This window comes from Streptomyces toxytricini, from assembly GCF_014649915.1.
Classification (GTDB): Bacteria; Actinomycetota; Actinomycetes; order Streptomycetales; family Streptomycetaceae; genus Streptomyces; species Streptomyces toxytricini.
Window position 1 is genome coordinate 50,302 of sequence record NZ_BMTY01000026.1, and the last position, 53,523, is coordinate 103,824.

Annotated in this window: 63 protein-coding genes and 1 pseudogene (1 of these 64 only partly in view); 31 read left to right on the top strand and 33 right to left on the bottom strand. The window is 72.0% G+C overall.

Going from position 1 to position 53,523, the window contains the following annotated elements; all coding sequences use genetic code 11:
• The 10 genes and pseudogenes from IE170_RS32970 to IE170_RS27945 all read right to left on the bottom strand — a co-directional run.
• A partial coding sequence (locus tag IE170_RS32970) for a replication initiator (RefSeq protein WP_373299066.1) occupies positions 1 to 362 on the bottom strand: 362 nt, incomplete at its 3' end.
• 4 nt (positions 363 to 366) lie between these two features.
• Positions 367 to 552: a hypothetical protein gene (locus IE170_RS27905; RefSeq protein WP_189812297.1), complete on the bottom strand. Its 186-nt coding sequence runs from the start codon at positions 550 to 552 to the stop codon at positions 367 to 369.
• Positions 553 to 557: 5 nt separating this feature from the next.
• Positions 558 to 737, bottom strand: a complete 180-nt coding sequence (locus IE170_RS27910; protein WP_189812236.1) for a hypothetical protein — start codon at positions 735 to 737, stop codon at positions 558 to 560.
• Positions 738 to 831: 94 nt separating this feature from the next.
• Entirely contained in the window at positions 832 to 1,158 is a 327-nt protein-coding gene (locus IE170_RS27915) for a SpdD-like protein (RefSeq protein WP_189812237.1), read from the bottom strand.
• A 12-nt stretch (positions 1,159 to 1,170) separates the two neighbouring features.
• Positions 1,171 to 1,326, bottom strand: a complete 156-nt coding sequence (locus IE170_RS27920; protein WP_189812238.1) for a hypothetical protein — start codon at positions 1,324 to 1,326, stop codon at positions 1,171 to 1,173.
• Between the two features lie 20 nt (positions 1,327 to 1,346).
• Positions 1,347 to 1,535, bottom strand: coding sequence for a mobile element transfer protein (locus tag IE170_RS27925; RefSeq protein ID WP_189812239.1), 189 nt, complete (start codon positions 1,533 to 1,535; stop codon positions 1,347 to 1,349).
• 19 nt (positions 1,536 to 1,554) lie between these two features.
• A pseudogene (locus IE170_RS27930) lies at positions 1,555 to 2,219 on the bottom strand (DUF2637 domain-containing protein).
• A gap of 69 nt (positions 2,220 to 2,288) precedes the next feature.
• The gene (locus IE170_RS27935; protein ID WP_189812240.1) at positions 2,289 to 2,477 is read right to left on the bottom strand and encodes a hypothetical protein; all 189 of its coding nucleotides are present in this window, start codon (positions 2,475 to 2,477) and stop codon (positions 2,289 to 2,291) included.
• 81 nt (positions 2,478 to 2,558) lie between these two features.
• Positions 2,559 to 3,908 carry an FtsK/SpoIIIE domain-containing protein gene (locus IE170_RS27940; RefSeq protein WP_189812241.1) on the bottom strand — a complete coding sequence of 450 codons (1,350 nt, stop codon included), beginning with the start codon at positions 3,906 to 3,908 and terminating at the stop codon, positions 2,559 to 2,561.
• 2 nt (positions 3,909 to 3,910) lie between these two features.
• Positions 3,911 to 4,240, bottom strand: a complete 330-nt coding sequence (locus tag IE170_RS27945; protein WP_189812242.1) for an SCO3933 family regulatory protein — start codon at positions 4,238 to 4,240, stop codon at positions 3,911 to 3,913.
• A gap of 156 nt (positions 4,241 to 4,396) precedes the next feature.
• Here IE170_RS27945 and IE170_RS27950 point away from each other — a divergent pair, with 156 nt between their 5' ends.
• Both IE170_RS27950 and IE170_RS27955 read left to right on the top strand, forming a co-directional pair.
• Positions 4,397 to 5,191: a GntR family transcriptional regulator gene (locus IE170_RS27950; RefSeq protein ID WP_189812298.1), complete on the top strand. Its 795-nt coding sequence runs from the start codon at positions 4,397 to 4,399 to the stop codon at positions 5,189 to 5,191.
• The gene (locus tag IE170_RS27955) at positions 5,188 to 5,871 is read left to right on the top strand and encodes a YdcF family protein (RefSeq protein ID WP_189812243.1); all 684 of its coding nucleotides are present in this window, start codon (positions 5,188 to 5,190) and stop codon (positions 5,869 to 5,871) included. The genes IE170_RS27950 and IE170_RS27955 overlap by 4 nt, the downstream gene beginning before the upstream one ends.
• Here IE170_RS27955 and IE170_RS32975 read toward each other — a convergent pair.
• On the bottom strand, positions 5,844 to 6,374 hold the full coding sequence (locus IE170_RS32975; protein ID WP_223855518.1) for a nuclease-related domain-containing protein: 531 nt from the start codon (positions 6,372 to 6,374) through the stop codon (positions 5,844 to 5,846). The genes IE170_RS27955 and IE170_RS32975 overlap by 28 nt on opposite strands.
• Positions 6,375 to 7,555: 1,181 nt before the next feature.
• Here IE170_RS32975 and IE170_RS27965 point away from each other — a divergent pair.
• Together IE170_RS27965 and IE170_RS27970 are read left to right on the top strand one after the other, a co-directional pair.
• Complete coding sequence (locus tag IE170_RS27965) at positions 7,556 to 8,989, top strand: DNA sulfur modification protein DndB (RefSeq protein WP_189812245.1); 1,434 nt, start codon at positions 7,556 to 7,558, stop codon at positions 8,987 to 8,989.
• Between the two features lie 124 nt (positions 8,990 to 9,113).
• Positions 9,114 to 9,353, top strand: a complete 240-nt coding sequence (locus IE170_RS27970) for a hypothetical protein (protein ID WP_189812246.1) — start codon at positions 9,114 to 9,116, stop codon at positions 9,351 to 9,353.
• Positions 9,354 to 9,560: 207 nt separating this feature from the next.
• Here the strand turns inward: IE170_RS27970 and IE170_RS27975 are convergent, their stop codons facing one another.
• Positions 9,561 to 9,755 carry a hypothetical protein gene (locus IE170_RS27975; RefSeq protein WP_189812247.1) on the bottom strand — a complete coding sequence of 65 codons (195 nt, stop codon included), beginning with the start codon at positions 9,753 to 9,755 and terminating at the stop codon, positions 9,561 to 9,563.
• Positions 9,756 to 10,064: 309 nt separating this feature from the next.
• On the opposite strand from IE170_RS27975, the gene IE170_RS27980 reads away from it, so the two are divergent.
• On the top strand, positions 10,065 to 11,003 hold the full coding sequence (locus IE170_RS27980; protein ID WP_189812248.1) for an SRA domain-containing endonuclease: 939 nt from the start codon (positions 10,065 to 10,067) through the stop codon (positions 11,001 to 11,003).
• Positions 11,004 to 11,376: 373 nt separating this feature from the next.
• Here IE170_RS27980 and IE170_RS27985 read toward each other — a convergent pair whose 3' ends face one another.
• The 4 genes from IE170_RS27985 to IE170_RS28000 all read right to left on the bottom strand — a co-directional run bounded on the left by IE170_RS27985 (position 11,377) and on the right by IE170_RS28000 (position 14,017).
• On the bottom strand, positions 11,377 to 11,952 hold the full coding sequence (locus tag IE170_RS27985; RefSeq protein WP_229885232.1) for a PIN domain-containing protein: 576 nt from the start codon (positions 11,950 to 11,952) through the stop codon (positions 11,377 to 11,379).
• 42 nt (positions 11,953 to 11,994) lie between these two features.
• The gene (locus IE170_RS27990) at positions 11,995 to 12,444 is read right to left on the bottom strand and encodes a helix-turn-helix domain-containing protein (protein WP_189812249.1); all 450 of its coding nucleotides are present in this window, start codon (positions 12,442 to 12,444) and stop codon (positions 11,995 to 11,997) included.
• A gap of 453 nt (positions 12,445 to 12,897) precedes the next feature.
• Positions 12,898 to 13,350 (bottom strand): GNAT family N-acetyltransferase, encoded by a 453-nt coding sequence (locus tag IE170_RS27995; RefSeq protein ID WP_229885233.1) that lies wholly within the window; start codon positions 13,348 to 13,350, stop codon positions 12,898 to 12,900.
• A gap of 31 nt (positions 13,351 to 13,381) precedes the next feature.
• Positions 13,382 to 14,017: a TetR/AcrR family transcriptional regulator gene (locus tag IE170_RS28000; RefSeq protein ID WP_189812251.1), complete on the bottom strand. Its 636-nt coding sequence runs from the start codon at positions 14,015 to 14,017 to the stop codon at positions 13,382 to 13,384.
• A gap of 126 nt (positions 14,018 to 14,143) precedes the next feature.
• On the opposite strand from IE170_RS28000, the gene IE170_RS28005 reads away from it, so the two are divergent.
• Entirely contained in the window at positions 14,144 to 15,082 is a 939-nt protein-coding gene (locus IE170_RS28005; RefSeq protein WP_189812252.1) for an alpha/beta fold hydrolase, read from the top strand.
• A 324-nt stretch (positions 15,083 to 15,406) separates the two neighbouring features.
• Here the strand turns inward: IE170_RS28005 and IE170_RS28010 are convergent, their stop codons facing one another.
• The 3 genes from IE170_RS28010 to IE170_RS28020 all read right to left on the bottom strand — a co-directional run bounded on the left by IE170_RS28010 (position 15,407) and on the right by IE170_RS28020 (position 17,076).
• On the bottom strand, positions 15,407 to 15,844 hold the full coding sequence (locus IE170_RS28010; RefSeq protein WP_189812253.1) for an NUDIX hydrolase: 438 nt from the start codon (positions 15,842 to 15,844) through the stop codon (positions 15,407 to 15,409).
• An 80-nt stretch (positions 15,845 to 15,924) separates the two neighbouring features.
• Positions 15,925 to 16,338, bottom strand: a complete 414-nt coding sequence (locus IE170_RS28015; protein WP_189812254.1) for an NUDIX hydrolase — start codon at positions 16,336 to 16,338, stop codon at positions 15,925 to 15,927.
• Between the two features lie 357 nt (positions 16,339 to 16,695).
• Positions 16,696 to 17,076 (bottom strand): winged helix-turn-helix transcriptional regulator, encoded by a 381-nt coding sequence (locus IE170_RS28020; RefSeq protein ID WP_189812255.1) that lies wholly within the window; start codon positions 17,074 to 17,076, stop codon positions 16,696 to 16,698.
• 109 nt (positions 17,077 to 17,185) lie between these two features.
• On the opposite strand from IE170_RS28020, the gene IE170_RS28025 reads away from it, so the two are divergent.
• The 12 genes from IE170_RS28025 to IE170_RS28080 all read left to right on the top strand — a co-directional run bounded on the left by IE170_RS28025 (position 17,186) and on the right by IE170_RS28080 (position 30,253).
• Complete coding sequence (locus IE170_RS28025) at positions 17,186 to 17,593, top strand: RidA family protein (RefSeq protein ID WP_189812256.1); 408 nt, start codon at positions 17,186 to 17,188, stop codon at positions 17,591 to 17,593.
• Positions 17,594 to 17,807: 214 nt separating this feature from the next.
• A complete protein-coding gene (locus tag IE170_RS28030) occupies positions 17,808 to 18,197 on the top strand; it encodes a helix-turn-helix domain-containing protein (protein ID WP_189812300.1) in 390 nt (129 codons plus the stop codon).
• A 56-nt stretch (positions 18,198 to 18,253) separates the two neighbouring features.
• On the top strand, positions 18,254 to 18,439 hold the full coding sequence (locus tag IE170_RS28035) for an LxmA leader domain family RiPP (RefSeq protein WP_125543401.1): 186 nt from the start codon (positions 18,254 to 18,256) through the stop codon (positions 18,437 to 18,439).
• A 174-nt stretch (positions 18,440 to 18,613) separates the two neighbouring features.
• Positions 18,614 to 19,579, top strand: coding sequence for an LLM class flavin-dependent oxidoreductase (locus IE170_RS28040; protein ID WP_189812257.1), 966 nt, complete (start codon positions 18,614 to 18,616; stop codon positions 19,577 to 19,579).
• A 5-nt stretch (positions 19,580 to 19,584) separates the two neighbouring features.
• On the top strand, positions 19,585 to 20,223 hold the full coding sequence (locus IE170_RS28045) for a flavoprotein (protein ID WP_189812258.1): 639 nt from the start codon (positions 19,585 to 19,587) through the stop codon (positions 20,221 to 20,223).
• Positions 20,220 to 21,128, top strand: coding sequence for a hypothetical protein (locus IE170_RS28050; protein ID WP_189812259.1), 909 nt, complete (start codon positions 20,220 to 20,222; stop codon positions 21,126 to 21,128). Before IE170_RS28045 ends, IE170_RS28050 begins: the two co-directional genes overlap by 4 nt.
• The gene (locus tag IE170_RS28055) at positions 21,125 to 23,824 is read left to right on the top strand and encodes a M16 family metallopeptidase (protein WP_189812260.1); all 2,700 of its coding nucleotides are present in this window, start codon (positions 21,125 to 21,127) and stop codon (positions 23,822 to 23,824) included. Before IE170_RS28050 ends, IE170_RS28055 begins: the two co-directional genes overlap by 4 nt.
• Positions 23,821 to 24,966 (top strand): class V lanthionine synthetase subunit LxmK, encoded by a 1,146-nt coding sequence (lxmK, locus tag IE170_RS32980; RefSeq protein WP_229885234.1) that lies wholly within the window; start codon positions 23,821 to 23,823, stop codon positions 24,964 to 24,966. The genes IE170_RS28055 and lxmK overlap by 4 nt, the downstream gene beginning before the upstream one ends.
• Entirely contained in the window at positions 24,963 to 25,976 is a 1,014-nt protein-coding gene (locus IE170_RS33275; protein ID WP_189812262.1) for a T3SS effector HopA1 family protein, read from the top strand. The genes lxmK and IE170_RS33275 overlap by 4 nt, the downstream gene beginning before the upstream one ends.
• An 85-nt stretch (positions 25,977 to 26,061) precedes the next feature.
• Entirely contained in the window at positions 26,062 to 26,859 is a 798-nt protein-coding gene (locus IE170_RS28070; protein ID WP_189812263.1) for an ABC transporter ATP-binding protein, read from the top strand.
• On the top strand, positions 26,835 to 28,412 hold the full coding sequence (locus tag IE170_RS28075; RefSeq protein ID WP_189812264.1) for a transporter: 1,578 nt from the start codon (positions 26,835 to 26,837) through the stop codon (positions 28,410 to 28,412). Before IE170_RS28070 ends, IE170_RS28075 begins: the two co-directional genes overlap by 25 nt.
• Before the next feature lie 29 nt (positions 28,413 to 28,441).
• Complete coding sequence (locus tag IE170_RS28080; protein WP_189812265.1) at positions 28,442 to 30,253, top strand: ABC transporter ATP-binding protein; 1,812 nt, start codon at positions 28,442 to 28,444, stop codon at positions 30,251 to 30,253.
• Between the two features lie 96 nt (positions 30,254 to 30,349).
• On the opposite strand, the gene IE170_RS28085 is transcribed toward IE170_RS28080, so the two are convergent.
• On the bottom strand, positions 30,350 to 31,624 hold the full coding sequence (locus IE170_RS28085) for a M23 family metallopeptidase (protein ID WP_189812266.1): 1,275 nt from the start codon (positions 31,622 to 31,624) through the stop codon (positions 30,350 to 30,352).
• A gap of 188 nt (positions 31,625 to 31,812) precedes the next feature.
• Between IE170_RS28085 and IE170_RS28090 the strand changes: the two genes are divergently transcribed.
• Both IE170_RS28090 and IE170_RS28095 read left to right on the top strand, forming a co-directional pair.
• Positions 31,813 to 32,073 (top strand): hypothetical protein, encoded by a 261-nt coding sequence (locus IE170_RS28090; RefSeq protein WP_189812267.1) that lies wholly within the window; start codon positions 31,813 to 31,815, stop codon positions 32,071 to 32,073.
• Between the two features lie 301 nt (positions 32,074 to 32,374).
• The gene (locus tag IE170_RS28095; RefSeq protein WP_223855515.1) at positions 32,375 to 32,971 is read left to right on the top strand and encodes a hypothetical protein; all 597 of its coding nucleotides are present in this window, start codon (positions 32,375 to 32,377) and stop codon (positions 32,969 to 32,971) included.
• Here IE170_RS28095 and IE170_RS28100 read toward each other — a convergent pair.
• On the bottom strand, positions 32,909 to 33,697 hold the full coding sequence (locus IE170_RS28100; protein WP_223855514.1) for an alpha/beta fold hydrolase: 789 nt from the start codon (positions 33,695 to 33,697) through the stop codon (positions 32,909 to 32,911). The two genes, IE170_RS28095 and IE170_RS28100, sit on opposite strands and share 63 nt — an antisense overlap.
• Before the next feature lie 155 nt (positions 33,698 to 33,852).
• On the opposite strand from IE170_RS28100, the gene IE170_RS28105 reads away from it, so the two are divergent.
• The 6 genes from IE170_RS28105 (at position 33,853) to IE170_RS28130 (ending at position 38,429) form a co-directional block, all read left to right on the top strand.
• Positions 33,853 to 34,872 carry an NAD(P)H-dependent flavin oxidoreductase gene (locus tag IE170_RS28105; protein WP_189812268.1) on the top strand — a complete coding sequence of 340 codons (1,020 nt, stop codon included), beginning with the start codon at positions 33,853 to 33,855 and terminating at the stop codon, positions 34,870 to 34,872.
• Positions 34,873 to 35,304: 432 nt separating this feature from the next.
• Positions 35,305 to 35,508 (top strand): cold-shock protein, encoded by a 204-nt coding sequence (locus IE170_RS28110; RefSeq protein WP_189812269.1) that lies wholly within the window; start codon positions 35,305 to 35,307, stop codon positions 35,506 to 35,508.
• Between the two features lie 187 nt (positions 35,509 to 35,695).
• On the top strand, positions 35,696 to 37,084 hold the full coding sequence (locus IE170_RS28115; protein ID WP_189812270.1) for a DEAD/DEAH box helicase: 1,389 nt from the start codon (positions 35,696 to 35,698) through the stop codon (positions 37,082 to 37,084).
• Between the two features lie 46 nt (positions 37,085 to 37,130).
• Positions 37,131 to 37,541 (top strand): CBS domain-containing protein, encoded by a 411-nt coding sequence (locus tag IE170_RS28120; protein ID WP_373299068.1) that lies wholly within the window; start codon positions 37,131 to 37,133, stop codon positions 37,539 to 37,541.
• Between the two features lie 50 nt (positions 37,542 to 37,591).
• Positions 37,592 to 37,903, top strand: a complete 312-nt coding sequence (locus IE170_RS28125; RefSeq protein ID WP_189812271.1) for an SCO5918 family protein — start codon at positions 37,592 to 37,594, stop codon at positions 37,901 to 37,903.
• A 184-nt stretch (positions 37,904 to 38,087) separates the two neighbouring features.
• Positions 38,088 to 38,429: a MerR family transcriptional regulator gene (locus IE170_RS28130; protein WP_189812272.1), complete on the top strand. Its 342-nt coding sequence runs from the start codon at positions 38,088 to 38,090 to the stop codon at positions 38,427 to 38,429.
• A gap of 92 nt (positions 38,430 to 38,521) precedes the next feature.
• Here the strand turns inward: IE170_RS28130 and IE170_RS28135 are convergent, their stop codons facing one another.
• The gene (locus IE170_RS28135; protein ID WP_223855513.1) at positions 38,522 to 39,055 is read right to left on the bottom strand and encodes a DUF5994 family protein; all 534 of its coding nucleotides are present in this window, start codon (positions 39,053 to 39,055) and stop codon (positions 38,522 to 38,524) included.
• Positions 39,056 to 39,295: 240 nt separating this feature from the next.
• Here IE170_RS28135 and IE170_RS28140 point away from each other — a divergent pair, with 240 nt between their 5' ends.
• Both IE170_RS28140 and IE170_RS28145 read left to right on the top strand, forming a co-directional pair.
• Entirely contained in the window at positions 39,296 to 39,568 is a 273-nt protein-coding gene (locus IE170_RS28140; RefSeq protein WP_189812273.1) for a hypothetical protein, read from the top strand.
• A gap of 151 nt (positions 39,569 to 39,719) precedes the next feature.
• On the top strand, positions 39,720 to 40,265 hold the full coding sequence (locus IE170_RS28145; RefSeq protein ID WP_189812274.1) for a DUF5994 family protein: 546 nt from the start codon (positions 39,720 to 39,722) through the stop codon (positions 40,263 to 40,265).
• 297 nt (positions 40,266 to 40,562) lie between these two features.
• On the opposite strand, the gene IE170_RS28150 is transcribed toward IE170_RS28145, so the two are convergent.
• Both IE170_RS28150 and IE170_RS28155 read right to left on the bottom strand, forming a co-directional pair.
• Complete coding sequence (locus IE170_RS28150; protein WP_308428436.1) at positions 40,563 to 41,231, bottom strand: DUF998 domain-containing protein; 669 nt, start codon at positions 41,229 to 41,231, stop codon at positions 40,563 to 40,565.
• 171 nt (positions 41,232 to 41,402) lie between these two features.
• Positions 41,403 to 41,804 carry a RidA family protein gene (locus IE170_RS28155; protein WP_189812275.1) on the bottom strand — a complete coding sequence of 134 codons (402 nt, stop codon included), beginning with the start codon at positions 41,802 to 41,804 and terminating at the stop codon, positions 41,403 to 41,405.
• 135 nt (positions 41,805 to 41,939) lie between these two features.
• On the opposite strand from IE170_RS28155, the gene IE170_RS28160 reads away from it, so the two are divergent.
• The gene (locus tag IE170_RS28160) at positions 41,940 to 42,914 is read left to right on the top strand and encodes a helix-turn-helix transcriptional regulator (protein ID WP_189812276.1); all 975 of its coding nucleotides are present in this window, start codon (positions 41,940 to 41,942) and stop codon (positions 42,912 to 42,914) included.
• An 87-nt stretch (positions 42,915 to 43,001) separates the two neighbouring features.
• On the opposite strand, the gene IE170_RS28165 is transcribed toward IE170_RS28160, so the two are convergent.
• The 9 genes from IE170_RS28165 to IE170_RS28205 form a co-directional block, all read right to left on the bottom strand.
• The gene (locus tag IE170_RS28165; RefSeq protein ID WP_189812277.1) at positions 43,002 to 43,478 is read right to left on the bottom strand and encodes a cupin domain-containing protein; all 477 of its coding nucleotides are present in this window, start codon (positions 43,476 to 43,478) and stop codon (positions 43,002 to 43,004) included.
• Positions 43,479 to 43,706: 228 nt separating this feature from the next.
• Positions 43,707 to 43,919 carry a DUF4287 domain-containing protein gene (locus IE170_RS28170; protein ID WP_189812278.1) on the bottom strand — a complete coding sequence of 71 codons (213 nt, stop codon included), beginning with the start codon at positions 43,917 to 43,919 and terminating at the stop codon, positions 43,707 to 43,709.
• An 86-nt stretch (positions 43,920 to 44,005) separates the two neighbouring features.
• The gene (metC, locus tag IE170_RS28175; protein WP_189812279.1) at positions 44,006 to 45,202 is read right to left on the bottom strand and encodes a cystathionine beta-lyase; all 1,197 of its coding nucleotides are present in this window, start codon (positions 45,200 to 45,202) and stop codon (positions 44,006 to 44,008) included.
• Entirely contained in the window at positions 45,199 to 46,476 is a 1,278-nt protein-coding gene (locus IE170_RS28180; protein ID WP_189812280.1) for an MFS transporter, read from the bottom strand. The genes metC and IE170_RS28180 overlap by 4 nt, the downstream gene beginning before the upstream one ends.
• On the bottom strand, positions 46,473 to 47,411 hold the full coding sequence (locus IE170_RS28185) for a sulfurtransferase (RefSeq protein WP_189812281.1): 939 nt from the start codon (positions 47,409 to 47,411) through the stop codon (positions 46,473 to 46,475). Before IE170_RS28185 ends, IE170_RS28180 begins: the two co-directional genes overlap by 4 nt.
• Positions 47,408 to 48,634: an ATP-grasp domain-containing protein gene (locus IE170_RS28190; RefSeq protein ID WP_189812282.1), complete on the bottom strand. Its 1,227-nt coding sequence runs from the start codon at positions 48,632 to 48,634 to the stop codon at positions 47,408 to 47,410. Before IE170_RS28190 ends, IE170_RS28185 begins: the two co-directional genes overlap by 4 nt.
• 43 nt (positions 48,635 to 48,677) lie before the next feature.
• Complete coding sequence (locus IE170_RS28195) at positions 48,678 to 49,931, bottom strand: radical SAM protein (RefSeq protein WP_223855512.1); 1,254 nt, start codon at positions 49,929 to 49,931, stop codon at positions 48,678 to 48,680.
• 97 nt (positions 49,932 to 50,028) lie between these two features.
• Entirely contained in the window at positions 50,029 to 51,180 is a 1,152-nt protein-coding gene (locus IE170_RS28200) for an ATP-grasp domain-containing protein (RefSeq protein WP_189812283.1), read from the bottom strand.
• Between the two features lie 454 nt (positions 51,181 to 51,634).
• Positions 51,635 to 52,690 carry an alpha/beta hydrolase family protein gene (locus IE170_RS28205; RefSeq protein ID WP_189812284.1) on the bottom strand — a complete coding sequence of 352 codons (1,056 nt, stop codon included), beginning with the start codon at positions 52,688 to 52,690 and terminating at the stop codon, positions 51,635 to 51,637.
• A 110-nt stretch (positions 52,691 to 52,800) separates the two neighbouring features.
• On the opposite strand from IE170_RS28205, the gene IE170_RS28210 reads away from it, so the two are divergent.
• Positions 52,801 to 53,442, top strand: coding sequence for a GNAT family N-acetyltransferase (locus tag IE170_RS28210; protein ID WP_189812285.1), 642 nt, complete (start codon positions 52,801 to 52,803; stop codon positions 53,440 to 53,442).
• On the top strand, positions 53,439 to 53,523 hold the start of the coding sequence (locus IE170_RS28215; RefSeq protein WP_189812286.1) for a PaaX family transcriptional regulator C-terminal domain-containing protein. The gene runs 812 nt beyond the window's last position; only the first 85 of its 897 coding nucleotides appear in the window; its start codon is at positions 53,439 to 53,441; its stop codon lies off the right edge, out of view. Before IE170_RS28210 ends, IE170_RS28215 begins: the two co-directional genes overlap by 4 nt.

Genomic DNA, 53,523 nt, shown 5'->3' on the forward strand with positions numbered 1-53,523 from the left:
GGATGATCGCGGATCGTCTCGGGGGTGCCCTTGGCGGGGTCGCCGACGAGGCCGGCGCGGATCAGGTGGTAGGTGTCGCCCGCGTAGGTCCAGGCGCAGGCGGGGCAGCGGGAGGCCCGGCGGTTGCCGCAGGCGACGCGCAAAACGCCACCGGGTTCGGAGTCGGTGTTGTAGGCGTGGAGCACGGTCCGGGTGGCGGGGTCGAGGAGCTTGGTGCCACCGGAGAGCCGGATCGGAGCAGCGCATCCGCCCGTGCGGCGGATCTGTTCGTGGAGGCGGTCGAAGCCGGGGTCCCCGGCCACCCGGAGCAGGTCGCTCAAGGTGGCCGGGTCCAGGCCCGCCGCGGTGGCGGTTTCGGTCACGTGGTCACTTCCCGTGTGCGGCGCCGTGGTTGGCGTTCCAACCGGCGATCAGGGCACCGACCTGCGCGTCTCCCTTAGCCGAGGCGGAAGCCCCGCAGTGGCAGATGGCGGAGCCGGTGGCGGGCTCGGACGGGGAGGGCTTACTGATGTGCAGGCCGGGCGCGTTGTTCGTGGGCGCGAGGTCCGGCATGACGCTCACCGCCCGATCCGAGCGAGGTTGGCCGGGGCGGTGTTGCCGAGGCCGCGGCAGGCCGGGCAGTAGACGCGGATGGTGGCCCGGGTGCCGTCGGTGGAGCGGTCGCCGGTGGTGATCGTGACGGTGGCGAAGCCGTCGCAGTCGCGGCAGACGGACGGGGTCGAGGCGGTCTGGGGCATGATGAGGTCTCCCTTTCGGGTCCGTTGGATCTGGAATGGGTCCAGGCGCCCGGGGCGGCGGAAGTTTGGCGACCGAGGCCGCCCCGGGGGCCGTTCAGTGCTTGTGCATGTCCTTGACGAGCAGGCGCAGGACGATCGCGATGACGGCCACGGAAACGCCGGTGACGGCGACCGCGAGGAGCATCGAGACGAGGACGGCGCCGACGACCAGGACCACGGCACCGCCGCCGGCGGCGAGGGCGACCGCGCTGCCGGGGGTGAGCTGGATCGTGGTGCGGGGCGGGACGGTCGGGCTGTGGTGGCCGGCAGCGGTGGGCGAGGAGTCGTGGCGCGGCTCGACGTCGGCCGTGGGCGCGGGGCGCGCGGGCGGGGTGATGATGCCGGTCGGGAGCGGGTTGATCGGGATGCGCGGTCGGAGCATGGCGGGGTCTCCCTACTTGGTGATCGGGTCGAGGAGCGGGGCGAGGAAGCTGTCGGCGAGGAGGTAGCCGCCGAGGAGGATCACGGCCACGAGCCAGAGCGGCGGGCGGATGAGCTTGTAGCCGAGGGCGCCGACGACGATCAGGGCGAGCCAGAGCGGTACGTCCATGACGCGGGTCTCCTTTGTGATCAGCGTGGGTTGCAGCGGTGGGTTCGGGCGGCGAGTTCGGCGGCGGCGCGGGTGAGGTAGTCGGCGGAGAAGTCGCAGCCGGGGGCGGTGCACACGGCGGTGTGCCGAGTACGGCCCCGGCCGTCGTGGTGGGTGCCGACACGCACCGGGCCGATGCGGATGACGTTGTGGAAGCGGTTCGGGCGCACGGGTCTGTCTCCCCTCCTGTCAGGCGAGTTGGACGGCGATGGCGTCTGCCAGCGCGGGCGGTACGCCGAGGCGGCTCCGCAGAGTCGCCGTGTCGATCGGGCCCCGGTCTGTGCCTGGTGGGCGTCCGCGATCTTTTGGGCGTGGTCGAGCAGGGCGGGCGGGACCGGCACGGCGGGCGCCGTGGGAGCGGGCTGCGGCGGTGCGTCCTGCGGAGCGGGATCGGCCGGCGGTAGCTCGGGAGCCGGTTCCGGCGCGCGTTCCACGGTCACGTCCGCGGTGGGCTCGACGTGGGGCTGGTCGATGGGCTCCGGCTCCCGGACAGCGGCCGGAGCATGGGCGAGGAGCGTGCCGCCGAGGAAGGCGAGCGCGGGCCAGCCCGCGACGAGGATGCGCAGCCAGGCCGGGACGTTGTTCAGGTCGAGCAGTCCGGCGGTGGCGATGTTGGCGCCGAGCGACGCGACGAGGGCGATGGCGAACCAGAGCCATGCGTCGCGGTTCTCCGCGTCGGTGCGCATCCGGCGCCATGCCGCGACCAGCAGCAGGTCGACGCTGACCGGGTAGGCCCACGCTTTCCAGCCGTCTTGTCCTGCCGCTTCTGCCAGGTCGTGCAGGTGGGCGAAGGACAGGGCACCGGCGATGACGGCCTGGATGAACACGGCGTCGGGGCGGAGAGTGCGGGACACGAGTCACCTCCTTTCGGGGAGGCTGGTGCCGGGTGATCTAGTCCGGCACCAGCGGGTGTGGGATGGGGGTCAGGCGGTGCCGCTGCCGAGGCAGGTCGGGCACAGTCCGGTCTGCGTGGCGGCGATCTCGCGGCGTTTGCGCCCGACCCGGACGGTCGTGGTGGTCTCCCCCGATCCGGCGCAGGTGCCGCAGTCTTCGGCGGTCGGGGCGGGCTTGGGCGAGCGGCGTCGGGCCGGCGGTTTCTTCTCGGTGGTCATGGCGGTTCCCTTCGGTTTCGGGCATGGGTCGGGTAGGGACCTGGCGCGAGACGGTCACGCCGACCGAGGGGGAGGGGACTGCTAGTCCGTTGCCGGGTTCGGCTTCAGGAGCGGAACGGAACCGGCGGCCGGGACCGCGGTGGGGATCACCGGCCGGTAGGGGGCGAGAGCGGGAAGGGGCGGGGTCCGGTGCGCGAACTGGGCGCAGACGGCGGCAGCCTCGTCGGCGCTCAACTCGGGGGTGCGGATGCGGGACCAGCCCCCGGAGGAGTCGCCGGCCACCGCGACGCCGGGCTTGTCGGGCGGGATCGCCGTCACGGCCACGACCGCATCCGGGGCGATGTCACCCAGGCCCATGTCCGCGGTCTGCTTGTCGTTGACGCGGTGGACCGCGCGGCCGGTGAGCTGGGCGCGGAGCGTGGTGGCGCCCTTTCCAAGGTCGGACCCGAAGCGCTGGCCGCAGATCTCCAGGTAGATGCCGGCGGCGCGAGCCATCTGCCCGAGCCGGATCAACTGCATGACCATCCGGTCCCGGCGGTCCTCGTCCTTCTTCCCGGCCACGAGGAACAGCTCCGCGACCTCGTCGACAAGCAGCACGATCGGCACCGGCCGGACCTCTTCGGGCAGGGCCCACAGATCGGCGGCCCCGTAGTCGCTCAGCAGGTCGAAGCGGTCTTCCATCTCGTTCACAAGCGCGTCCAGGAGGCCGGATGCCTCGTCCGGCGTCACGGCGAGCGCCGACAGACGCGGCGCGTACCGGCGCTGCTCGACTCCCCGCTTGCAGTCGATCCCAACCAGGGCGACCCGCAGTCGGGCGAGACCGACGATCAGGTTGCGCAGGTACATGGTCTTGCCCGACTGGTTCGCGCCGAGCGTCAGCGCGTGCGGGACCTTGCTGTAGTCCCGTACGAAAGCGGTGCCGTCTTCGCGGAGCGCGACCGGGACCACCATCTGACCGGACGGGCGCCGACGGGGCATCTTCACCCGGCGCAGCACGTCGTAGCCGGTCATCCGCAGCTCTACGAACCCTGGCTTGGTCTCCACCACGTGGACGGAGTGGACGCCCCACGCGTGCCGCAGCCGCTCGGAAGCCGCGATCACGTCGGCGGGTTCGAGCCCGGCCGGCAGGCGGAGGGTGACCCGCATCCCGGTCGAGGAACCCCGCACCCGGCGCACCTTCGGCGGTACGGGCTGTACGTCACTGCGGCGGGCGATGTTGCGGACCAGGAAGGCCCGGAAGCGGGAGGGCTGGACCGTCAGCCCGCACACGTCCATCGTGGCCCGGTACGTCACCGCGAACCGCACGCACGCCACGGGCAGACCGGCCACGGACCAGAACACGCGCGGGGCGCGGAGCTTCGCGTATCCGAGACCACCGCCTGCCCCGGCCAGAGGGAGGCCGACCTCCCATAAGGTCGTCAGGTCGGCCATGGTCAGGCCCCGACCGTGAGGGCGACCGCGCGGAACGCGATGCCGTGCCGGGTCTGGCCGTTGGACGTGTTCTCCCAGTCCCGGGCCTTGAGCCCGATCACCGACACCGGCATGCCCGGCACCAGACCGTCGGGGAGACCGGTCTCCGGAACGGTCACCTGGTAGAGGTTGCCCTCCCCCTCGTCCGAGATCAGCAGGCCCACCGTGGACAGACCGGCACCGGTCTCCCGGTCGATGGCGCGCTCACCGGTCTGCTTGCTCACGAGCTTCGGGGTCGGAGCCGTGGCGACGAACACCACGGCGGTCGACGTGTCCACCTTGAACGACGGCATGAGTGCCTCCAGCGTTGTCGGGGGCAGCCCAAAGAGGGCCACCAATGCCCGCTGTCCTAGGACTGCGAGCGCTTGATGTAGATAGTGCAGTGCAGTCCTAGGACTGTCAACAGTCCTAGGACTGTGTTTGACTTGGTACCGATGAGAGAGGTCGAGATGGCGCCAAAGTGGAGAGAGCTGGCCGACAAGCTGGCTGATCAGATCAGAAGGGGCGACTACGCCCCAGGCCAGCAGTTGCCGCACATCAGAGAGCTGGTCGAAGCCGGCGAAGGATCCAAGGCCACCGTCCACGCCGCCTACAAGGCGTTGGAAGCGGAAGGACTGGTCACCTCGTCCAGGGGCCACGGCACTGTCGTGCGACAGCAGGTTCCGCTCAAACGACTTGGCATCGCTCGGTACGACAAGGCCAAGTGGCGCGACGGGGACGAGGTGGCGTTCATCGCAGACCGGGTGGCCTCAGGGAGGGCGTACCGCCGTAACGAGCAGACCCAGTCGGTCAGCCTCGTCGAAGCACCCCCCGAAGCCGCGGCGGCGCATGGGCTGCCACCAGGTGCGCAGGTGTATGCCCGCGCACGGCTGGTGAAGGAGGGTGATCAGCCGACCCACACACTGACCAGCTACTACCGTCCCGAGCACGTCGAAGGGACTCGTCTGGTGGATCCGACGCCCGGTCCTGCCGGCCGTGGCGGTGGATTCCGCGTGCTGTACGACGCCGGTTACGAGATCGACCACATGAAGGAGCGAATTTTCGCCCGCACGCCCACACCAGACGAAGTGAGGCTCTTGCAGCTTCCGCAAGGCGAACCGGTGGTCGAGCTGCACCGGACGACCTACACGGCAGATGGCACCGTGGTCGAATTCGCCCTCGGCGTGCACGCTGCCTCACGCTTCGCCTGGGAATACGACTTCCAGGTACCGGACTCGGCGAAAGACAGGGAAGGCCAGGAGTGATCTCGACCCAGGACTGGGCAGACACCCGACTCATCTGGGACTACCACCAGATGGGCCACGCTCCGCAGCCGTGCTCAGTGGCGATCGGGCTTGGCAGCCACGATCTGGGGGTGGCCGACACTGCGGTCGACCTGTATCGGCGCGGCATGGCGCCACTGCTCGTGTTCACCGGAGCCACCAGCCCGACAACGCGCGATCGAATGCCCCGCGGAGAAGCTGTCCACTACCGCGAAAGGGCGTTGGAGCTTGGGGTACCCAGCTCAGCCGTGCTCGTGGAGCCGCGCGCTCGGAACACGGGTGAGAACATCCGCTTCAGCCGAGAACTACTCGAGGAGGCTGATGTCGACGTCTCCTCGGTGCTACTGATCAGCAAGCCGTACGAGGAACGACGCGCGTACGCCACAGCGCGGAAGCTGTGGCCCGAGGTCGAGATCGTTAGCGCTTCCAGCCCAATGACGCTGGACGAGTATGTCGACTCCATCGGAGATGCCCGCCTGGTCATTGACATGTTGGTCGGTGCGTTGCAGCGGCTGACGGTCTACCCGGAGCAGGGATTCATGATCAGCCAGCACATCCCGGACGACGTGACCGAAGCGTACGAACGCCTGTGCCGGCAAGGTTTCACAAGTCGGCTCTTCCGGAATGCGCCGGGTCAAGCCCGGAGCCAGACGCGCCGGTGACGAGCGACCGCGAACACCTGCTCCACCTGATCTGGAGTGAGCACGCCGGTGAGCGGACCTAGAGACGCCACCTCACGCTCTTGGTAGATGCGAACGGAGTACTGCGTCGCCGCCCGATCCAGGGACGCAATGCCGACGAAGACCAGGACGGGTTCGACAGACACCTTGAAGGCGCAGTACCTCCCCAGCACGCCCTGCACGAAGTCCGCCTCAGCCAGGCTTGCCGCCGCGTACGGCCGGGGCTTCCCGCCGTTGACTTTGGCCATGGAATCGCCGATCCAGACCGAGGCGCCCCGGTGGTTCTTGGTGTTGATGCTGAACACGCCTCCAGGCCCGATCAGCAGGTGGTCGATGTCGCCGCCGTTCCCCTTTTCGATTCCGTGGAGCACCCGCCATCCCAGTGGGGACAGGCGTTCCAGCTCACGTCCCACCCGCCGTTCCCCTTCGAGGCCGGCATACCAGCTGTCCCAATCCGAGGACTGCCGAAGCAACTTCGCCTTCAACCGCTGAACCGTCGACGGGCCCCTCTCCGCGATCAACCCGACGACTCGGGAGCCGGGCCGGTTCCTCGCCAGGTCCTCACTGGGGCTGAGGGGTGGGAGAGCCGGCGGCCGTTCGGATCGATGTTTCCGCGCTGGAGGAGGAGCGGCCTGCCCAGGCTGCCGTGAGGGGGCCGCGGGGCGGGATTCACGAGCAGGAGAGGGGGCGGAGCCGACAGTGAGCCCGTCCCCAAGGTGACGCCGGAGAAGGGCCAACGCCTCGTCCTGGTACTTCCGAATTTTGATCGTTACGGTCTTAGTCGCCCGATCCGCCCAGGCGACAGCTGTGCCGTCCGGCAGATTCACGTAGAGCCGATCCTTGCCATGCCGCTTCCACGAATGCGCCGTCAGATCGCTCATCAGTCGCCCCCCGCGTGCCGTCGCCACACATATGCCAACAGCTGGGGGCCAGGTCGGCAAGACCGCCGGTGACAGAGCGAACTGTTACAGGTTTCTCTACCTCATCAAGCACCCGGCTTCGCTACCGCTCCGCCGGGCGGGCTTCCCGGCTCCGCTCCGCGCGACGCTCCTGCCTGCGGCCCGCTCCGCGCGCGCTGCGCCGACGCCCGCCCCTGCAAGACGGGATAGGCCCATGGGCATGAGTCGAGCCCCGACCGACCGTCGATTCCATCCCTCACCGACATGCCTCCGGCGGGGGCGCTCCGGCTCCGGGATGGCGGGGGCACCGCTCGCGAGTGCCGGCCGGATGGGGCTGAGGCGGGGAACTCCCATCCCGTCTGCCGTCGACCCAGGACAAGCCGAGCAGACACGGCACCGGGCGTCCAGGTCGTACGTCCAGTTGGGCGCTCCACCTGGACGCCCGGCACCGCGTCCGCTCCACATACGTGTGGGTCGACGGCAGACGGGATGGGAGTTGGGGATGCTGGTGGAAGAGGTTCGCACCCGCTGAACCCAGACTATGCCGTCCTAGGTGAATGTTCATCTGACCAAGTTTCACCTGATCAGGCCGCGTTCGGTCCTTACCGTTGCACGCCACAGCAGGCAGGTTCCGCATGGACCCACGCGCCCATGTCAACCCCCACTAGTCAAGAGGGAGTTGCGGCGTCGATCTCGTCGCGCTAGCCTCGAAAAATCGCCGGCGCGCGCGAAATAAATTCGCCGGCAAAAATGTGAGGGGTGGGACGGTGGGCGACAGCGACGACAGCATCAAGGCGATGCTAGTGGGGAAGGATGTTCGGCCGACCTGGTTCGAGACAGTTGCCTTCCGGTCTGTGATCGGCGACATGGAGGCGTTCAACTTCATGCAGCCGCTTCCGTCCCTCGTCGATCTTCGTGCCCGTCAGGAGTCCGGGGTCATCATCCGCAAGGACTTCGACCTTGACGACGAGGAGTACGGGAATCGTCCGGTCGACCCGAAGCACGTCGAGCGCATCGCAACCGGACTGTACAACCGACCCGACACGCCGGTTCAGCAGATCCAGCTCGCGATCCCGGAGGACATGGATGGCGAACCGACCTTCCACTGGGAGCGGTTCAGTCAGCTGTCGCCGGGAGTGGAGCTTGGCAAGTTCAAGCTCTACCAGGGCGTCCCGATGCACATCGAGAACGGTCAGCACACTCTGGACGCCCTCGGGCGTACGTGGCTGAGAGTCAAAGGTGCGACGTACGGCCGTGACGCCGAGGTCCAGGAAGTGCTGTCGCAGGCGGCTGCTCCGATTCAGATCTTGGTGCAGAACGATCGGGACGAGGTAACGAGGCTCTTCGTCGTAGCGGGCCAAACGAAGCCCATTCCGGCTGCGCTGATGACGGCGCTGGACCAGTCTTCGTACGCCAATCGCCTGGGCACGCAGGTAGGTCGGCAGGCTCGACTCCTCCGGGATGAGCCCGATCGCCTTGTGTACCTGCGGACTGCGGCGAAGGAGGAGACGCTCTACACGACGGCGCACATGCGCGGGTACGCCACGGCGATGCTGATCGGCTTCCGCGACCGGACGCCCGACGCCAGGGAGACCAACGTCGTCAGGGCCCTCGAGGCTGAAGCTGAGGCAGCCGACGACAACAACGTGAACCTCAACGACGTGCTCGATGACGTAGTCGAGGAGATCGTGCAGATCACGGACTACGCGTACGACCGTATGCCGGGATGGAAGGACCTTCGCCGCAGTCCAGATGGTGAGGGGCTGACGCCGAAGCGGTTCCGTAGCGAGTACCTGCATGGCTCTCCGGCAGGGCTGTACGTCGTGGGTGCGGTTCTCGGGGCGGCGCGGTTCTGCGGAATCTCGCTTGAGCGCACTGTGGATGCCCTGGCGGAGCTGCCCTGGGAACGCACAGCCGGCAAACTTCGCAAGGTGGAGGGTGTGGAGAGGAAGATTCACCCGCTCTTCGACAACACGCTCGTACGTTTCGAGCGACAGCTAGCGGTGGATGGCGACATCATCTGGACGCCGACCACGGCAGGTGGCGCGCGAACGAACTATGAAGCGGCTACCGCAGCGGTGCTGAAGAGCCTCGCCAAGGATCCGGCGTTCCACGACATGACGCTCGTGCCCGCACTTGTGCACCTTGGCCTGCGTTCCGCGAACCGCCGCGGCCGGCCGCGCAAGACGGCGGTGGAGTAACGCCTCACAAGCATGGCCATCCCCCACACAAGGGCGGCCAGTAGTAAGGAACCGTCGGTGGGGTCGCATCTCAGTCGCCAAAACAGATGCTGCGACCCCACCAGGACAACCGAAAGGGGTTGCAGTGTCAGTAGACCTCAACCAGCACCCACCGGACAACCACGGGTGGTGGGAGCAAATGGTCGAGGCCACGTTGTTCTTGACCCTCGTGGCCTTTGGTTTGGCGGCAATCGACGCGGTCACGCCGCTGGACCTTGAGTCCTACTTCGTGAGCATCCTCGGCGCCCTCGGTGCCGTCGTGATTACGCAGTGGAATGGTCCGGAGCCGCCCGGCGGCTCGCTGGCCCTTAAACCGGCCCTTTGAGGTGAGGGCGGTACCGCTGCGTCGTACCGCAACCCCAGCAACCTTGCCCGCTCGCTGTCTTCCCTTCCCGGCCTCGTAGCGGCTGGTATGGCCGTCGCTGACCGGTCTGGTTAGAGCTACGGATCAGAACGCTGGCACGCCAAGCCCCTGGTCGGAACGCCGATCAGGGGCTTGGTCTGTGAGGGAGCTGGCACGCGGCAGGAGTTGCTACTCCTCGCCCCTATCTCCCTTTCTGTCGGCGGGGATGACGGCGATGACTGCGGCAGCGACACCCAGGGCCGTGCCGGCGGCCGGCGCGATCAGGGCGAGCCCGAATGCCGCGGCCCCGGCCGCGAGGAGCACCACCGCCTTGCGCGTGGGTCGGCGTCGCTCGCCATTCAGCGCGGTTCGTCGTAGGTTCATGTGGACGCCTCCTGGAGTGATGAACGAGGTGTTTTCAGGGCGGCCCCCGCTGCAACGGGTGGCCGCCTGCTCCATGCAGGGGCCGTGGCCGCGACTCGATCGAGGCGGCTAAGTGCCCCGCCGTGAGGCCCTAGCCAGCATCCAAGACAGGTCTGAGAGCTTCCCCCCACCCCCTCCCCAGAAGGTCATGTCCGTTTTGTCTGAGCAATTTGCGGGTCCGATTCCTCGGTCCGCTTCCTGCATCGCCCTCGCAGCGTACACTACGACCTGCCCTAGTAGATCGACCCAGGGCAAGGAGGAGAGCAGGACATGACGGAGGTGGACGTCGCGACAACCGCGACCGTGGAGTGGGGTCTTCAACCCGGCGAGAGCATCGAGCGCAAGCAGCTCCACGCGGAGTACGGCGGTCGCACGCAGGGGGGTATCGGCCCGTCGGCCAAGACTCCGAACGTCATGGTCTTCACCGACCCGATCGCCGGCGAGAAGCACGGGTACTACGACGGATGGATGCCCGACGGGCTCTTCCACTACAGCGGTGAAGGGCAGTACGGCGACCAGCGCATGCTGTCCGGCAACGCCAGCATCCTCAACCACAAGGCCGAAGGCCGCGCACTACGGGTCTTTCAGGGTGCCCGTGGGACCGTTACCTACCTCGGCGAGTTCGAGGTAGACGGCTGGTACGAGGCGGATGCTCCGGAGACCGGCGACGGGCCGCTCCGCAAGGTCATCGTGTTCAAGCTGCGGCCTGTGGACACGCCGGCGAAGGAGCCCGCGACGAAGCTGGGCCGGGTGCTGCGCAATCAGCCCGAGCCCGTTACGTACGTCGAAATCGAGCAGCAGGAGACCGAGAAGGCGTTCGTCAACCCCAGCCGCGAGCCCTATGAAGCGGAGCGGCGAGAGGCCAAGCTGGTGCTCCAGTTCAGCGACTACCTCAGGTCACGGGGACATCAGGTCCACCGCCACCGAATCCTGCCCGACGGCGAGACTCGCCCCCTGCTGACGGATCTCTACGCCCCAGAACTTGGCTTGCTAGTTGAGGCCAAGGGAAGCGTTACCCGCGAGAACCTGCGCATGGCGCTCGGACAACTCGCTGACTACAGCCGCTTCGTCCAGCCGGTCACGCGCGCGATCCTCCTGCCTTCCAAGCCGCGCGAGGACCTGATCGATCTCGCCACGAGCCAGGAGTGCGTGGTCATATGGCCGGCTGGTAAGTCGTTCGAAAGCAGCAGGCCAGGCGCCCTTCCGTAGCGTCTCGCCCCGCAGGTGCTCCTCTGACGATTGCTACCTCACCCGAGTGAGGTAACAACATTAATGTCGGGGGAGCAAAGGGGTCACAGCGCCGCCTCAGCCCTGGTGCCCTGCCTAGCTCGTCGTGCCAGACCCGTGCCAGGTAAGGCGGGTAACCACGGACAACGGCGGGCACGCGAGCAGCGCGAAGAGGCCTTACTGGTACCTATTTTCGCAGGTCAAATGGGATGCGGAGCCCAGGAGAGCGGTGATTCCCAAGCTTATAGCGCGGGTTCGATTCCCGTCATCCGCTCCATAGCAAAGCCCCAGGTCAGCGACCTGGGGCTTGTTTGTCGTCTAGACCTTTCGAAGGATCATGCACCATCCGCTCGCATCAGCTCATGCGATGTCCGAGGTGGTGCGACAGCAGGTCCGCGAAGCGCGGCAGGCCGGCTTTCGCGAGTCGGGCGACGGCATCGGCAATCGTCACTGGCGGGTTGCGCTTCTCGCGGGAAAGCCTGACCACCGTCTCCACCACCTCCTGCGGCAACTCACCGTACAGGCCGCACAGGTAGGAATCCGGGTCGGTCACCCGCACTCCGCGCTCAGCCAAGTCACCAGCGGGGAAGTCGGCGAGATTCCAGGTGATCAGCGCGTCCGCTCCTGCAGCCACCGCTGCCGCCGCATGGTGCCGATCATCGGGGTCATCGCCCGGCATCTCATCGACGAGGTGCTCATAGACCGCCGCCGGGACCTCACAGTCGGCGAAGAAGCGTCGAACAACCTGGGCGACTGCGGCAGCGGACTCCGCCGAACGTCTCCCTTCCCGGACGATGACCCGCTCCCACTCGGCGAGCAGCCGCTCGGACCACACGATGTCGTGGACCGAGTCCTCGGTGAGGGCCAGCATCACGTCCATCACCGAGAACGGAAACAGGACGTTAGTGTCCACAAAGACCCGCGCCGCCACGCTCCCCCTCTTCCTGCTTCACTGCTGCCGGCGGCACCCGCATCAATCGGACAGGCCGGTGTCCTCCAAGACTTCGGCGATCTGCCGCCGCCCCTCCCTGCGGCGCTCACGCCGCTGCTGGAACGCCAGCACGTCCGCAAGGCGGACCACTCGATGGCTGCTACCGGGAAGATTCGTCGAGGGGATGTCACCGGAGTCGAGCAGGCGGGCGATGAACGGTCGCGACAGACCCAGAAGCTCGGCGGCCTCAGCAGGCGACAACTGCACCTCGGACGCCAGGACCGTCACCGCATGCCCGCGGGACAGCTCACCGGCCGAGGCAAGAAGAAGACGAACCAGTTCCCTCGGCAATGCCAGTTCGCCGCCATCCGGGGTGCGCACCAGCACCTCGACCGACTCCGGCGCCATGCGGGCAGTCGCGGCGAGCGCGCGCCGGTGAGAGGGATCCGGTTCGACCTTTTCAGCACGGGCGAGAACACTGGAACGTGCCATGGCCGCCTCCAATCACTGACCCCGGCAAGACTGCATCTGAAATAACTGTAACCATCGGGCCTCATGCGGGCAACTACGCAGGAGAGACCTGTCGACCACGCCGGGCTATACCTTTGCAGGCGGCCGTCTCCCGCAACGCCGATATGGAGGCCGTGCCACAACGTGCCAGTAGGGGCGGTGAACAGCGGTCAACAAGGGGCTCGGGCAGAGCAGCCGGGCCGGGACCCCATCCGGACATTGGCGCAGGTCAGAGGCCCTAAGCAGGCGCAAGTACCGGGTGATTCCCAAGCTTATAGCGCGGGTTCGATTCCCGTCATCCGCTCCAGGACAAAGCCCCAGGTCAGCGACCTGGGGTTTTCGCGTTGCCGGATCCGGTTCCGAAGCCTCGCACCGCCTGCGCACCACACGGCCCGCAGTTGGCGCTCAGCAGACACCGGGGATCGCCGGATCCGCTCAGGACTCCGCGTTGCGCAGGTCGGGGCGGTTCCTGGGGAGTCCGAAGCCCGCCATCTCCTTCTCCTCGTAGGACAGGAAGCCCAGGCTTCGGTAGAACGCGTGGCTGCGCTCGCCCTCTGGTGTCGACTCATGGTCCGTGGACAGGAGGAAGAAGCGGCAGTGGGAGTACCGCCGCATGAGGTGCTCGACCAGGGACCGGCCTACGCCCTGCCGGTGATACGCGGGGTTGACCACGACGTCCTGGACGTAGCAGATGTGCTCGTCGTCGGAGATCGTCCGGGCCAGGCCGAGGAGCGTTCCCGAACCGTCTCGCGCCGTGACGACCAGGTGAGAGTTGGCCAGGCCCCGGCACAGCCTGTCGACGTCGCGGGTGTAACCCTCCCATCCGACCGACTCGTAGAGGTTCAGCATCTCCTCCGGATCGAATGCATCCTCTGTCGCTACGAACACTCCAGAACCCTCCATAGCACTTCGTGACACGTCAGCTTGATCCCGCTACCCGCTCGGCCGTCCCGGAAGTCGTGAAGATCCGGTCCAGGTGGTGCTGGAGCACCGCGATCGCCGACTCCGGGCTCCGCTGGCCCACGAGGATGCTGGTGCCCATGGTCGCCGCCATCGCGAGCAGGCTGATCGCCTCGGTGCGGGCGTCGGCGTCCGGATCGGCCAGGCCGGCCCCCTGCGCGTGTTCAAGGAGTCCGGTCAGGGCGTTCTCCGCGGCGTCGGGGTTGTCGATGAACGGCTGCGCGGCCAGCGCCTCGTCGGTCACGGACAGGATCGCGTAGGAGCTGTACAGCAGGTGGAACGTACGGCTCTCCTCGTCGGTCGGCAGCGAAGCCAACAGCAGCGCCTCCACTGTGGCGCGCGGGCCCGGGTCCGGGCCGGCAGCGGCCAAGCGGGCACCCACCCTCGCGGTGAAGCGGTCGGTCAGGTGCCTGAGGCCGTAGAAGAGCAACTTCTCCTTGGTCTCGAAGTAGTACTGCACGAGCCGGAGCGACACACCGGCCTCCGCGGCCACGTCGCGCATGCCGACGGCATGCAGCCCCCGCCTCCCCGCGACCTGGATGAGCGCCTCGGCGATCTGGGCGCGCCGCTCCTCGTGATCCACGCGCTTCGGCATGTTCCCGTGTCTCCGCCTGTCGATGATGGGTCCGCGCTCCGCTACCCGGACCCTTCATGATACCGACGTACCATATTGGTGATACGGTCGTACCACGAAGAACGGATCTTCACCGGAGGTACCGCCGTGCCCGAGAACACCGCCCGTGTACGCCGCGACGTCGGCCGCTACGTCAACGACACCCTGCGCGACCGCTACTTCGCCGCCGCCGACGTCCTCTTCGCGATGGGGGCACCCGCCCGCTCGGAGACGGATGTGGAGACCAGCTTCGGCACCACCCACGTCTACCGGTACGGGCCCTCGGACCCCGCCGCCGAGTTCCGCACGCCGATCGTCCTGATCCACGGCGCCGGTTACTCCTCCGCCATGTGGTATCCCAACACCCCCGGGCTCAGCCGCGACCGCCCTGTCTACGCCCTCGACACCCCCGGTGACGCCAACCGCAGCGTCCACCGCGAGCCCATGTGGCAGCCCGAGCGCGCCGCGCAGTGGATGGACGAGGCCCTCGACGCGCTCGGCCTCGACCGGGTCCACCTCGTCGGCTCCTCGTACGGCGGCTGGCTCGTGCTCAACCAGGCCCACCTGCGGCCCGGACGGCTCGCCTCCGTCACCGCCCTCGACCCCGGCGGGCTGGAGAAGGTCGGCCTGCGCTTCTTCGGCTGGGTCTTCGTGAGCCTGTTCGCCACCTTCGCCCCCAAGGCGCTGCGCCCCCGGCTCGCGAAGTGGCTGGACCAGCCGGTCCTCGCCGTCCCCGAGATGCGCGCGTGGATCCAGCTCGGCGCCCGCGCGTACCGGATCCGCCGCCCCGCGCCCCTGCCCCTGACCGAGGACGAGCTGCGGACCATCCGGACCCCGCTCTACCTGATCATGGGCAAACACAGCCTGCTCGTGCACCCGAAGCGGCAGCTGGAGCGCGTCCCCAGGCTGATACGCGGAGCCCGTGCCGAGATCATCTCCGCGACCGGCCACGGCCCGCAGATCGACCACCCCGACGTGGTCAACGCCCGGATGCTCTCCTTCATGGAGGACGTCGACTCCCTCGACCCCGCAGCGGCCGACGCATAGGGCTACGGCAGGGGAAAACGGCGCCGACGACACCAGCTTCGTGCCACAACGTGTCAGTAGGTGGCGGTGAACGGCGGTCAACAGCAGGCACGGGGGCGCACCATCTCCGTACCACCCGCTCCTTCTCGCGTCAGAGCAGGTGCGGCGGCGGTACTACCAGGACCGGCCTTCGCTGCTCGGGCAGGCCTTCGAGCTCGCTGCCAAGGAAGCAGGCAGTCACCATCCGGCTCGGGAAGCACGGGCGGGGCCGACAGCGCGTGGGCACGCCCCGAGGGGGCGACGCATCCCGGTGCCGGCCCCAGTGATTGTCGACGTGCCGAATACTCAGAGTGTTGCCGCGCCCCCGAGGCTTCCGGTACTGATGGCGTCACGCAGGACGTGGGCGATCTCCTCGGGCTTGAGGTCGATGCCGCCGAGCCCTTCCACGGTCAGCGGGATCTGCTCCAGCGCGTATTCGCCGCGGCCCTCGGCGCTGAACTCGGGGCCGGTGCGGTCCTCGAAGGACCAGGTCGCGATGCGGGCGAGGTAGAAGAGCTGGCGCTCGTCGCCGGACTCCATGGTGTGGAGGAGGCGGACGATGTCGGCCTTCCCGGCGATCTCCTCGTGGATCTCCCTGTGGAGGGCGGCCTCCCGGGATTCGTCGCCGGGCTCGACGCCGCCGCCGGGGAGTACCCAGTACTCAGGCATGTCGGGCTTGGTGCGGCGGATGACCAGCATCGTGCCGTCAGTGGTGACGAGGACGGCGCGGACTCGTTCGATCATTTCGCTCTGCTTCCCTGCGAAGACGTCGATGAGGACGTTGGTGTCGGGTCCCGGCCGAGGATGACGGACAGGCTTCGGCGTCAACGGTTCAGGGTCTCGTCGAGGTGTTCTTGCACCGGCGCGAACAGACCGTACGGGACGTACTGCGGGATCTCGGCATGGGCTGCCCAGGCGACTTCGGCCAGCTCGTCTGCATCCGCGACGTGCGCGATTCCGCCGAGCAACTCGCAGGCCGTGTAGGACATCAGCCGACCAGTGTCCGGGTGGAACCGCTCACCCAACAGCTGGACTGGCTTCACCACCAGACCCGTCTCCTCCCGGGCCTCCCGCACGGCTGCATCTTCCCGGCTTTCGCCAGGCTCGACCTTGCCGGCGGGGAACTGCCAGGAGAGCCGGCCCTCGCTTACGCGACGCCGCACCAAGAGGACGCGTCCCTCGTGCACCACGACGGCCGCGGCGACGCCCGGGCGCTCCTCGGCGTTCTGCTGGGTCACTTCCACTCCTCCAGGACGGCCAGGTTGGGTGGGACGAACGTATGGCAAGGATGGGGACCGGGTGGCCGTCCAGCCAGCCGGTGCGCCGCCACGTCGGTGGCGCCCCCGCCCTCTCACGGTGCGTCTGCCCTCCCGTCCGCACTCCGGCCGCCGGGCGGGGCGCGCGGGCTCGTCGTGGCGGCGGACGGAGAGCCAGACACGTTCCCGGAGCGCTGCGATGCAGGGGCCGCGGGCAACCTGGACCACATGCCCGGCACCCCTCGTCAACCAGGCCTGACCAGACCCCACTCCCCAGCCCTGAGAATCGCCTGCAATGGCCGACGGGCCACGCCGAGCGGCGAGCGAGTCCTCAGTCCATCAGGCATCGAAGCGGTGGCGGGAGGCGTCGATGTGACCGAGGTAGCGGTGTGTCCAGTCGCACAATCCGTCGATCGTCACCCGCAGGGCCTGACCCGGCTCGGTGAGTGTGTACTCGACCCGCGGCGGCACCACGGGATGCACCGTCCGCTCGACCAGACCGTTGCGCTCCAGCATGCGCAGGTTCTGGGTGAGCATCTTGTGGCTGATGCCCTCGACTTCGTTTCGCAGCTCGCTGAAGCGCCGCGTGCCCTCCCCCAGAGCCTCGATGATCAGCAGCGCCCACTTGTTGGCGACGTCCGAGAAGATCTCCCGCGCCAGAGAGTCCGCCCGCCTGAGGTCCGCGTCCTCGGGTGAGCCGCTGAGCTGCTTGGTTCCCATCAGGTTCCCCCGTCACCAAAAAGTGCGTTCTTCCGCGTCAGAGCTCACTCTCCTACGGTCACCGAGTAACCACAAGAGAGCTGCTCTGAGAGCAATGGAGGCCGGCAGCATGCCCATCACCATGGTGAACCCCGAGGGATTGCCGGAAGTCGACGCCTACCGGCAGGTGTCGGTCGCGACCGGGTCGAAGCTGGTCTTCATCGCCGGACAGGTCGCCTGGGACGCCGACGGTGCCACGGTCGGCGAAGGCGACCTCGCCGCTCAGGTGGAGCAGTGCTACCTCAACGTCGGCACCGCTCTGGCCGGGGTCGGCGGCTCCTTCGGCGACGTGGCGAAACTGACCGTCTACGTTGTCGACTGGACCCCCGACAAGATGCCCCAGCTCATGGAGGGGCTCGGTCGGGCGGCCGCGAGGCTGGGCGTCACCGCGGCGCCGCCGGCCTCCCTGCTGGGCGTTGCGGCACTGGACGTACCCGACCACCTGGTCGAGATCGAGGCAACCGCCGTGCTCGGCTGAGCAGGCAGTCGTCATCCCTGTCGGCGGGCCGTCCCCACATGCCGGCACCGCAGCCGTCGGCGGCGAGGCGGTCCAGCCGCTCCCCCAGCAGATGCCGCTCCGCGCCGCTTTAGCATGTGATTTGTCTCATGTACCGAGATTTGCCTTCCCGTTACCAGATGTTTACGATCATGGTTTGACAGTTCATCGGGGGAGGGTGACTGCTTTGCACACCATGGAGTCCCGTCGTGCGTCCGTCGCCGTCCGTGTGCCTGACCAGCACGCGGAACTGGACGCGCACAGCGCGGGAAACTGCGACTGCACACTACTGCGCGGCGCCGTCAATGATCCACGGGGGATCGAGACGCTGACCGGGCGCGAGCGACAGGTGCTCACGCTGCTCGGACACGGCATGCCCAACCGGCTCATCGCCCGGCGGCTGGGCATCGTGGAGCGGACCGCGAAGGCCCATGTGGCCAGCATCGTGGAGAAGCTCGGCGTCAGTTCCCGGCTCGAAGCCGCACTGATGGCCCATCTGCACCATCCGCTCATCTGCACCGGGGACATTGTCCCAAGGGACACCTCACCAAGGGCCAATACCCGTACCACAACGCATGGTTGTTGACTGGGAGACGTCCGCCGGAACAAGGGGCGGGCGTTTCCAATGATCGGGAGTGCGCGATGCAGAAGATCGAGAACGTCAACATCATGGAGCTCGTCGGTGGCTTCGAGGCCTACGCCGACGCCGCCGAGCTGAACTTCGAGGCGTCGGCCGACGCCCCGGCGATCACGCCGACCCTCACCACCATCGCCTACACCAAGGTGAGCGTCGCCGCCGGCACCGCTTCCTGGAAGTACAGCTGCTGATCCGGCAGTAGAGGCGGCCGGTAACGGCTGAACCGAGCGGTCCTGGGCGCGGGCAAGGCGCCCAGGGCCGCCACAGCCCATGCCCGGGGTCCGCCCCGGGCCGGGCACCGCCCATTCTTTCCCACCTTCGTCCTTTCCTGCCCTTCCTCTTCCGTGACTCCCGGAGGTCCGGCGATGAGCCGCAGTGTCTCAGTCCTCCTGCCCATCGTCCCGACCCGTGCGGAGCAGGCGGCGCCGTTCGCCGCGTTCGTGCAGTGGCGTGGAGCGCGGGCACTCTGGCAGGGACAGGTGCTCCTCAACGAACAGCACCAGCTCCTCGCCCAGTTGAGCGGAATGGGCCTGCGCGTCCCGTTCGGGATCGGTGTCTCGCTGATGCCGCTGCGCCATCCCGTCCAAGCCGCCATCGAGGCCCGCACCCTCGCCGCGGCGTCCGGTCACCCGGTCACCGCCGGATTCGGGCCGGGTGCACGCGCCTTCCAGGCCATGGCGCTCGGCGAGCCCTACAAGAGCCCGCTGACGGCCTGCCGCGAATACCTGAACATCGTCCGCGGACTGCTCGACGGCGACGAGGTCGACCAGCGCGGCACGTACTTCTCCTACTCCGGCTCCATTCCGCGCTCGCCCGCACCCCCCGTCGAGGTGGGCCTCGGGGTGCTGCGCCCTGGCATGGCCCGGATCGCCGGGGAGACCGCCGACGTGGCGATCACCTGGCTCACCCCTCCGTCGTACGTGCGCGACGTCATCGTCCCCGCGCTGCGCGAAGGAGCCGAAGCCGCGGGGCGGCCCATGCCGCGTGTCGTGTCGATCGTCCCCATGGCCGCCGCGGCCGACGGCAGGAACACCCTGGCCGTCCTCGGCACCGGCAGCTCCGACCACTTCGCCGCGCCGCACTACCGGGACATGCTGACCCGCGCCGGCGTCGAGGTGGACGCTGAGGACCCGTCGGCGACCGCCAAGAGCCTGCTCGCCGCGGGGGGAGCCCTCACCGGCGACCCCGCCGAACTGGTTGCGGGTATCGCCGCGTACCACGCGGCGGGTGCCGACGAGGTGGTCCTCAACAACGCCGGAGTCGGGATGTTGGAGGGACCGCGGGCCGTCCTGCGCGACCTGGAGGCGCTGTTCAACGGGAACGGCTGGTAGCCGCCGTGACCGACCCCACCGAGCGCGCCGGGGACACCGGTTCCGCCGCACGCACCGAGTCCGCCGGGCTCGGTTTCACCCGGCTCCTCTTCGTCGCCACCGGCTCCGTCTCCGCCGCCGAACTGCCCTCCTCGATCGCCTGGCTGCGCTCCACCCACCCCACCCTGGAGGTCCAGACCGTCCTCACCCGCAGCGCCCAGCGGTTCGTCACGCGCGAGGCCCTCAACCTGCTCACCGGCCGCCGCACCCTGGTGGACGCCTGGCCGGACGAGCCCGTGCTGCGCGCCCCGCACGTCGACCTGACCGCCTGGGCCGAGGCCGTGCTCGTCTACCCCTCGACGTTCTCGTACACCGCCCGCCTCGCGCTCGGCCTCGCCGACAGCCCCTCGCTGCTCACCGCGCAGTGCACGGCGGCACCCGTCGCCGTCGCCCCCGCGCTGCCGCCCGGCGGCGCCCAGAGCCATGCCTACCGCCGCCATGCCGAGGCCCTCGCGGAGCGCCCCAACTGCGTCGTCGTGCCGCCCGTGCCCGCGCTCAGCCTGACCACCGGGCGCACCGACAGCTGGGCCCCGGCCCCGCTCCCCGATGTGGTGGACGGCCTCGCCGCGCTGCACCGCAGCATCACGGCGGAGCCGGCGCCATGAGCGGCGTCGTGGTCGACGCCTTCGCGACAGGCCTGCTCTCCACCACCGTCACCGCCCTGCCCGACGGCGGCCACTGCTGGCTGCGCCGGCCCGGTGCGTGGGCTCCTGAGGCCTTCGCACCGCTCAGCGCCGGCCTGCGCGAGCTCGTCGAGCAGACCTCCGCCGGCCCGGGTGCCCGCCTGCTGACCGGGGATCCCGCGCCGGACGGCGCCCGAGCGTACGCCGCCCCCGGTCCGTACTCCGTGGCCCACTGGCTCATCACCGGGGGTGGACCGCATGCAGTCCCCGGCGGCCACAGCGCGCTCACCGGAACCCTCAGGGAGGTCGGGGCGCTGCTCGCCGCACTCCACGGCCGGCCCGTCCCCGAGGAGGTCCGGCGGCCCGCGCGCGCGGTCGTCCGGCTCCACGCCTGGCTGTCGGGCCGTACGACCGCCGGCGGAGCCACCGCCGCGGACCTGCTGGGCGAGGCGGCCGTGGCCCCCCTGCTCGCCTGGGCGACGCAAGCCCTCGGCCCCGCGGACGGCCACGTCCTGTCACACGGCGCGCCGGGCCTCGGCTCGCTCCTCCCCGCCGCGGGAGCCGCACCGGCGGTGCTCCTGACGGGCGAAGACCTGTGCGCCGCCCCGCCCCATCACGACCTGGGCTGGCTCGCCGGGGAACTCCTGGAGTTCCGCTGGCTGCTGGGCGCCGCCGCCGACCCGCAGGTCTGGCAGCAGCTGCTGGACGCCCTCTTCGACGGCTACGGCGGCGACGCCGCAGCCGCGCGTGAGGACCACCTGCACGGCACCGCCCTGCGCGTCGCGCTGCACGCGCACGACACGGCTGCGTACATCCCGGCCTCGACCGGCCGGGCCCGCCTGTACGGCCTGCTCGCCACCGCCCTCACCAAGGAGGCGGCCGCATGACCGACGGCACGGGCATACGCAGGCTGACCCTCGGCAACGGGCTGCGCGTACTGATCGACACGACCGCCGCGGGCGGCCTCACGGCGGTCTCGGTGCACTACGGGGTCGGCTTCCGCTCGGAGCCCGAAGGAAGCGCCGGCGTCGCACACCTGCTGGAACACATGATGTTCGAGGGCAGCGAACGCTTCCCCGACCGCGCCTATTTCGCCGACCTCCTGGCCGGCGGCGGATCCGCCGAGGGCACCACCCACCAGGACTACACGGACTACGTCCACGTCGTTCCCGCCATGGCCCTGGAGCGCGCGCTGGCCGCCGAGGCCGATCGGATGCGCGCCCCCCGCTTCACCGCGGACGCCCTCGCCGAGCAACTCGACGGCATCGAGGCCGAGGTCAAGGCCGCCGTGTACGACGCTCCGCTCGGCGGCCTGCCCTGGCCTCTGCTGCCCGCACTGCTCTACGACCGCTGGGCCAACACCCACGACGGCTACGGCGACCTGCCCGACCTCGCCCGCCTGACCCCCGAGGACTGCGCCCGCTTCTTCCGCGAGCACTACGCCCCCGGCAACGCCGTACTCACGGTGAGCGGCGCGGACGACCCCGAACAGGTCGCCGCCCTCGTCACCCGGCACTTCGCCGCGGTTCCGGCCGGACCCGGCCGGCCCGGGACAGCGCACCGCCCGGTCCTGGCCGAACCCCCGCTCACCGCGGACCGGGTGAGCGTACGGACCGTGCCCGGCGGTGGCGCCGTCTGCCTCGGCTACCGGTTGCCCGACCCTGCGACCGACCTCGACGGCTACCTCGCCCGGCTCGTGGCAGCCCGCCTGCTGGCCGTTGCGCCGGTCGACGCGGGCTGCGGATTCTTCGGCCCGCTGGACGCGCTCGACCCCGACACCCTCGTCATCACCCTGCCCGCCGCCGACGAGGACGGGGTGCGTGCCGCCCTGCACCGCGTGGACGAGGCGCTGCGCGCCATCACGGACGTCGCGGAGGTCACCGACGCCGACGTCCGGCAGGCGGCCCGGCGGCTCGCCGACGACCACCTGCGCGCCCATCACGGGCCGGGGCCCCGGGCCCGCGCACTCGGCCGGCTGGAGATCCTCTTCGGCGAGCCGTCCCTCCTCGACGAGCTGCCCGCCCGCCTGCGGGCCCTCGGCGCCGGCGAGGTCCGCGAGGCCGCCGCTGCGCTGGCCGCGGGACACCGGGCGGTGCTGGCGCTGCTCCCGGGCGGCACCCCGGTCCCCTTCCGCGGCCTGGGCGCGGCCGCCCGCGCCGCCGCCCCGCTTCCCGCGCCCGCCACTCCCGCCACCGCCACTCCCGCCGGCACCGCGGCATGCGCTGCTTCGCCCACCTCTCCCGCGGACGCCACCGGCACCGCCAACGCCAGGGGCACCGCGGCATCCGCTGCCTCTCCCACCCCTCCCTGTCCCACCACCGCAGCACCCGCTGCCTCTTCCGTATCTCCCGCCCCCACCGGCACCCCGGCCGCGCTGCGGCTGCCCGCATTCGCCGAGGCCGGAACCGGGCCCGCCGCGGGCCGCCCGGCCGTGCCCGCCGTGACCGCCGTACGCGACACCCGGGCGCCGCTCGTCGAACTCCGGCTGCGCCTGCCCGCACCCCGCGCGGCCGCTCCCGCCGGCCGCGAACGGCTCGCCCTGGTCCTCGCCGACCGCTGGACGGCCCGGTTCCCCGCGTACGGGTCCGTGTCCACGACTGTGGAGAACGGCGCCGTCCTGCTCGACGCCTGGCTGCCCGCACCCGCCCCCGACCCGGTGCTGTTCGCCGACCTGCTCGGCGCCCCGCCCACGGCCGCCGAACTCGCCGCCGTGGAACCGCGGGCCCGTGCCCGCATGGGAAGCCGGGTGAGCAGCCCGGCCTGGCTCGCCGAACAGGCCCTGCGACAGCAGCTCCCGGCCGGCGAGCCCGGCGCGGGTACCGCCCAGGCTGCCTCCGTCCAACCGCTGTACGCGGGCGGCATCGAGCTCACCGCCGTCGGCGACCTCGATCCCGAGGTCTGGGTCGCGGCGGCGACCGCCGCCCTACGTCCGCTCGCCTCGTCCCTCGGCGCGCCGAACAGCGCGCACGCCCGGCTCCCCGCCGTCACCGAGGGCCTCTCGCTGCTGAGCCTGCCCCGGGCCCTGCCCGCGACCGCCGCCCACCTGCTGTGGGCCACGCCCGAGCCGCCCCCGGCCGGGTCGTTCGCCGCCCGCTGGCTGGCGGTGGCCGTGCTCGGCGGCGGCCAGCCCGGGGCCCGGCTCGCCGCGCTGCGCACGCCGCAGGCCCCGTACGGCTTCACCTCGTACGCGGGCCGGTTCGGCGACCACGCGGGCACCGGGGCGCTCGTCCAGGTCCGCGCCCAGCTGCCGCCCGTCGGCGCCGTCGAGGCCGCCGCCCTGGTCCGCGAAGAGCTGCGGCGCGCCGGCACCGAACCGCCGACCGGCGCCGAGGTGGACGCCGCCCGGCGGTACTGCGCGGGCCAGTTCGCCCTCACGCCGCAGACCCAGGGCTCGCTCGCCGACGCGCTGAGCGCCTGGCTCGCCGCCGGACGCCGGACCGCCGAGCTCGTCGGCTTCCCCGAGGCCCTGTACGAGGCCCCGGCCACCGAGGTGGCCCGCGACTGCGCGCACCTGTTCGCCCAGCCCGCCTATGCCGGAGTGCTCGCCACACCGGCGGCCGACCCCGCCGAGGAGACGCCGTGACCCGCACCACCGCCGCCCGCACCGAACTCCGTTTCCAGCCCGTCGACCTCGACACCGCGCCCGAGGTCGACGCCCTGTTGCGGCGCATCGGCACGGGCCCCTTCGACCGCGCGGACCTCACCGCGCTGCAGGGCCGCAACGACACCTGGGCCGGCCGGACGACGGGCGGCGCCCGCGTCTTCGTCAAGCGGCTGACCGGCCCGCGGGAGGACGTACGGGCCCGGATGGACCGCGCGCTCGGCTACGAACGCCTGGTGGCGAACGCCCCGTCCGGCGTACTGCGCGGACCCGCACTGCTGGGCAGCGACCCGGACTCCGGGCTGCTCGCCTTCGAGTACCTGCACGACGCGCGCAGCGGCGCCGAGCTGATGGCAGACCAGGAGTTCACACCGGAACTCGCCCACCGCTCCGGCGCCGCCCTCGGGCGGCTGCACGCCTGCCCGGTCCGGCAGCAGGACCAGCTTGAGCGCAGCACTCCCGCCATGCCCTCGCCGGAGCTGCTGGAGGCGCTGCCCGCCGCCGCGTTCGAGGAGTTCAGCGGGGCGGAGCTGGAGACCTGGCGGCTGCTGCAGAACGACGCGCAGCTGATCGGGTCGGTGCACCGGCTGCTCGCCGACGAACGGGCGGCGCCGCGCGTGCCTGCCCACTGCGACCTGCGGATGGACCAGTTCCTGATCAGCGGACACCCCGGGGCGGACAGCCGGCTGCACGTGGCCGACTGGGAGGAGTTCCGCCTCGCCGACCCCGCCCGCGACGTGGGCGGCTTCGCCGGCGAATGGCTGCACCGCGCGGTGCACGACATCGTCACCTCCCGCGGTGACGCCGACACCGCCGCCTTCGCCGGGCTGTCCATGACGCGCGAGACCGTGCTCGCCCGCGGCGCGGAGAAGATCGCCCGGCTGCGCCCGTTCGTCCAGGAGTTCTGGCGCGGCTACCGCGACGCGCGGCCCGACGCCGATCCGGGCCTGGCCGAGCGCGCCACCGCCTTCGCGGGCTGGCACCTGCTGGACCGGCTGCTGGCCGGGGCCATGCGCTCCAACCGGCTGCTCGGCATCGAGCGGGCCGCCGCCGGCATCGGCCGCACGGCCCTGCTCGACCCCGCCCGCTTCACCCACGTCGTCGGACTCGGAGACGCCTCGTGACCACCGCCGCAGCCCCCACCGAGCAGCTCGCCCCCGGACCGGCCACCGCCGAACCGGCGCCGGCCTCCCCCCTGGCGCCCGGCCTCGCCGATGCCCTGGCGCGGATCCACCTCTCCGCCGACGGCCTCACCGCCACCGTCGGGCCCCGCACCATCGGGGGCGAATCCGCCCGCGAACTCCAGCAGCGGCTGGGGGCGGCGCTGTACGAGGTGTTCCACACGGGCCGAGCCGAGGCGGACACCCGCCGCCGGAGCATGGCCCCGCGGGACCGCGGCTTCGAGCGGGAGCTGGCGGCGGCGCTGCCGCACCGCGAGATCCAGCGCACCGGCGTCCTGCTCCGGGCCCCGCAGGAACCGGGCAGCGGTGAGGCGCTGGTGTCCTGGGACGGTGTACGCGTCCGGGTCCCCGTGGACCGGCTGACCGCGGACGGCCCGCTCGTCGCCGGCGCCGAGGTGCGCTCCCCCGCCTCCCCGGCCCGCCCCGCGCTCTCGCCCGGGTTCTTCTACGCCATGGGCTCCCGCGAACCGCGCTTCGACGACGAACTGCTCCGGGTCTACGTCCACATCACCGAACCCCGACGCGCCCCGCTGGTCTGGGGGACCGTACTGGAGCAGCTGGAGGCGGCGGGCGCCGGCTACCACGCCAAGGTCCTGTCGGGTCCGGCCGACTACCCGCGGCGCGACGCCCTCGTCGTCTACCTGGGCAGCGAGTCCTGGGGCGCCTGCCACGCCATCGCCGATGCCGTCCGCGCCCTGCCCGGCACCGGCCCGGACACCTCGGTCTTCGCCCACCGGCTCGGGCCCGGCACGGCCGTGGCCTGGGAGCCGGACGACCCCCGGCCCGGCGCGGGCGGGCTGAGCTTCGGCCAGCACCGCGCGTCGGCGCTGGCCGAGGCGGCCGTACGGGCCAGGACCGGTTCCGAGAGCGCGCACGAGGCGTTCAGCAGCGCGGGCATCGACCCGGGCGCCCCCTACCGGAACCTGGCCTCTCCGGACCTCCCCGCCCGCTGAGCGGGCCGGCGGCCCGCGCCGAACGGGCCGCCGGCCCCGTAGGACTCCCATCCCCCACCCCCCCACCCAGGCGGAAGGCAGCACCATGCAACACCCCCCCGAAGGAGACGCGGTCCCGGCGGCCGTGGAAGTGCGCGGGCTCCGCAAGGAATTCGACGGCAAGGTCGCCGTCGAAGGAGTCGACCTCACCATCCCCCGGGGCAGCTTCTACGGCCTGGTCGGCCCCAACGGCGCCGGCAAGACCACCAGCCTGTCCATGATCACCGGCCTGCTCCGGCCTGACGCGGGCACCGTGACGGTCGCCGGGTACGACGTCTGGCAGGACCCGTACGAGGCCAAGCACCGCATCGGCATCCTCCCCGACGGCCTGCGCCTGTTCGAGCGGCTGTCGGGACGGGAGCTGCTGCGCTACACGGGACGTCTGCGGGAGCTGCCGGCCCCCGACACCGAGGCGCGCGCCGAGGAACTGCTCGACGTGCTCGGCCTCACCGAGGCCGGCGACAAACTGGTCGTCGACTACTCCACCGGCATGCGCAAGAAGATCGGCCTGGCGGCCGCACTGCTGCACAACCCGCCGGTCCTCTTCCTCGACGAACCCTTCGAGAGCGTCGACCCGGTGTCGGCCGAGACCATCCGCGAGGTACTGCGCCAGTACACCGCGACCGGCTCGACGGTGGTCTTCTCCAGCCACGTCATGGAGCTGGTGGCCGCCCTGTGCACCCACGTCGCCATCCTGGCGAAGGGCCGTGTGATCGCCGACGGCACGCTCGACGAGGTGCGGGCCGGCCGGAGCCTGAACGAGCGCTTCATGGAACTGGTCGGCACCCCGGCCGGCAAGGCGAAGGGAGGGAGCCTCGCATGGTTGGGGTCTTCGTCGGGCTGAAACTCGCCCTCCTGCGCAGCAGTCTGCGCCGCAGTACCGCCCGTGCCGTGGGGTTCGTCGCCGGCACCGTCATCAGTGTGGCCGGGGCCTGCTACGCGGCGGTGGGCCTGGCCCTGGGCCAAGGCGAGCCGGACGCGCCCGATGTCGCCGTCCTGGCCTTCGCCGGGCTGGCCGTCGCCTGGCTGGTGCTGCCGCTGTCCTTCGGGGCGGGTGGCGACGAGAGCTCGGATCCGACCCGGCTCGCCGTACTGCCCGTCCGGCCGCGCCGCCTGATCGCCGGGGCCACCGCCTCCGCGCTCATCGGCCCGGGGCCGCTGTGCACGCTGGTCCTGATCACCGGAGCGGTCGTCGGCGCCGCCGAGGGCGCGTTGGGCAGCTTCTCCGCCGCGTTGGTCACCGTCCTCGCCGTTCCGCTGATGCTGCTGCTGTGCGTGGTCGCCTCCCGGGCCCTCCTGGCCTCGTTCGCCCGCGCGCTGACCGGTCGGCGCGGCAAGGACGCCGCCGCCCTCGGCGGCGTACTGACCGCGGTCGGCGGCTACGCCGCCTACCTGCTGCTGACCACCGCCGGCTCGGGGCTCGCCCTGCCGCCCCTCGTCGTACGGGTCCTGCGCTGGACGCCGCCGGGCTGGCCGGCCGACGCGATCCGGGCCGCCGCCGACGGCAGGACCGCCACCGCCCTGCTCGAACTGGCGGGCACCGCCGCCCTGATCGCGCTGCTGATGGTGTGGTGGCACGCCTCCCTGGCCCGGTTGATGACCACGACGGACTCATCCACTGCCCAGGCCGTCAAGGTCCGGGCGGGCCGGACGACGGGACTGCGGGCCCGGCTGCTCACCTCCAGCCGGACCCTGCTCGTCGCCCACCACCAGTTCAGCGCCTTCGCACGGTCGCCGCGGCACCGGATGACGATGATCGCGGCACTGGCGTACGCCCTGCTGTTCCCGGTCGTGATGGCGGCGGTCGGCATGCGGACCCCGTACGCCGCCGTCGGCGGCGCCTGGGTCTTCGGACTGACCGTCCCCGGCGTGCTGTTCGCACTCGACGGCTCCGCGATCTGGAGCAACGTCGCGACGCTGCGCACCGTGGCGCACGCCCGCGCCGAACTCGTCGGCCGGCTGCTCCCCCAGCTGGTGGTCATCGCGCCGTGGCTCACCGCCGTCGCCACCGGCGTCGCCCTCGTCTCCGGGCGCACCGACCAGCTCGCGGCCGCGCTCGGGGTCAGCTTCGCGCTGCTCGGGGTGACCTTCGCGATGGGCATGGCCATCAGCGTGTTCCACCCCTACCCGTACCCCGAGGACCCGTGGAGCGTGAGTGCGCCCGGCCAGAGCGGCGGCTACCACCTGGCGAATTTCCTCAGCTCCATCCTCGGCGTGGTGGCGGTCGTCCCGGTGATCGCGGGCGCGATCGCGCTGAACGGCTCCGTCTTCTTGTGGCTGCTGCTGCCCCTGGGTACGGCGTACGGCCTGCTGGCCGTCCTGGTCACCCTGCGCACCATGGGACGGCGCCTGTTCGACAAGGCGCCCGAGATCCTCACCACCCTGCGGATGTCCTGACCCACCGACCGGACGAAGGAACCACGACGATGAAGGACTCGGCCACCCGCTCCCTGCTCGGACACGCCCGCCCACAGCGCAAGGCCCTGATCGCAGGCGCGGCACTGAGCGCGCTCGGCGGGGTCGCCGGCCTCGCCCAGCCGCTGGTGGCCAAGTCGTTCGTCGAGACGCTGGCCGTCGACGAGCCGGTCTCCCGCCAAGTGCTGCTCCTCGCCCTGCTGATCGTGGGCGGCGCGCTGACCAGCGCGTTCGGCATGTACGCCGTCGAACGGGCGGCCGAGAGCGTGGTACTGGGCGCCCGCAGGCAGCTGATCTCACGGCTGCCCCGGCTGCGGGTCGCGGACCTGGACCAGCGGCCGCCCGGCGATCTCATATCCCGGGTGACGGCCGACACCACCCTGCTGCGCGAGGCAGCGACCAACAACCTCGTCGACACGCTCATCGGCTCCGTCACCCTGCTCGGCATGCTGGTCCTGATGGCCTGGCTCGACGTCGTCCTCTTCCTCGCCGTGCTCGGTGTCGTCTTCGCCATCGGCGCGTGCACGGCCCTGGTCATGCCCCGCATCGCCCGAGCGAGCAAGGAGGCCCAGGAAGCCCTCGGCGAGCTGGGTTCGGGGCTGGAGCGGCTGCTCGGAGCGATCCGTACGGTCAAGGCGAGCGGCGCCGAACAGCGGGAGAGCACCGCCCTGGAAGGTTCGGCGCACGGCGCCTGGCAGGCGGGCCTGCGGGCCGCCCGCTGGGGTGCGGTGGCCGGCACCTCCAGCGGCCTGGTGGTGCAGCTGGCGTTCCTGACCGTGCTCGGCCTGGGCGGGGCACGGGTCGCGAACGGGTCCATGAGCGTCGCCTCGCTGATCGGCTTCCTGCTGTACCTGTTCTACCTGGTGGGACCGGTCGCGCAGCTGGCGAGCGGCATCAGCGGCCTCCAGGTGGGCACCGCCGCGGTCCGGCGCATCAACGAGGTGTTGGAACTCTCCCCCGAGGAGGGGGAGGATCCGGCCGGGTCCTGCGGCACGGCCGCCGGCCGTGCCCCGGCGGCAGCCGAGGCCGACCAGGGCGCCGGGATCGTCTTCCGGGACGTCGTCTTCCGCTACCGCGAGGACGGCCGACCCGTCCTGGACGGGGCCGGCTTCGAGATCAGCCCCGGCGGACTGACCGCCGTCGTCGGACCCTCCGGGACGGGCAAGAGCACGTTGTTCGCCCTGTTGGAGCGCTTCTACGACATCGAGGGCGGCAGCATCACCGTCGACGGGCGCGACCTGCGCGACTGGAATCCGACCGAGCTGCGCCGGAACATCGGCTACGTCGAGCAGGACGCCCCGGTGCTGGCGGGCACCCTGCGCGACAACCTGATGCTCGCCGCCTCCGGCGCGAGCCCGGACGAACTCCGGCGCGTACTGGAGCAGGTACGGCTCACCGCCCTGGTCGACAGCCTGCCGCAGGGCCTCGACACGGAGGTCGGCCACCGGGGCGCAGCCCTGTCCGGCGGCCAGCGCCAGCGGATCGCCATCGCCCGCGCGCTGCTGCGACGGCCCCGGCTCCTGCTGCTCGACGAGGCCACCTCGCAGCTCGACGCGCTCAACGAGAGCGAGCTGCGCGAGGTCGTCGCGGAGATCGCACGCACCACCACCGTCCTGGTGATCGCCCACCGCCTGTCCACGGTGACCGGCGCCCGGCGCATCCTCGTCCTGGAGGACGGCCGGGTGCGGGCCGCCGGCACACACGCCGAACTCCTCCGGGAGGGCGGGCTGTACGCGAGGCTGGCCGCGACCCAGATGCTCGGCACCACCCAGCCGGAGCCGGAGCCGGAGCCGGCGCCGGCGCCGGCGCCGGCCGCCGACTGACCGGCGCCTCGGAGACCTCGCGGTGACCACCGGCATGACGATTCAGGCCGCCGAGCTGCCTCTCCGGCGTCACGCGCCGGGGTGGGCCGGGAGGGGTCAGAACTCCAGCACCTCGCGGTCGAGCGGATAGCGTGCACGGTGGGGTCCGTCGTGCGGCGAGGGCGTGATCGGGAGGACGCCGGTGGGCTGCAGGCCCAGGTTGTCGTCCCAGATCCGGGGTTCGACCTGTCCGACGACGCGGAACTTGCGGAAGGTGAACGGCGGGCTGTCGGTCGGGAAGAACTCGGGCGTGGTCATCACCTGGAAGTGCAGGTGCGGCGTGGTCGAGTTGCCGCTGTTGCCGATCAGCCCGAGGATCCGGCCGGGTTCGACGTGGTCGCCTTCCCGGACCCTGAGCGAGCCGGGCGTCAGGTGCGCGTAGAGCAGGTGGCGGCCCGGCGCGACCTCCACGGTGACGTGGTTGCCGACGGTCTGCTCGATCGGCGGGACCGGCGGCGTGACGGGCGGCGCGTTGTCCGGGATCCCGTCCCGGACCTCCACGACCCTGCCGCCGGCCGCCGCCACGACCGGCTGCCGGTAGCTCAGGTAGCTGGTGAGCCGCGTCGGGTCGCCTTCCCGGGTCTGTCCCCGCTCGCCGACCTTGTACCAGTCGATCGCGAAGCGCTGCGGTACGTAGAAGCGGCCGTTGATCGGGCCGAGGCCGCGGCGGTGGTGGGTGTTGCCGCAGCACGACTCGCTGGAGTACCAGGTGCCGGGGCGGACCGGCGCGTCCAGGTTCAGCGGAGCGGTGCGGTCGGTCGGGGTGATCTGGACCGTCTCCACGAACGGGGAGGAGCCGGAGGCGGTGAGGACGGCGCCCGAGAGGTGGTGTTCGAGGACCTCCGGCACTCGCTGACCGCGGTCGAGGGCCAGGTCGAGCCAGACCACCCACTGCTGGGAGCCCGGGATCACGGTCGGCGTCGGCCCCGGCGGCGCCGGGGTGTACCCGTCCGCACCGGGCAGGGGGTCGCCCACCGGGTTGGCCGCATCGGCCAGCGCCTGCCCGCTCAGAAAGCCCACCACCCGGTGCGTTCGCGCGTCCCGGACCTCGACACGGTCCAGCCGCACCCGTGCGCTGCCGGACAGCGCGTTCGTGGTGAGCAGTTCGTACGAGAGGTGCGTCTTGCCGTCCGTCGCGCGGAACGGCGCCGGTTCGGTCATCACGGCCGCGGTCAACGGCGTGAACTGGGGGCCGGGCGCAGGAGTGGCGGCGCCGGTGCCGTATCCGGGTGCCGTTGAAGCCGTCAGCATGCCGACCGCGAGCACGGCGGTGACGAGCCCGCGACGCAGCGGACTGCGGCCGGTGCGGTTGCGGGGGTGGCGCTCTGCCATGGGGCTCTTCCAGTCGTCGGGTCCGGGCCGCGAAGGGCACGGGCACGCCCCGCGCCGGGGCGCAGGCTCATGTAACCGGCCGGGCGGCGCTCCCGGCGCACGGCGCCGGAGTGCGGGCGCCGAACTACACCCGTCCAGCCGCACCGGACCGCCGGGGGGACCGGGTACGCGCCCCATCCGTGCCCTCCATGGCAAAGCCCCAGATCGGCGACCTGTGGGGCTTGTATGTTGTCCCGCAGTGCGGGGTCGGCAGTCCTCCCGGAGCCGGAGCCGTGCCGCGAGGACCGCCGGGCCGTGCCGTCCCCGACTGGGGCTCCGGTTCAGCCCATTCGGGTCGTCTCGCGGAAGAACCCCTGGGCGAGACGGTGTCCTACGATCGGGACCCGCTCGACAAGATCATCCGGAAGGACGCGGCGGGCGCCGTCACGACCTACGTGTACGACACCTAGGTGTACGGCCATGCCACGCGGATCGTCCAGGCCGCGGGCCGGACGGCGAACCGATCCGTACGACCGACGCGGTGTCATCAGGGAACCAGTGACGACATGGACGGAACGCCAGGCTCATGACCACTCCACCCGACGGCCCGGACACTCCCGACGGGAACGGCCACGCCACCGAGCTGCGGGAGCGGTGGGTCCGGCACGTACACGGTGCGCAGTTCGGCGAGCGGGGACACGTCCACGGGGTACTCCTTTGCAACGGAGTCGGGCTTTTCCGGTGGTTTCGCAGCACTCGTGGAGGATGGACGTGCGCACCAACCAGCGGATGAGGAACCTCCTGGCCGACGCGGACCTGACCGGTCTGTCCTCGTCGGACATCCCACCGATGTTCCGGGAGGTCGTGGAGCGGGGCTGGTCGGTCACGGGCAGCGGTGCACGGGTGTTGACCGATCTCCGACCCGACCCGGCGGGGTCCTACTACGACCGCCTGGCGGAGGAGACCACGGTCAACGGCCGCGGAATGACGGACTACGACCTCCCGGCGGATCTCGGCGGGGGCGAACGGGCGAACGTGCTCCTGCGCCGGTGCCTCGCCTATGCCGATGCCTGCCTGCGGGCCGCGCGGGACCATTTCGGCGACGACGTGGTGCGGGCGTACGTGTCCCTCTCCCCGGGCGGGCTCGACGACGGCCTCCTGACCACCCCAGGTCACGTTCTGCACACCTCTGGCGGACACCCCGCCCTACATCGCCGATCTCGAACAGGTGCGGGATGCCGCGGTGGCGGAGCTCTCTGTAGCAGGCTGCTCGGGCCGGAGGGCGTGACCGCTCCCGTACGGAGGTCAGCCTCTGACGGTGTCGAGCACCACCTGGGTGACCTGCTCGGGGTCGTCGGCCATCGGTGAGTGCCCGCAGCCCTTGAGCGAGACGTGCCTGGCGCCCGGCAGCAGTCGCGCCGCCCTGAGTGCCTGGTGCGGTGGGGTCATCACGTCCCGGCTGCCCCACCCGACCGTGACCGGGACCGGGACCTCAGGGGTGAAGGCCCGCAGCCGGTAGGAGTGCGCCGCGCGGCGCGTCGGCTCGAAGCCGGGCGAGCGGGCCAGGTTGCGCAGCGCTCCGACGGCTGCGGCTTCCGGAATGCGCCAGGGTCGGGCGACGAGCTGCCAGAAGGCAACGGTGCGCCCGATCGGGTGTCCGGCGATCCGGCCGGGGTGCTCGGCGCACGCTCGTGCCACGGCGTGGGCGACGCGGAGCGAACCGAGGGCGTAGGCGGCCTCGGGTCGCGTCCACAGGCCGATCGGGGACAGCGCGACGGCGCTGCCGACCGCGCCGATGCGCGCCAGTTCGAGGGCGACGGCCCCACCCAGGGAGTTGCCCGCGACGGGCGGGCGGGTGAGGCCGGCGCCGGGGAGCCACTCCGCGACGGCGGCGGCCAGCGCCTCGACGGTGGGCGTGGTCCCTCCGGGCAGTGCGGGGCTGTCGCCGAAGCCCGGGAGGTCCACGGCCACGACCTCGTGCTCGCGGGAGAGCCGCTCCAGCACGGGCCCCCAGCCGTCCCGGTCGAGCTGGAGGACGACCAGCAGGGGCGGCCCGCTGCCGAGCCGCCGCGACGTGAGTGCCATGTCCGGCATATCCGCAGCGTAGGAGGACGGCCCGGGCCGCGCACCCGCACCCGGCCCACGGCTCGGCGCCTGCCCGAACGGTCCGGCAGGCAGCCGGGAACCCCCCTGTCTAGGCTTGGAAGCAGGAACATCCCCGTCTCGGGCTCCGTCGGGATGGAGGCGCGATGCTGCGGACACCGGTGTGCGGAGTACTGGGTACAGAGGTGCCGATCGTGCAGGGACCGCTCGGCGGGCCCTGGCGGCAGGGCGTGCGGCTTGCCGCGGCGGTCAGCGACGCCGGTGCGCTGGGCAGCGTCCCGACCACGCTGCGCACCCCGGCGCAGATCCGTGACGACGTGCGCCGACTGCGCGACCTCACCGGCCGGCCGTTCGCGGTGAACATGACCCGGCGCCCGTTCGATCCCGAGGTGTTCGACACGGTGATCGCCGAGGCGCCACCGGTGTTCTCCTTCGCGCTCGGCGAGCCGGGAGACCTGCCGGCCCGCGTCCACGAGGCCGGCGCGGTCTTCCTGCAGCAGGTGACGACGGTCGAGCAGGCGGAGCGCGCAGCCGAGGCCGGCGTGGACGTGATCAGCGCGCAGGGCACCGAGTCCGGCGGGTTCTGCGGCGACGTCAGCACGATGGCGCTCGTGCCGCAGGTCGTCGACGCCGTCCGGCCACTGCCCGTACTGGCCTCCGGCGGCATCGCCGACGGTCGGGGCATCGCCGCGGCACTGGCCCTCGGGGCGCAGGGCGTGAACATCGGCACCCGGTTCCTCGCCTCGACCGAATGCGAGGTCGGCGACGGCTGGAAGGCAGCCGTCGTCTCCGCCGCAAGCCAGGACGCCGTCAAAGTGACCTTCGTCGACCAGATCCTGCCCCCGCCGAGCGAGGGCGGGTTCACGACTGTCCCCCGCTCACTGCTCACCCCCTTCGTCGAGGAGGGGAACGCCCGCAGCGCCCACCCCGAAGCGGCCGCCGCCCAGGCCGAGGTGCTGCGCACCCGGGTGATGGCGTCGATGCGCGACGGCACGGCGCACGAACTCATCCCGCTGACGGGCCAGTCCGCCGGCCTCGTCCACGACATCGCCCCGGCCGCCGAGCTCGTCCACCGGCTGATCACCGAGGCCGAGGCAGCGCTGCGTGCGCTTGCCGGCCTGCTCCCGGCGAGGAGCGGCGCCCGGGAGCCAACCGGGAACGGCTGACGCACAACGCCCCGGGCTCCGCCCGCACCCGCGCCGCGATCACCACCGCGGCGGGGCACGGCCCGCAGACGGACCGCCCCGACGCGGTCGGCGCCCGGATGCCGTCCTCCGTGAAGGGCGCCGCCTCCCACGGGAACACTGCGCGCGGGAGGATTCAATATCTGTTCCCGTCGGCGCAGATTTTTCCGGATGCCGCGGGCAAGATTTCCCGCCGCGTCGCACACCGGGAAAATCCAGCGCGCACAAAACCTCTCCGACGTGCTACTGTCGTTCCAGTTGCAGTTTTGGTACCCAAGAATTCAAGCGCCTTCGGCCGGTTTTTCGCCGCACCGAAGCGCTTCACGTCTCCGGTTTTTTCCGGCAGGGCATCATCGCGGCGACACGGCATCCGCACAGTGCGGATGCCGGCGTACTGCCCCAAAGGAGAAAAACATGGCTGCTGGTACCGTGAAGTGGTTCAACGCGGAAAAGGGCTTCGGCTTCATCGAGCAGGACGGCGGCGGCTCCGACGTGTTCGCCCACTACTCGAACATCGCCGCCCAGGGCTTCCGCGAACTGCAGGAAGGCCAGAAGGTCACCTTCGACATCGCGCAGGGCCAAAAGGGCCCGACGGCCGAGAACATCGTACTCGCCTGACGCTGACGCGCATTTCACAGCTGGGGCCCGCATCCCTCGGGGTGCGGGCCCCAGCCGCACGCATTCCACGGGGATGAACACAGGAAGAGCATTTTCCGCATTCCATTTCGGCCCGTTCTCGCGATTCCCTGCCCTACTCTTCACCGCGGGAATTCCCTGACACGTGCCGCACCAGGGAAGGTTCTGGATGAACCGCACACGCACGAACGACCGCTCCCGGCGCACGCGCACCGTCCCAGGCGAATTCGCGCTGCCGGAGACCCTCACTCCCGCGCTGCCTGCCGTCCCCGCCTTCGCCGACCTCGACATGCCGGCCGCGCTGCTGGCCGCCCTCGGGGCGCAGGGCGTGACCGTGCCCTTCCCCATCCAGGGCGCCACACTGCCCAACACCCTCGCGGGCCGTGACGTGCTCGCCCGCGGCCGCACCGGCTCCGGCAAGACCCTAGCCTACGGCCTCGCCCTGCTGGCCCGTACCGCCGGGCGGCGCGGCGAGCCGCGCCGCCCGCTCGCCCTCGTCCTCGTTCCCACCCGCGAGCTGGCCCAGCAGGTGGCCGATTCCCTCATCCCGTACGCCCGCGCCGTGCAGCTGCGCCTGGCCACGGTCGTCGGGGGCATGCCGATCGGCAGGCAGGCAGCGGCGGTGCGCGGAGGAGCGGAGGTCGTGGTGGCCACACCCGGCCGGTTGAAGGACCTCATCGACCGGGGGGACTGCCTGCTGGACGACGTCGGCACCACCGTTCTCGACGAGGCCGACCACATGGCCGACATGGGGTTCCTGCCGCAGGTCACCGCGCTCCTGGACCAAGTGCGACCCGAGGGGCAGCGGATGCTCTTCTCCGCCACCCTCGACCGCAACGTCGACCGGCTGGTCCGCCGCTACCTGACCGACCCGGTCGTGCACTCGGTGGACCCCTCTGCCGGTGCGGTGACGACGATGGAGCACCACGTGCTGCACATCGACGCCGCCGACAAGCACCGGACGACGACGGAGATCGCGGCGCGCGAGGGCCGGGTGATGATGTTCCTGGACACCAAGCACGCCGTCGACCGGCTGACCAGGGACCTGCTGAACAGCGGGGTGCGTGCCGCAGCCCTGCACGGCGGGAAGTCCCAGCCGCAGCGCACCCGGACCCTCGCCCAGTTCAAGACCGGCCACGTGACCGTGCTGGTCGCGACGGACGTGGCGGCGCGCGGCATCCACGTCGACGACCTCGACCTCGTCGTCAACGTCGACCCCCCGACCGACCCCAAGGACTACCTCCACCGGGGCGGCCGTACGGCCCGCGCAGGGGAGTCCGGCAGCGTCGTCACCCTCGTCACCCCCGACCAGCGCCGTGGCGTGAGCCGCCTGATGGCGGCCACGGGCATCACCCCGCAGACCACCCGGGTCCACTCCGGCGAAGAGGCCCTGGGCCGCATCACGGGCGCCCAGGCGCCCCCCGGCGTCCCCGTCGTCGTCACCCCGCCGACCGCCGAACGTGCGAGGCGCAGGACGTACGCCCCCGACAGGCACCGGCCCGGCCCCGCGGACCGCCGCGCAAGGGTCCGGCAGACCGGCCTGGACTCGGCGGCCTGAGGACCACATGAGAAGGAAACCGGCACATCTCTCCAGGAGGCACCCCGTGACACTGGCCACGATGCAGCCCCGCACGTCGGACACCGGCTCGAACCGCTCGCACCCGACGGTGCGCGACGCGATGGAGGCGACCGGGCCACAGGTCTGTGACGACATGACGGTCGAAGTGGCCCTGGCCGTCATGGCCGGCGCCCGCGCCGGCCATCTGCTCGTCAGCGACGAGCACGGCCTGTGCACCGGGCTGGTCACCCGGGCCGGGCTCACCGCGATCCGCGACAGCGCCGCCTACACCGACCGGGCCCGACTGCGCGATGTCCTGGGCGGCCACGGGCCGGTCACCTCGCCCCTGACCGCGGTGGCCGAAGCCGAACGGGCCATGCGCCACCGCAGGCTCGACCTCCTGCCCGTCGTCGACGAAGAGGGAAGCGCCGTCGGCGTCCTCGACCTTGCGCGCTGAACCACTCCGCGCGACACGACCCTCCCCCGTCTTTCTTCCTGCGAGGCCCCATGCGCTGTGTCATCGCCCGCTTCCCCTTCGACCTGACCACGAGCGGTGTCATCCAATCGATGAAGGGCGTCGCGCCCGAGCAGGTCACCGGCGCGTCGGTGACCATCGGACGCCGCACCTACCCCGTCAAGCAGGTAGGCCAGGTCATCACCGGCCAGGACCGCCGCGACTTCAGCGCCGGTGAAGTGCTCCGGGCCATGGCCCGGCTCGGCTTCACGTGTCATGCGGCCCCTCCGGCCGCAGAGCCGACGGGCCTGCTCGGCCTTCTCCGGCAGGGTTCCGCACTGCTCGATGCCGACAGGAGCGCCTGACGGACACGGCCGGCATCTGCCCGGCACTCGAATCGAGGAGGGGCCCGCACTCCCGGCAGCGTCCCGGCCGGGCCGGCGGGGACACACGGTCGGCGGCCTGTCAGGGCCGGCCGATGGTGTGTAATTCCCCTCGGGGCCCCGGTGCCGTACGGCGCCGGGGCCCTCCACTCGTTTGGAGGTGCAGATGACGGCACACGACTCGTTCAACGATCGTCTCGACGACGACGACTACCCCGCTTACACGATGGGTCGGGCCGCCGCCATGCTCGGCACCACCCAGGGCTTCCTCCGCGCGATCGGCGAAGCCCGCCTGATCACCCCGCTCCGCTCCGAAGGCGGACACCGCCGCTACTCCCGCTACCAGCTGCGCATCGCCGCCCGGGCCCGGGAGCTCGTCGACCAGGGCACCCCCATCGAGGCCGCCTGCCGCATCATCATCCTCGAGGACCAGCTCGAGGAGGCCCAGCGCATCAACGCCGAGTACCGCCGCGCGGCCGAAGCGCCCGAGGGGCCGCCGGCAGAGTGAGCCGGGGGCCGGTTGGCGTGCCGAGTGCGTCCAGGAGCGTGCCGCGGGGCCGGTTCCCGTCATCCGCTCTTCTGCGAAAGCCCGGGCTACCGTCAGAGGCCCGGGCCTTCGTCGTTCTCCGCGGCCGTGCCGCCCTGCGGGCCCGCCGGGCGGTGGAGTTCGGCCAGCAGGATGCCGGCTGCCCCGATGACGTTGTCGGCGTGGACGGCGCGGGCCATGGCCGTGCGGGCGGCCTCGGGCTCGGTGGCCGGCGGGACGACCATGAGGGAGAAGTGGTCGTTTTCCCCGCGGGTGATCAGGACGGTGTCGTCGCCCACGGGGAAGGAGTCGAGGTGCACGACCCGGTCGTCGACGACCAGACGGGTCGGGATGCGGTTCCAGGCGGAGGCGTCCAGGCCGACCCGGGTGAGGGGCCCGAGGTACTCGGTCAGGGCGGTGATCAGCGGCGGGAGCTCCCGCTCGACGTCACGCGAGCGGGGCCACCACGCACCGTCGAGGAGGCTCTGCCGCGCCCCCGTCGTCTCCAGCCGGAGCAGCGCGGTGCCGGGTGCCACGGCCGCGTGGACCTCGTCCGGCAGGAGGCGCGGCGGCGTGGCATCGTCGTGCGGTGAACCTGCGTCGGTCATGATCAGTCCGTCCGTCCGACGTGGTGCCGCGGCAGCCCGGACCCGGGCTGCGGTGGCCGGCAGGCGGGGCGAGGGCCCCGTTCCTTCACCGTACTCCGCGGAGCCCCGCGGACACGCCGCTCCCCGCCGGGGAACCGGTCGGCACCGCGCTCCGGACGTACCGTGGAGGTACCAAGGCCGGTCCGGCCCGCTCCGGGCGTCGCGGGCGGGCCTCCTGCGGGAGAAGAGGACGGTGCAGCGTTGGACCGCCACGAGCCAGAGGCGGAAGCCCTGCCGCCGCCGGGCCATGCCGAAGTGCGGATCGTCTCCGCCACCCCGGAAGCCGCCCGCAGGGTGGCCGACGTGCTGCGCCGGTGCTTCGGCGGCGACGAGCAGCGCAGCTATCCCGCCCCCGGCGGGGGCACCCGCCTCCACCTCACCGTCGACACCGACCGCGCCGCCGAACCGGCCCGGTCCTGGCTGGCCGCCAGCAGACCCCCGAGCGGCACCGGCCCCCACTCCGAGGAACCCTGACCGGGCCGCGGGGCCCGGCGCGTCCGGTTCCGGCGCGGAGTACGTTGGAGGTACCGGGAGTACTTCGCACAGCCGCCCTCACGCGGATGTCGTTCCCGGCGATCACTAGGCCGGGGCGCCGGCAGGCGTCCCGGGGACGGGTCCCGGTCTCATGGCCACCACCGCTCCCACCCGCCAGGCGCGCCTGGCACTCACCCCGCACACCTCCATGGCCGGACTGCTGGACGGCGCCTGGTGGCCGTACTCACGCGATCTGGCCGCCGAACTGCCGCCTTTGGCGGACGCGCTGCTGGACCGCTTCGGACGCGTCACGCGGATCACCGCGAACCCCGCGCCCTGGCCGTCGGCCCCGTACAGGGTCTCCGTCGGCGCATACGCCGTGCACATCGGCTGGTTCACCGGCCAGTCCCCCGACACGATGATCCTCCTCTCGTACAGCCTCGGCCGCTGCGACCTGCTCGTGGTTCCCCCGGAGACCGAACCCGCGTCCGCCGCGCGCCTGATGGCCGCGGCCTCCGCCCCGGGCAACGTCCGCACCACGGACACCCTCATGGCCGACGAGCACGCGACCGGCCGGAGCGTGCAGGATGCACGGGCCGGTGAGGACGGCCGGGAGACGGAAGGCGGCACCTCCCGACAGCCCCGCCCCGTGGTCGGGGCGCGCATGATCTACGTGCCGCGGCGCACGTGGAGGTGACGCCCGCCGTCCCCGCGGCGGTGCCGCCGCTCCCCTGTCGGGGGTGCCCCCGCGCCCGGGCGGAGACCAGGGCATTCGTCACCGTGCGGCTCTCTCGTACCCCCGCCGCGTCCTCCGCGTGCCCTCAACTCGCAGGGCTGCGCTGCTCGGAGTCCCCGTCGCATGCGGCGTGCGCCCTCGGGGCGCACACGGTGAGCCGCGTCCCCGACAGCCTGGCCGCCCTCCGTGACACCGGCCACCTGTTCCCGCTCTTCGGCCTGCCCGCACGAGCCTGACGAACCCCGGTGCGCCAGGCGGTCAGCGGTCCGCCCGGGCGGTCGCGAGGCGGGCCGTCACCGCGGCGAGCCCCAGCAGGCCGAGGCCCGCACCGGCGGTGAAGGCCAGGACGGAGGCGGCGGAGGCCCCGAAGCCGGCGAGCACCGCCACGGGGGCGAGGCGCGAGGCGCGGGCCCATCCGCGGTGGCCGCGGGCGGCGAGTGGGCGGGCCAGGGCCACGAACGCGGCGCACAGGGCGAGGTAGCCGGCCATCCCGGCCGCCATGTGCACGGCGCCGTGCCCGCTGATCGCCGCCACGTCCGGGGAGCCTTCGGGGAAGCCCGCCCCGGCGTCGGCCGGGAAGAGCGCCGCGGCCCAGAACGAGGCGCCGAAGACACCGACCAGGACCGGGCCCCAGACGCCACCCGCGCCACCGCCCAGCACCCGGCGCAGACCCGCGGCGCCCGCGATCAGCAGCGCCCCGGTGAGCAGGAAGTTCACCGTCTGGATCCAGCCCGCCTCCCCGAGGGCGAGCTGGCTGATCGCGTTGCGGGTGAAGTCGAACCCGTCCCGCGCGAGGCCCTGGGCGACACCGGCGAGGAGGAACAGTGGCCCCGCCACGACGGCAGCGGCCACAGCCCTCCGCCCCCCACGGGCGGACGCGGGCGGGACGGAGACGGCGTGCCGGGGAGCGCTGAGCATGTGGGTCACGGACGGGCCTTCCTCGCGTCGTTGCTGTCACCGTTATGACCGGCGGCCGGACGGGAAGTCATCGCCTGCCGCCAAGTGCCGTGCGTCACACGGCTTTTGGCGCCGTCTTGCGGGCCTTCCGGAGGCGGGGCGGCGCGTGTCGTGCGTGCCGCCCCGCCGGATCCGGGTGCGTCACGCGACCGCGGTCGCCTCCAGTTCGACCAGTTGGCCCGCGATCGCCAGGCGGGTCACGCCCAGCATGGTCGTGGCCGGGGCCGTCCCCGCCGCGGCCAGGCGGGCCCCCAGGGTTCCGTAGTGCCGGAAGAGCAGGTCCACGTCGGTCGTGTAGACGGTGAGTCGGACCAGGTTCGCGAGGGTCATGCCGGCCCCGCCGAGGACCGCCTCGACGTTGTCGAGGCTCAGGGCCAGCTGCGCCGCCATGTCCCCGTCGTGCTGCGGCGCGCCGTCGGCGTCCATCGCGGTCTGGCCCGAGACGTACAGGGTGCGCGTGTGTCCGGAGACGAGCTCGCCCTGGTTGAACCCCAGCGGCACCGACCACGCCACCGGGTTGATCGCAGCTCGTTCCACTGCCATGTCAGCTCCGTTCGGTTGAGGGGAGTGCGTGCGCGTACGCGCACCGGCCGGGCAGCCGGCGGCGTCGACGCCGTGGTCACGAGCCTCACAACAAATCACGACACCCTTGGTCACCTATTTCCCTAGGGTTCGCGCATGCGCGCCGATCGGTTGGTATCCCTGGTGCTCCTGCTACGCCGGCGCGGTCGGATGACCGCGGGGGCGCTTGCCCGCGAGCTGGACGTGTCCACGCGCACCGTGCTGCGCGACGTCGAGGCGCTGTCCGCGGCCGGCGTGCCGGTCTACGCCGAGCGCGGGCGCCACGGCGGCTTCGCGCTCCTCCCCGGCTTCCGGACCGAGCTCACCGGGCTGAGCCACGACGAGGCGCTCGCGCTGCTGACCGCCGCGCCGGGGCGCGGCGAGCAGGCGTTCGGGCTGGGCCCGGCGCTCGCCTCGGCCGTACGGAAGGTCGTCGACGCGATGCCCGAAGGCCACCGGACCGGTGCGGACGAAGCGGCCCGGAGGTTCCTCGTCGACCCGGAGACCGACCTGCTCGCACGGCGCACGGCCACCGGCGAGGTGCCCGACGCCGTGATGGCCGAGGTCCGGCGCGCGGTGCTCGCCGGGCGCAGGCTGCGCATCCGCTACGAGGCCACGGGCCAGGCGCCGCGGTGGCGCACCGTGGACCCGATCGGCCTGGTGACCGTGCGCGACCGGGGCTATCTGCTGGCGACGCGGGCCGGCGCCGACCGTACGTACCGGCTGTCGCGGGTGCTGGCAGCCGAGGAGCTCCCCGACGCGGCGCAACGGCCGAGCGGGGTCGACCTGGACCGGATCTGGCGGGAGCGCTCCGCGCGGTTCCTGTCGAGCGGCGACCACCTCGCCGTGCTGGTACGGGTGGCCCCGGCGCGGCGGGAGGAGCTGCTGGACGCCGCGCTGGCCGTCCGGGCGGAGCGGGCCGACGGCGACGGCTGGTGGCGGCTGGAGGTGGCCTTCCAGGACGCGCGGCATGCCGAGTGGGCGCTGTGGCAGCTCGGCCCGGACGCGGAGGCCCTGGCTCCGCAGTCGTTGCGCGCCGCGTTGCGCGCCCGTGCGGCTGCGCTGGCCGCGCGCTACGGGGACCCGCCGTGACGGGCGGCGCGGGGGGTGCGGCGCGGGGCGCGGCAGCGCGGGGGCCGCGGCAGCCCCGCCGCTCCCCCCGCCGCGGCCGCGCGCGGGTCAGGCGTGCTCGTCCGACGGCTGGCGGACGGGCTGGACCGACCAGCTCGGCGGCTCGTCGCCGCCCGCGTCCTCGTCCGCCTCCGCGTCGGCGGCCGTCGCGTGGACCTTGCCCGGCGCGTGGTGGACCGGCGCGTACACGGCGTAGAGCTGCAGCGGCTCGTCGCCGATGTTGGTGACGTTGTGCCACGTGCCCGCCGGCACGAAGATCGCCCAGCCGTCCTCGACCTCCTGCTCGAAGTCGAGCCGGTCCTTGGCGGGGCCCATCTGGACGCGGCCGCGGCCCGCGTCGAGCCGGAGGAACTGGTCGGTCTCCGGGTGGGCCTCCAGGCCGATGTCCTCGCCCACCGGGATCGACATGAGGGTCAGCTGCAGGTACTTCCCGGACCAGGCGACCGTGCGGTAGTCCGTGTTGTCGACCGTCGCCTTCTCCAGGTCGAAGCTCTGGGGGTCCGGCCCGATGTCCTTGATGTTCATGCCTTCTCTCCGGTCAATGAGGCGTTACGAGAGCCGGATTGCCGGTCGGAGTCACCCGCCGCGCGTGTCGTGCTGCGGCCCGTGCCCGGCTCCTGGCGTCACTGCGGAAGGGATCCTTCCCCGCCAGCATGCCACGATGCGTGATCCCGGATGTCGTCCGTGTCACCCGGCGTGGCGGGCGCGGAGCGCCGGGTCGGCGGATGGGTTCGAGTCCGTGAAGAACAGCGGTCACAGGGTTTCGGCGAGGGTGTGGGCCACCAGGGCGTTGGCGTGGCCGTGGCCCAGGCCGTGTTCGGACTTGAGCCAGGCGACCAGCTCCATGTGCCTGGTCAGCGGAGAGGCGCGGATGAGGTCCTTCCATTCGGCGATCGGGCGGCCGTACTTCTTCTCGATCGAGGGGAAGTAGCTCGCGGGGCCCTTCGCAACGGCGTCGTTCGTCATGGGGTCCGTCCTCCTTGCGTGCGGTGTGTCATTGCTTGTGACCCGGCGCCGGGGGCGAAGTCATCGGTGGTGCGGTGTGGCGTGCGTCATGCCGTGTGGAGGGCTTCAAGGGCTGTCCGCAGGTCCTGTTTCAGGTCGTCCGGGGACTCGAAGCCGACGTGTACGCGGATCAGGGGGCCGCGGCCCGACCAGGTGCCGGGGAGGCGGTGCGTGGTGGGGTCGGCGGGGACGATCAGGCTTTCGTAGCCGCCGTAGCTGTGGCCCAGGCCGAAGATGCGGAGGGCGTTCAGCATGCCCTCCACGGCGGGCTTGGTGAACCGCGCGTCCAGTTCGACGCCGAACAGGCCCGCCGCGCCCGTGAAGTCGCGGCGCCACAGGGCGTGGCCGGGGTCCTCCGGGAGGGCGGGGTGGAGGACCGCCGCCACGCCGTCCTGGACGGCGGTCCAGCGGGCCAGGTCCAGGGCCTGTTCCTGGTGGCGGGCCAGCCTGGGGCCGAGGGTGCGCAGGCCGCGGAGGCCCAGGTAGACGTCGTCGGCGCCCGCGCACTGGCCGAGGCGGATGGCGGCGCCGCGGATGAGGGGGTAGCTCTCCTCCGTGCAGACGATCGCGCCGAGGATGCTGTCGGCGTGCCCCGTCAGGTACTTCGTCGCGGAGTGGACGACCGCGTCCACGCCCGCCCCCAGCGCCAGCGGCCGGCAGAAGGCGGGGGTGGCCCAGGTGTTGTCCGCGATCGTCGCCACGCCGCGGGCCCGGCAGGCGGTGGTGATCGCCGGGATGTCCTGGACCTCGAAGGTCGTCGAGCCGGGGGATTCGAGGTAGAGCAGGCGGGTGTTCGGGCGGATCAGGGCATCGATCTCGGGGCCGGTCGCGCACGGGTCGTAGTACTCGGTCTCCACGCCCAGGGCGGCGAGCGAGTCGCAGAACTTGCGGGTCGGCAGGTAGACGGAGTCGCTGACGAGGAGGTGGTCGCCGGCCCGGACGTACGCGAGGATCGCCGTGGTGATCGCCGCGAGGCCGGAGCAGGTCGCCACCGTGGCGTGGCCGCCCTCGAGGACGGTCAGGGCCTCCTCGAAGGCGCGGCCGGTCGGGGTGCCGAAGCGGCCGTAGACCGGGGTGCCGCGCTTGAGCGGGTCCGCCTGGGAGGCGTCCATCTCGGCCGTGTCGCGGTAGAGGGCCGTGGACGCGCGGTGGACGGGCGGGTTGACGTATCCGCCCTGCCGGCCCGGGTCGGAGCCGGCGTGGACGAGCTGTGTGTCCTGGGAGAGGGGTGCATCGTGCGTCATCGGGTCGCCGCCACCGCCTGTTCGGGTTCGGCCGGTGCCTGCGCGGCGGTGCGGCGGCCGGCGCCCAGCAGGGCGGCGAGGAGGGCCGCGCCCGCGGCCTGGGCCGCCACCGCCAGCCAGAACGCGTCCGGGTCGCCCGCGGCCTGGTAGTGGGCGAAGACGAAGCCGCCGATGACGCCGGCGAGCAGTCCGCCGATGCCGGCGGTCAGCCGCTGGACGCCGAAGGCGAAGGCCGGATTGCCCGGCACGCGGTCGACGAGCTCCAGGTCGCAGCGCAGGAAGAGGAAGATCTCGCCCAGCGTGAAGAGGGCGGTGCCCGCCAGCAGGGCCGGGACGCCGCCGAGCGACATGGCCGCCGTACCGAGGGCCATCAGCGCGAACGAGCCGGCCACCAGCAGGCGGTAGTCGGCGCGCGCGATCCGGTCGGCCCACACCGGCTGGAGCACGACCACCATGGCGCAGTTGAGCAGCATGACCCAGCCGAGGACCTGGATGTTGCCGGCCCCGGTCGCGTACAGGCCCATGAAGCTCTGGAAGAAGAAGTAGACGTAGAAGGCGAGGGAGGTGAAGAGGATCGGGCGGAGGGCGGAGCGGAGCGCCGCCTTCCGGCCCTGGTGCCCGGGCGCCGTACCCGCCGGGGCCGCCGCCCGCGCCGGTCGGCGTTCCACCGGCTTCAGGGCGGCCTGGTGCGCCGCCGTGATCAGCGCGAAGAGTCCGGCGAGGCCGATGAGCAGCAGCACCGGGTCGGCGTCGACCAGCAGTGCGGCGAGCAGCGGCCCGAGCCCCATGCCCGCGTTGAGGGCGGCGCTGCTCACGCCGAGGAAGAGCGGGCGGAGGGTGTCGGAGACGCTGGTGACGATGTACGCCTTGTTCGCCGGGAGGTACAGCGCCGGGCCGGCCGCCACGAGGACGACGGCCGGGTACGCGACCCAGGGCACCTTGACGGCCAGCCCGAACAGCACCAGCCCGACCGTGCGCAGGGTCAGCGCGAGCACCATCGTCCGCTTGAGCCCGAGCCGGTCCACGACCGGGCCGCCGAGGATGCTGCCGCCGAACTGGATGAAGGTGGCCACGGCCACCAGGACGCCGGCCACCCGGATGTCCAGGCCGACGGCCTCGACCATGAGCACCCCGATGAACGGGGTGACCATGTAGCTGCCGAGGGCGACGACGAAGGACAGGCCGATCAGGGCCTTGAGGCCGGACGGCAGCCCGGTGAACGTGTGCCATTTCGCGGTGATTCCGCCGCCGCGGCCGGTCCGTTGCCCGGTCACGGTGAGCTGCTCCCGCCGGCCGCCCCGCCCTCGGCTCCGGCCCCCGCCCCCGTGCCGGTGGCGACCGGGCGGGCGGAGGGCAGGCCCCACTCGCTCCACGAGCCGTCGTACACGGCGAGGTCGCCGTACCCGGCGAGGGTGGCGCCGAGTGCGAGGACGCAGGCGGTGACGCCGGAGCCGCAGCTGAAGTACAGCCGCTCGCGCTCTCCGGCCGCGGCGGCGAACGCCGTGCGCAGCTCGTCCGCGGGGCGCATCAGGCCGCCGTCCCGCTGGAGTTCCCCGAAGGGGAGGCTGGCGGAGCCCGGCATGTGGCCGCCGCGCAGGCCGGGGCGCGGCTCGGGGGCGGTGCCGGCGTACCGCTCGCGGGTGCGGGCGTCGAGGACGGCGGCGGCCGGGTCGGCGAGGGCGGCGGCGACGGTGTCGGCGTCCACGATCAGGCCGGGCCGCGGCCGGGCGGTGAAGTCGCCGCGGGGCCCGTCGTACGCGGCGGGGACGGGCTCGACGGGGTGGCCGGCCGCGGTCCAGGCGGGGAGGCCGCCGTCGAGGACGGCGACCCGGTCGAAGCCCATGGCGCGCAGCATCCACCAGGCGCGGGCGCTGGAGTAGACGCCCTGGGCGTCGTAGACGACGACCGTGTCGGTGTCGTGCACGCCGAGCGCGCGCATGGCCTCGGTGAACTGCGGGGCGCCGGGCATGGTGTGCGGCACGGCGGAGGTGTGGTCGGACAGGTCCCCGTCGAGGTCGAAGGGCCGGGCCCCGGGGATGCGCCGGGCGGCGCCGCGGTGGGCGCCGACGGAGGCGTCGAAGAGGACCACGGCCTCGCCCGCCGCGCGCCGCGCGGCGAGCCGGTCGGCGGAGACGAGCGGGCCGGGCAGGCCGTCGGCGGCAGTCCCCGCGGCGGGGACGGCGGCGGGGGATGCGGTCGCGTCGTTCATGCGGTGCCTCCGGAGGAGTCGGCGGGCCGCCAGCGGGTGTTGTCGGAGAACCAGCGCGCCACGCGTTCGAGGTTGGCCGCCACATCCTCCTCGGTGTCCCCGTCGACCACATAGCCGGCCAGGAAGAGACCGGACTTGACTCCGCCGTGGAACTCCTCGCCGACCGCGCCGGTCAGCATCGCCTCGCGGACGCACTCGGGCTGCCCGGCGCCCGCTGCGGCGGCCGGGAGCTGCTCCAGCACGCCGTTCTGCGGCGGTATGCACAGCGCCCCGGCGGGCCGGTACGCGGGCGTGCCGAGCGTGGAGGGCAGGCCGCACTCCGCGTACAGCCACTCCTTGTCGAGGTCGATGCCGAACGCGTGCCGCACCATCGAGCTGATCATGCCGCCGCCGGTGCGGCTGGCGATCTCGCAGAAGACCAGCCGGTCGTCCGGGGTGATCCAGAACTCGGCGTGGAAGGCGGTCTGCGGCGGGGTGGGCAGCTCGGCGAGGACCGCCCGCGCCGCCTTGACCAGCCGGTCGTACGCCGGGTCCTGCGGGGTGAGCGGCAGGTTGGCCACCCAGTCGTTGTCGCGGAAGGAAAGGCAGTCGTGGAGGTAGCGGAAGGGGTGGACGAAGACCACCTCGCCGCCCGCGACCAGCCCGTCCACGTGGTACATCTGGCCGGGGACGAACGCCTCGACCTCGCTGGAGCCCCGCCACGGGCTGGCCAGGTAGGCGTCCAGCTCCGCCTCGTCGCGGATGATCGCCGCGCCGAGCGAGCCCGACTCCGAGACCGGCTTGACGACGACCGGGTAGCCGTGTTCGGCGACGAAGGCGAGCGCGGTGTAGGCCGAGTCGAGCCGCCGGTAGGCGGGGATCTCGACGGGGCCGCCCGCGAGGTGGTCCTTCATGACGACCTTGTCGCGGAAGGCTAGCGCGCTCGCGGTGTGCTGGCCGGGCAGGCCGAGCAGCTCCCGCAGCTGGGCGGCCCGTACGACGTCCGCCTCGGCCCGGGCGAAGACCGCCTCGACCGCGAACTCGCGGGCGAGGCGCAGCGCCGTCTTCTCGACCAGCTGGTTGGTGTCGTACGCGTCGAAGGCGTGCACGTGCGGGAGGTGGGAGTATCCCGCCGCGTACTCCGTCGCGGTCACGATGACCGGGGTGATCCCCGAGCCGGCCAGCCACTGGTCGTACGGGGTTTTGGAGTGGGGCGTCTTGGCGAAGACGAGGACGTGGCGCATCGCGGCGGTCTTTCTCTCGGGTCGGTACTGCGTCGGGGCTGCGTCAGGACTGCGCGTCGACGAGGAGCGGCAGCCGGCGCCGCTGGGGGACGCGGGAGATCAGGCCGAGCTCTTCGGACAGCTCGGTGGCGAAGCAGCCGTCCTTGTAGGCGCCGGAGAGGCGCTTGGCGGTGAACGCCTCGATCGCGTCGTGGTCGAACTCGACGTCGTACGCGGTGTGCTCGCCGGCCTCGTCGGCGGTGACCGTGCGGACGAGGATTCCGAGGTGCGGCTCGAAGGTGTTGACGCAGCCGACGACGTCGCCGATCTTCTCGCGGCGGCCCGCGGGGCCGTCGGAGAGGACCTCCTCCTGCGCGGGGATGGCGGCGAACAGCTGGCGGCCGGCGCGGCACCAGCCGACGTGGGACGGGAAGCCCATGGCCTTGATGCCGAAGGTGCCGAAGTCCTCGCTGACGCCGAGCTGGAAGCGGAGCGGGATCGTCTCGTGGACCCACTTGAAGTCGCGGTACGCCTGCTCGATCTCCTCGCGCGTCAGGCGCAGCTCGGGGTGGCGGCCGCCGTGGTCGGTGAAGTTGTTGAAGCGGACGGTGTCCACGCCGAGGTTGTTGAAGTAGTGGGCGTAGCGCTCCAGGGAGGTGCGGCCGTGGTTGTGGCGGCCGATGGTGACGCCGATGTTGACGCGGAAGGCGTCCTCGGGGGCGACGCCCTTGTTGTACTCGGCTATGCGGCGCAGCACCTCCTCGGTCTCCGCGCCGGAGAAGACGCCCTTGATGGGGTACGTCTTGTGGTCGGTGACCTGCAGGTTCTCGTCGATCACGCCGTGGTAGGTGATGGAGATGGTGCCGTAGCCGTTCTTGACGGCGAGGTCGAGGAGCTCGGTCCAGTTGTCGGCGAGCAGGGGGCGGCCGCTGGTCCAGGCGTCGCCCTTCTCCATCGTCTCGGTGGGGGTGTGGTCGGCTTCCTGGCGGAACTCGCGGTTGTTGGCGGGGCCGTAGAGGCGCATGAACTCGCCGTCGTAGGCGAAGCTGTCCACGTAGCGGGGGTACACGTGGTAGCCGTGCGACTGGAGGCCCTCCAGGATGCGGGGGCCCTCCTCCATCGCGAAGGACTTGTCGTAGACCTTCTCGTAGTTGACGAACCAGCAGTGGGTGCACTTCTGGCCGCAGGTGTTCTTGCCTACCTTGGTGTCGAGGTCGAGGTAGATGTGGATGTCCTCGGGCTTGATGTCCTTGAAGGGCATCGAGAACGGGGCGTCGCCGTGGAAATCGTAGGAAATGGGCGCGTTCTGGACAGACATGTGTTCCCCCTGTGGTTGCGGTGACGTGATCGGTGGAGACGTGCAGGTGTGACGGGCCGCGGCCGTGCGCGGCCGTGCCGGCTGTGCGGGGTGCCCGTCAGAGGGTCGGATCGGGTGCGGTGGTGACCACCCGGTGGCCGATCAGCTCCGTGACGGCTGCCGCGCAGGCGTCGGTGTCCGCTGCGGTCAGGACGGCCATGCCCAGCCGGTCCAGCGAGGAGCGCAGGACGCCGACCGGGTCGCCCGGACGGACGGACACGTCCCAGGTGCGGATGTCCCCGTGGGCGAGTGCGGGCGGCGGCGCGACGGCCGTCACCCGCCCGGGCGGGGCCGTCAGGAAGACGGTGGCGGCCGCGGCCGCCGCGGCGGGGCCCCGGACGACCTCGGCACCGACGGCCCAGCCGAGGGCGGCGCGGCGCCACTCGACGCCGGTGGTGAGGCGGACCAGGTCGGCGATGCCGTCGCCGCCGAGGCGGGTGTGGGTCTCGATCACGACGACCTTGTCGCCGTCGACCTTTACCTCGGTGTGGCTGGGGCCGTCGGTGACGCCGAGGGCGTCGAGCAGCTCGCCGACGGCGCGGGCGACCAGCTCCTGCCGGCGCGCGTCCAGGGACGGCGGCGGCATCATGTGGCTGACCTCGACGAACCCGTCGGTGGTGCCTTTCTCGGCGATGCCGTGGACGGTGTGCCGGCCGGCCTCCGACAGCGCCTCGACGCTGAACTCCCGCCCCTCGGCGAACTGTTCGAGCAGGGTGGCGGCCGTGCGGCGGTCGGCGGGGAGTGCGTCGATGCCCTCGACCAGGGCGACGGAGGTACTGCCGACGCCGTCCACCGGCTTGGCCACCGCCCGGCCGTGCGCGGCGAACAGGCGCTCCACCGCCTCGGCGTCGTCGCCGGCCGCGAAGGCCGGGTTCAGGTGCGGGGCCCCGCGCTCCAGGATGCGCCGCATCGCCAGCTTGTCGCGGGTGGCCCGTACGGCGGCCGGGTCGACGCCGGTGACGCCGAGCCGGCGGGCGGCCAGGGCGGCCGGCTCCAGGCCGAGCTCGGTGAGGGAGACGACGGCGGCGGGTGCCAGGGGCCGCAGGACCTCGTCGGTGAAGGCGAGGAAGGCGGGCAGGTCCAGGAAGTCGGCGGTGAGGACCCTGGCGCCCGGGTCGAGGGCCGGCGCGCCGGGCAGCTGGACGTGCACCAGCCCGACGGGCAGTGCCGCCGCCTCCCGGGCGACGGTCGGGTTGGCCCCGACGATCACGAGGACCGTTTCGCCGCCCCCGTCCGTCGGCTGATTCCGGCCCGGCCCGTGCCGATGCTGCCGCGTTCCATTTGCCGCCCCCACTGCACCTACTTCCCCCGTACCGCTCGCCAGCCATTCGTTCGACCGGCGCGGGGAGAAACATCGCAAGCCTGCTCAGCCGCTGTCAACGGTTTCCCGCACAACCGGAATTCACCTTTCCGATATACCGCCACCCCCGCCCCACTCCGCAACCCCGGTCACACCAAGGGGTCCTGCGGTGCGGGGGCCGGCGGCGCCATTTTGGCCGAGACCCGCCGGTGCGAAATATTTCAGCTGAATTTCAGGCCACCCCGACATCCCTCAATCCCAAAAAGAGCGACATTCCCTCCTGCCAACTGGCGATTTTCAGCCAATACGGCGCCGGGACGCCTGCCCGGCGAAAAACAGCAGGCTTGGGAGGCGATCCCGCCTGTCAGCGGTCCAGGGAGGCGAGGAAGCGGCGCTGATCGGCCAGGTAGCCGTCGGCGAAGAGGGCGCGCGGTGCGAACAGGGCGGTGAGGGTCAGGCGCGGCGGCGAGGCCTCCACGTCGTACTTGACCAGGCCGTGCGAGGCACCGGGGTAGCGGGCCACGCGCAGCGGCGGCGCGGGCAGCACCCGGCGGTAGGCGGCCTCGGTGTCGGCGGTGTCGACGTTCAGGTCGCGCCCGCCGAGGACCAGCAGGACGGGCATGCCGCGCAGGGCCGGCAGGTCGGCGGTCACGTCGGCGGTGTGGTTCCTGGCGGCGAACCGCCACCGGCCGGCCGTCATGTCCTGCGGGTCCCCGACGGCCCGTACGTACTCCTCGTACGGCGCCCCGCGCGCCAGGAGCTCCAGCCCGGTCTCGCGGCGGCGCAGTGCGGCGGCGGTCTCGGCGTCGGAGGCACCGTCCCGGCGCAGCTGGGCGAGGAGGTGGTAGCGGCCTTGCCGAAGCCAGTTGACGGCGGGGGAGACGGCGATGGCGAAGCGGATCCGGCCGTCCATGGCAGCGACCTTGGGCAGGACCCAGCCGGCCTGGCTGGCGCCCCACAGGCCGATCCGGTCGGCGTCGACGTCCGGGCGCTGCCGGGCCCAGGCGATGGCGTCGGCCGCCTCGCGGGCGCGGTCGTCCATGGTCTGGTCGAGCCAGTCGCCCGGCGCACCGCCGACGCCCGGCTTGTTCCAGGACAGCGAGGCGTATCCGGCGCGGGCGAAGGCCTCCCACATGGGCCGGTAGAAGGTGTCGTGCGTGGCGTCGACCGGGCCGTCTCCGTGGACGAAGACGACCAGCGGGAACGGCCCCTCCCCCTGCTCGGGCAGGGCCAGTACGCCGTGCAGTGTGCGCCCGCCGTGCCGGACGGTCACCGCCTCCTCGCGCAGGTCGTACGTGTGCTGCCACACCACCAGCCCGCCCAGGCCGGCCGCCAGGACGGCCAGCGCCGCCACGGCCGCGAGCAGGGCCCGCGCGAGCCGGCGGCACCGGGGGTTCGAGGCGGTCGGCCTCCTTCCCATCGACATCCGAGACCTTTCTATCGTGTAGAAAACTATCGTTCTCGTTTCGACCGTATACCATTCATACGTATACTGCGTCGGCAACACAGACACGGAAGCGAGGGGGAGCCATGGGCACGGCGATCACCATCACGCGGGGAGTGCCCCGCGGCGCCGAGGAGCGTGTGGCCGGGCTGTACTGGGAGGCCTTCGGCCGCAAGCTGGGGGCGGCCCTGGGGCCGGCCGAGCGCGGCCGGGCCTTCCTCGCCCGCCACCTCCACCACGACCGGGCGGTGACCGCCCTCGACCCCGGCGGACTGGTCGTCGGCGTGGCGGGCTACCAGGCCGGTGGCCGCGGCCTGACCGGCGGCGGGGCGGGCGACGTGCTCTGCGACTACGGGCGGCTGGGCGGCCTGCCCCGGCTGGCCCTGCTGGCGCTCCTCGAACGCACCCCGCGCCCCGGAGAGCTCGTCATGGACGGCATCGCCGTCGACCCGGCCCACCGCGGCACGGGAATCGGAAGCCTGCTGCTGGCGGAGATCGCCGCCGTCGCCGCCGATCACGGCTGCTCCCGCATCCGCCTGGACGTCATAGACGCCAACCCGCGCGCCCGCGCCCTGTACGAGCGGCACGGCTTCGCCGCCGGGCGCACCGAGCGGACCCCGTACCTCCGCGGCCTGATGGGCTTCGGCGCCGTGACTACGATGCATCGCGCCGTCCCCGCCCGCCCGGGCGGCGGCGCACCTGGCGACCCCTTGGAGCAGCAGCGATGACGAGCAGGCCCGCAGGCGCCCCCGCGGCGGAGCCGGCGCCGCCCGCGATCGGCACCCGGACGCTGGTGTTCGCCCTCGTCC

What these genes read in the sequence shown, in the direction of transcription:
- IE170_RS28000 (WP_189812251.1), bottom strand. Translation starts at nt 14,017, where the DNA reads ATGCCGAAGCGCGTGGATCACGAGGAGCGGCGCGCCCAGATCGCCGAG.
- IE170_RS27905 (WP_189812297.1), bottom strand. Translation starts at nt 552, where the DNA reads ATGCCGGACCTCGCGCCCACGAACAACGCGCCCGGCCTGCACATCAGT.
- IE170_RS28010 (WP_189812253.1), bottom strand. Translation starts at nt 15,844, where the DNA reads ATGATCGAACGAGTCCGCGCCGTCCTCGTCACCACTGACGGCACGATG.
- IE170_RS27990 (WP_189812249.1), bottom strand. Translation starts at nt 12,444, where the DNA reads ATGGCACGTTCCAGTGTTCTCGCCCGTGCTGAAAAGGTCGAACCGGAT.
- IE170_RS28205 (WP_189812284.1), bottom strand. Translation starts at nt 52,690, where the DNA reads ATGGGAAGGAGGCCGACCGCCTCGAACCCCCGGTGCCGCCGGCTCGCG.
- IE170_RS28165 (WP_189812277.1), bottom strand. Translation starts at nt 43,478, where the DNA reads ATGAACATCAAGGACATCGGGCCGGACCCCCAGAGCTTCGACCTGGAG.
- IE170_RS28190 (WP_189812282.1), bottom strand. Translation starts at nt 48,634, where the DNA reads ATGCGCCACGTCCTCGTCTTCGCCAAGACGCCCCACTCCAAAACCCCG.
- IE170_RS28085 (WP_189812266.1), bottom strand. Translation starts at nt 31,624, where the DNA reads ATGGCAGAGCGCCACCCCCGCAACCGCACCGGCCGCAGTCCGCTGCGT.
- IE170_RS28090 (WP_189812267.1), top strand. Translation starts at nt 31,813, where the DNA reads ATGGCAAAGCCCCAGATCGGCGACCTGTGGGGCTTGTATGTTGTCCCG.
- IE170_RS28025 (WP_189812256.1), top strand. Translation starts at nt 17,186, where the DNA reads ATGCCCATCACCATGGTGAACCCCGAGGGATTGCCGGAAGTCGACGCC.
- IE170_RS28135 (WP_223855513.1), bottom strand. Translation starts at nt 39,055, where the DNA reads ATGACCGACGCAGGTTCACCGCACGACGATGCCACGCCGCCGCGCCTC.
- IE170_RS28030 (WP_189812300.1), top strand. Translation starts at nt 17,808, where the DNA reads ATGGAGTCCCGTCGTGCGTCCGTCGCCGTCCGTGTGCCTGACCAGCAC.
- IE170_RS28210 (WP_189812285.1), top strand. Translation starts at nt 52,801, where the DNA reads ATGGGCACGGCGATCACCATCACGCGGGGAGTGCCCCGCGGCGCCGAG.
- IE170_RS27975 (WP_189812247.1), bottom strand. Translation starts at nt 9,755, where the DNA reads ATGAACCTACGACGAACCGCGCTGAATGGCGAGCGACGCCGACCCACG.
- IE170_RS28185 (WP_189812281.1), bottom strand. Translation starts at nt 47,411, where the DNA reads ATGAACGACGCGACCGCATCCCCCGCCGCCGTCCCCGCCGCGGGGACT.
- IE170_RS28070 (WP_189812263.1), top strand. Translation starts at nt 26,062, where the DNA reads ATGCAACACCCCCCCGAAGGAGACGCGGTCCCGGCGGCCGTGGAAGTG.
- metC (WP_189812279.1), bottom strand. Translation starts at nt 45,202, where the DNA reads ATGACGCACGATGCACCCCTCTCCCAGGACACACAGCTCGTCCACGCC.
- IE170_RS28130 (WP_189812272.1), top strand. Translation starts at nt 38,088, where the DNA reads ATGACGGCACACGACTCGTTCAACGATCGTCTCGACGACGACGACTAC.
- IE170_RS28020 (WP_189812255.1), bottom strand. Translation starts at nt 17,076, where the DNA reads ATGGGAACCAAGCAGCTCAGCGGCTCACCCGAGGACGCGGACCTCAGG.
- IE170_RS27945 (WP_189812242.1), bottom strand. Translation starts at nt 4,240, where the DNA reads ATGCCGTCGTTCAAGGTGGACACGTCGACCGCCGTGGTGTTCGTCGCC.
- IE170_RS28145 (WP_189812274.1), top strand. Translation starts at nt 39,720, where the DNA reads ATGGCCACCACCGCTCCCACCCGCCAGGCGCGCCTGGCACTCACCCCG.
- IE170_RS27940 (WP_189812241.1), bottom strand. Translation starts at nt 3,908, where the DNA reads ATGGCCGACCTGACGACCTTATGGGAGGTCGGCCTCCCTCTGGCCGGG.
- IE170_RS28105 (WP_189812268.1), top strand. Translation starts at nt 33,853, where the DNA reads ATGCTGCGGACACCGGTGTGCGGAGTACTGGGTACAGAGGTGCCGATC.
- IE170_RS27950 (WP_189812298.1), top strand. Translation starts at nt 4,397, where the DNA reads ATGGCGCCAAAGTGGAGAGAGCTGGCCGACAAGCTGGCTGATCAGATC.
- IE170_RS27980 (WP_189812248.1), top strand. Translation starts at nt 10,065, where the DNA reads ATGACGGAGGTGGACGTCGCGACAACCGCGACCGTGGAGTGGGGTCTT.
- IE170_RS28125 (WP_189812271.1), top strand. Translation starts at nt 37,592, where the DNA reads ATGCGCTGTGTCATCGCCCGCTTCCCCTTCGACCTGACCACGAGCGGT.
- IE170_RS28100 (WP_223855514.1), bottom strand. Translation starts at nt 33,697, where the DNA reads ATGCCGGACATGGCACTCACGTCGCGGCGGCTCGGCAGCGGGCCGCCC.
- IE170_RS27920 (WP_189812238.1), bottom strand. Translation starts at nt 1,326, where the DNA reads ATGGACGTACCGCTCTGGCTCGCCCTGATCGTCGTCGGCGCCCTCGGC.
- IE170_RS28195 (WP_223855512.1), bottom strand. Translation starts at nt 49,931, where the DNA reads ATGTCTGTCCAGAACGCGCCCATTTCCTACGATTTCCACGGCGACGCC.
- IE170_RS28155 (WP_189812275.1), bottom strand. Translation starts at nt 41,804, where the DNA reads ATGGCAGTGGAACGAGCTGCGATCAACCCGGTGGCGTGGTCGGTGCCG.
- IE170_RS28050 (WP_189812259.1), top strand. Translation starts at nt 20,220, where the DNA reads ATGAGCGGCGTCGTGGTCGACGCCTTCGCGACAGGCCTGCTCTCCACC.
- IE170_RS28115 (WP_189812270.1), top strand. Translation starts at nt 35,696, where the DNA reads ATGAACCGCACACGCACGAACGACCGCTCCCGGCGCACGCGCACCGTC.
- IE170_RS27935 (WP_189812240.1), bottom strand. Translation starts at nt 2,477, where the DNA reads ATGACCACCGAGAAGAAACCGCCGGCCCGACGCCGCTCGCCCAAGCCC.
- IE170_RS27915 (WP_189812237.1), bottom strand. Translation starts at nt 1,158, where the DNA reads ATGCTCCGACCGCGCATCCCGATCAACCCGCTCCCGACCGGCATCATC.
- IE170_RS28035 (WP_125543401.1), top strand. Translation starts at nt 18,254, where the DNA reads ATGCAGAAGATCGAGAACGTCAACATCATGGAGCTCGTCGGTGGCTTC.
- IE170_RS27910 (WP_189812236.1), bottom strand. Translation starts at nt 737, where the DNA reads ATGCCCCAGACCGCCTCGACCCCGTCCGTCTGCCGCGACTGCGACGGC.
- IE170_RS28160 (WP_189812276.1), top strand. Translation starts at nt 41,940, where the DNA reads ATGCGCGCCGATCGGTTGGTATCCCTGGTGCTCCTGCTACGCCGGCGC.
- IE170_RS28075 (WP_189812264.1), top strand. Translation starts at nt 26,835, where the DNA reads ATGGTTGGGGTCTTCGTCGGGCTGAAACTCGCCCTCCTGCGCAGCAGT.
- IE170_RS28080 (WP_189812265.1), top strand. Translation starts at nt 28,442, where the DNA reads ATGAAGGACTCGGCCACCCGCTCCCTGCTCGGACACGCCCGCCCACAG.
- IE170_RS28040 (WP_189812257.1), top strand. Translation starts at nt 18,614, where the DNA reads ATGAGCCGCAGTGTCTCAGTCCTCCTGCCCATCGTCCCGACCCGTGCG.
- IE170_RS28055 (WP_189812260.1), top strand. Translation starts at nt 21,125, where the DNA reads ATGACCGACGGCACGGGCATACGCAGGCTGACCCTCGGCAACGGGCTG.
- IE170_RS28110 (WP_189812269.1), top strand. Translation starts at nt 35,305, where the DNA reads ATGGCTGCTGGTACCGTGAAGTGGTTCAACGCGGAAAAGGGCTTCGGC.
- IE170_RS28170 (WP_189812278.1), bottom strand. Translation starts at nt 43,919, where the DNA reads ATGACGAACGACGCCGTTGCGAAGGGCCCCGCGAGCTACTTCCCCTCG.